General features: G+C 61.5%; 46 protein-coding genes, 3 tRNA genes, 1 pseudogene and 1 CRISPR repeat array. Of the genes and pseudogenes, 12 read left to right on the forward strand and 38 right to left on the reverse strand.

All coding sequences use genetic code 11. The features are described 5' to 3' along the window. Positions 1 to 12: 12 nt before the first annotated feature. Both ACRQHG_RS05860 and ACRQHG_RS05865 read right to left on the reverse strand, forming a co-directional pair. A complete protein-coding gene (locus ACRQHG_RS05860) occupies positions 13 to 420 on the reverse strand; it encodes a hypothetical protein (protein WP_435719756.1) in 408 nt (135 codons plus the stop codon). Positions 421 to 677: 257 nt separating this feature from the next. Next, positions 678 to 2030: an MFS transporter gene (locus ACRQHG_RS05865; RefSeq protein WP_435719758.1), complete on the reverse strand. Its 1353-nt coding sequence runs from the start codon at positions 2028 to 2030 to the stop codon at positions 678 to 680. A gap of 406 nt (positions 2031 to 2436) precedes the next feature. On the opposite strand from ACRQHG_RS05865, the gene ACRQHG_RS05870 reads away from it, so the two are divergent. Then, complete coding sequence (locus ACRQHG_RS05870; protein WP_435719759.1) at positions 2437 to 4095, forward strand: SulP family inorganic anion transporter; 1659 nt, start codon at positions 2437 to 2439, stop codon at positions 4093 to 4095. A 175-nt stretch (positions 4096 to 4270) separates the two neighbouring features. Here ACRQHG_RS05870 and ACRQHG_RS05875 read toward each other — a convergent pair whose 3' ends face one another. After that, positions 4271 to 5584 carry an MFS transporter gene (locus tag ACRQHG_RS05875; RefSeq protein WP_435719761.1) on the reverse strand — a complete coding sequence of 438 codons (1314 nt, stop codon included), beginning with the start codon at positions 5582 to 5584 and terminating at the stop codon, positions 4271 to 4273. A gap of 92 nt (positions 5585 to 5676) precedes the next feature. Between ACRQHG_RS05875 and ACRQHG_RS05880 the strand changes: the two genes are divergently transcribed. The 3 genes from ACRQHG_RS05880 to ACRQHG_RS05890 all read left to right on the forward strand — a co-directional run bounded on the left by ACRQHG_RS05880 (position 5677) and on the right by ACRQHG_RS05890 (position 10223). Beyond that, positions 5677 to 6375 (forward strand): TetR/AcrR family transcriptional regulator, encoded by a 699-nt coding sequence (locus tag ACRQHG_RS05880; RefSeq protein WP_435719763.1) that lies wholly within the window; start codon positions 5677 to 5679, stop codon positions 6373 to 6375. Positions 6376 to 6505: 130 nt separating this feature from the next. Next, on the forward strand, positions 6506 to 9256 hold the full coding sequence (locus ACRQHG_RS05885) for a DNA methyltransferase (RefSeq protein WP_435719764.1): 2751 nt from the start codon (positions 6506 to 6508) through the stop codon (positions 9254 to 9256). Between the two features lie 31 nt (positions 9257 to 9287). Then, a complete protein-coding gene (locus tag ACRQHG_RS05890; protein ID WP_435719765.1) occupies positions 9288 to 10223 on the forward strand; it encodes an acyl-CoA thioesterase in 936 nt (311 codons plus the stop codon). A 149-nt stretch (positions 10224 to 10372) separates the two neighbouring features. On the opposite strand, the gene ettA is transcribed toward ACRQHG_RS05890, so the two are convergent. From ettA to ACRQHG_RS05920, 6 genes are all read right to left on the reverse strand, one after another. Further along, a complete protein-coding gene (gene ettA, locus ACRQHG_RS05895) occupies positions 10373 to 12052 on the reverse strand; it encodes an energy-dependent translational throttle protein EttA (protein ID WP_435719766.1) in 1680 nt (559 codons plus the stop codon). A 247-nt stretch (positions 12053 to 12299) separates the two neighbouring features. Next, on the reverse strand, positions 12300 to 12503 hold the full coding sequence (locus ACRQHG_RS05900) for a hypothetical protein (RefSeq protein ID WP_435719767.1): 204 nt from the start codon (positions 12501 to 12503) through the stop codon (positions 12300 to 12302). A 129-nt stretch (positions 12504 to 12632) separates the two neighbouring features. After that, positions 12633 to 13265, reverse strand: a complete 633-nt coding sequence (locus tag ACRQHG_RS05905; protein ID WP_435719768.1) for a single-stranded DNA-binding protein — start codon at positions 13263 to 13265, stop codon at positions 12633 to 12635. 178 nt (positions 13266 to 13443) lie between these two features. Next, positions 13444 to 14082, reverse strand: a complete 639-nt coding sequence (locus tag ACRQHG_RS05910; RefSeq protein ID WP_435719769.1) for a hypothetical protein — start codon at positions 14080 to 14082, stop codon at positions 13444 to 13446. 244 nt (positions 14083 to 14326) lie between these two features. After that, positions 14327 to 15742 carry a GTP-binding protein gene (locus ACRQHG_RS05915; RefSeq protein WP_435719770.1) on the reverse strand — a complete coding sequence of 472 codons (1416 nt, stop codon included), beginning with the start codon at positions 15740 to 15742 and terminating at the stop codon, positions 14327 to 14329. Between the two features lie 20 nt (positions 15743 to 15762). Beyond that, positions 15763 to 17307, reverse strand: coding sequence for a GTPase domain-containing protein (locus tag ACRQHG_RS05920; protein ID WP_435719771.1), 1545 nt, complete (start codon positions 17305 to 17307; stop codon positions 15763 to 15765). A gap of 166 nt (positions 17308 to 17473) precedes the next feature. On the opposite strand from ACRQHG_RS05920, the gene ACRQHG_RS05925 reads away from it, so the two are divergent. Together ACRQHG_RS05925 and orn are read left to right on the forward strand one after the other, a co-directional pair. Continuing rightward, positions 17474 to 17546, forward strand: a tRNA-Arg gene (locus tag ACRQHG_RS05925). A 121-nt stretch (positions 17547 to 17667) separates the two neighbouring features. Beyond that, positions 17668 to 18384, forward strand: a complete 717-nt coding sequence (gene orn / locus ACRQHG_RS05930; RefSeq protein ID WP_435719772.1) for an oligoribonuclease — start codon at positions 17668 to 17670, stop codon at positions 18382 to 18384. Here the strand turns inward: orn and ACRQHG_RS05935 are convergent, their stop codons facing one another. The 21 genes from ACRQHG_RS05935 to ACRQHG_RS06035 form a co-directional block, all read right to left on the reverse strand. Then, on the reverse strand, positions 18385 to 19650 hold the full coding sequence (locus ACRQHG_RS05935) for a ferrochelatase (protein WP_435719773.1): 1266 nt from the start codon (positions 19648 to 19650) through the stop codon (positions 18385 to 18387). 57 nt (positions 19651 to 19707) lie between these two features. After that, entirely contained in the window at positions 19708 to 20436 is a 729-nt protein-coding gene (hemQ, locus tag ACRQHG_RS05940) for a hydrogen peroxide-dependent heme synthase (RefSeq protein WP_435719774.1), read from the reverse strand. Positions 20437 to 20731: 295 nt separating this feature from the next. Beyond that, positions 20732 to 21907 (reverse strand): hydroxymethylglutaryl-CoA synthase, encoded by a 1176-nt coding sequence (locus tag ACRQHG_RS05945; protein WP_435719775.1) that lies wholly within the window; start codon positions 21905 to 21907, stop codon positions 20732 to 20734. Beyond that, positions 21908 to 23074 (reverse strand): hydroxymethylglutaryl-coenzyme A reductase family protein, encoded by a 1167-nt coding sequence (locus ACRQHG_RS05950; RefSeq protein WP_435719776.1) that lies wholly within the window; start codon positions 23072 to 23074, stop codon positions 21908 to 21910. 5 nt (positions 23075 to 23079) lie between these two features. Continuing rightward, positions 23080 to 24036 (reverse strand): amino acid ABC transporter ATP-binding protein, encoded by a 957-nt coding sequence (locus tag ACRQHG_RS05955; RefSeq protein ID WP_435719777.1) that lies wholly within the window; start codon positions 24034 to 24036, stop codon positions 23080 to 23082. Continuing rightward, positions 24033 to 24830 (reverse strand): amino acid ABC transporter permease, encoded by a 798-nt coding sequence (locus tag ACRQHG_RS05960; RefSeq protein WP_435710807.1) that lies wholly within the window; start codon positions 24828 to 24830, stop codon positions 24033 to 24035. The genes ACRQHG_RS05955 and ACRQHG_RS05960 overlap by 4 nt, the downstream gene beginning before the upstream one ends. Continuing rightward, positions 24814 to 25473, reverse strand: coding sequence for an amino acid ABC transporter permease (locus ACRQHG_RS05965; protein WP_435710805.1), 660 nt, complete (start codon positions 25471 to 25473; stop codon positions 24814 to 24816). The genes ACRQHG_RS05960 and ACRQHG_RS05965 overlap by 17 nt, the downstream gene beginning before the upstream one ends. A gap of 202 nt (positions 25474 to 25675) precedes the next feature. After that, positions 25676 to 26596, reverse strand: a complete 921-nt coding sequence (locus ACRQHG_RS05970; RefSeq protein ID WP_435710803.1) for a transporter substrate-binding domain-containing protein — start codon at positions 26594 to 26596, stop codon at positions 25676 to 25678. A gap of 410 nt (positions 26597 to 27006) precedes the next feature. Continuing rightward, entirely contained in the window at positions 27007 to 27363 is a 357-nt protein-coding gene (locus ACRQHG_RS05975) for a HigA family addiction module antitoxin (RefSeq protein WP_435719778.1), read from the reverse strand. 32 nt (positions 27364 to 27395) lie between these two features. Next, positions 27396 to 27731 (reverse strand): helix-turn-helix domain-containing protein, encoded by a 336-nt coding sequence (locus tag ACRQHG_RS05980; RefSeq protein WP_435719779.1) that lies wholly within the window; start codon positions 27729 to 27731, stop codon positions 27396 to 27398. 146 nt (positions 27732 to 27877) lie between these two features. After that, complete coding sequence (locus ACRQHG_RS05985; protein WP_435719780.1) at positions 27878 to 28954, reverse strand: DUF8462 domain-containing protein; 1077 nt, start codon at positions 28952 to 28954, stop codon at positions 27878 to 27880. Between the two features lie 102 nt (positions 28955 to 29056). Beyond that, a complete protein-coding gene (locus ACRQHG_RS05990) occupies positions 29057 to 29398 on the reverse strand; it encodes a helix-turn-helix domain-containing protein (RefSeq protein WP_435710796.1) in 342 nt (113 codons plus the stop codon). Positions 29399 to 29506: 108 nt separating this feature from the next. Then, positions 29507 to 29788 carry a hypothetical protein gene (locus tag ACRQHG_RS05995; protein ID WP_435710794.1) on the reverse strand — a complete coding sequence of 94 codons (282 nt, stop codon included), beginning with the start codon at positions 29786 to 29788 and terminating at the stop codon, positions 29507 to 29509. Positions 29789 to 29792: 4 nt separating this feature from the next. Next, positions 29793 to 30116, reverse strand: a complete 324-nt coding sequence (locus tag ACRQHG_RS06000) for a hypothetical protein (RefSeq protein WP_435710792.1) — start codon at positions 30114 to 30116, stop codon at positions 29793 to 29795. 4 nt (positions 30117 to 30120) lie between these two features. Beyond that, positions 30121 to 30420 carry a hypothetical protein gene (locus ACRQHG_RS06005; RefSeq protein WP_435710791.1) on the reverse strand — a complete coding sequence of 100 codons (300 nt, stop codon included), beginning with the start codon at positions 30418 to 30420 and terminating at the stop codon, positions 30121 to 30123. A 171-nt stretch (positions 30421 to 30591) separates the two neighbouring features. Beyond that, the gene (gene fni, locus ACRQHG_RS06010) at positions 30592 to 31740 is read right to left on the reverse strand and encodes a type 2 isopentenyl-diphosphate Delta-isomerase (protein WP_435719781.1); all 1149 of its coding nucleotides are present in this window, start codon (positions 31738 to 31740) and stop codon (positions 30592 to 30594) included. Next, a complete protein-coding gene (locus tag ACRQHG_RS06015) occupies positions 31737 to 32840 on the reverse strand; it encodes a phosphomevalonate kinase (RefSeq protein WP_435719782.1) in 1104 nt (367 codons plus the stop codon). Before ACRQHG_RS06015 ends, fni begins: the two co-directional genes overlap by 4 nt. A 73-nt stretch (positions 32841 to 32913) precedes the next feature. After that, entirely contained in the window at positions 32914 to 33888 is a 975-nt protein-coding gene (mvaD, locus tag ACRQHG_RS06020; protein ID WP_435719783.1) for a diphosphomevalonate decarboxylase, read from the reverse strand. Further along, complete coding sequence (gene mvk, locus ACRQHG_RS06025) at positions 33885 to 34865, reverse strand: mevalonate kinase (protein WP_435719784.1); 981 nt, start codon at positions 34863 to 34865, stop codon at positions 33885 to 33887. Before mvk ends, mvaD begins: the two co-directional genes overlap by 4 nt. Positions 34866 to 35145: 280 nt before the next feature. Next, positions 35146 to 35221 (reverse strand) — tRNA-His (locus ACRQHG_RS06030). Between the two features lie 265 nt (positions 35222 to 35486). Then, complete coding sequence (locus ACRQHG_RS06035) at positions 35487 to 36410, reverse strand: ATP-grasp domain-containing protein (RefSeq protein ID WP_274733471.1); 924 nt, start codon at positions 36408 to 36410, stop codon at positions 35487 to 35489. 31 nt (positions 36411 to 36441) lie between these two features. Here ACRQHG_RS06035 and ACRQHG_RS06040 point away from each other — a divergent pair, with 31 nt between their 5' ends. Further along, complete coding sequence (locus tag ACRQHG_RS06040; protein WP_435719785.1) at positions 36442 to 38013, forward strand: aspartate:alanine exchanger family transporter; 1572 nt, start codon at positions 36442 to 36444, stop codon at positions 38011 to 38013. 117 nt (positions 38014 to 38130) lie between these two features. Beyond that, complete coding sequence (locus ACRQHG_RS06045; protein ID WP_284890490.1) at positions 38131 to 38574, forward strand: hypothetical protein; 444 nt, start codon at positions 38131 to 38133, stop codon at positions 38572 to 38574. 95 nt (positions 38575 to 38669) lie between these two features. Here ACRQHG_RS06045 and ACRQHG_RS06050 read toward each other — a convergent pair whose 3' ends face one another. Further along, on the reverse strand, positions 38670 to 39791 hold the full coding sequence (locus ACRQHG_RS06050; protein WP_435719786.1) for an alpha/beta hydrolase: 1122 nt from the start codon (positions 39789 to 39791) through the stop codon (positions 38670 to 38672). A 109-nt stretch (positions 39792 to 39900) separates the two neighbouring features. Next, entirely contained in the window at positions 39901 to 41373 is a 1473-nt protein-coding gene (locus ACRQHG_RS06055) for a sugar porter family MFS transporter (RefSeq protein ID WP_435719787.1), read from the reverse strand. 419 nt (positions 41374 to 41792) lie between these two features. Here ACRQHG_RS06055 and ACRQHG_RS06060 point away from each other — a divergent pair, with 419 nt between their 5' ends. After that, positions 41793 to 42680 (forward strand): helix-turn-helix domain-containing protein, encoded by an 888-nt coding sequence (locus ACRQHG_RS06060; RefSeq protein ID WP_435719788.1) that lies wholly within the window; start codon positions 41793 to 41795, stop codon positions 42678 to 42680. Positions 42681 to 42832: 152 nt separating this feature from the next. Here ACRQHG_RS06060 and ACRQHG_RS06065 read toward each other — a convergent pair whose 3' ends face one another. From ACRQHG_RS06065 to ACRQHG_RS06075, 3 genes are all read right to left on the reverse strand, one after another. Beyond that, positions 42833 to 43324 carry an Hsp20/alpha crystallin family protein gene (locus tag ACRQHG_RS06065; RefSeq protein ID WP_435719789.1) on the reverse strand — a complete coding sequence of 164 codons (492 nt, stop codon included), beginning with the start codon at positions 43322 to 43324 and terminating at the stop codon, positions 42833 to 42835. 195 nt (positions 43325 to 43519) lie between these two features. Continuing rightward, positions 43520 to 43960, reverse strand: coding sequence for a hypothetical protein (locus ACRQHG_RS06070; protein WP_435719790.1), 441 nt, complete (start codon positions 43958 to 43960; stop codon positions 43520 to 43522). Between the two features lie 369 nt (positions 43961 to 44329). Beyond that, positions 44330 to 44402, reverse strand: a tRNA-Lys gene (locus ACRQHG_RS06075). A 443-nt stretch (positions 44403 to 44845) separates the two neighbouring features. Then, a CRISPR array of direct repeats spans positions 44846 to 48665; the repeat unit is 29 nt; unit sequence GGAATTACCCCCGCTCGCGCGGGGAACAG. Between the two features lie 590 nt (positions 48666 to 49255). Between ACRQHG_RS06075 and ACRQHG_RS06080 the strand changes: the two genes are divergently transcribed. After that, positions 49256 to 52027, forward strand: coding sequence for a DEAD/DEAH box helicase (locus tag ACRQHG_RS06080; RefSeq protein ID WP_435719791.1), 2772 nt, complete (start codon positions 49256 to 49258; stop codon positions 52025 to 52027). 199 nt (positions 52028 to 52226) lie between these two features. Further along, positions 52227 to 53159, forward strand: a complete 933-nt coding sequence (locus ACRQHG_RS06085; protein ID WP_435719792.1) for a YggS family pyridoxal phosphate-dependent enzyme — start codon at positions 52227 to 52229, stop codon at positions 53157 to 53159. A 72-nt stretch (positions 53160 to 53231) separates the two neighbouring features. On the opposite strand, the gene ACRQHG_RS06090 is transcribed toward ACRQHG_RS06085, so the two are convergent. From ACRQHG_RS06090 to ACRQHG_RS06100, 3 genes and pseudogenes are all read right to left on the reverse strand, one after another. Continuing rightward, entirely contained in the window at positions 53232 to 54140 is a 909-nt protein-coding gene (locus tag ACRQHG_RS06090) for an ABC transporter ATP-binding protein (protein WP_435719793.1), read from the reverse strand. A gap of 2 nt (positions 54141 to 54142) precedes the next feature. After that, positions 54143 to 55323 (reverse strand): annotated as a pseudogene (locus tag ACRQHG_RS06095) (FecCD family ABC transporter permease). Then, a complete protein-coding gene (locus tag ACRQHG_RS06100) occupies positions 55320 to 56489 on the reverse strand; it encodes a FecCD family ABC transporter permease (RefSeq protein ID WP_435719794.1) in 1170 nt (389 codons plus the stop codon). The pseudogene ACRQHG_RS06095 and the gene ACRQHG_RS06100 overlap by 4 nt, the downstream one beginning before the upstream one ends. A 134-nt stretch (positions 56490 to 56623) precedes the next feature. Between ACRQHG_RS06100 and ACRQHG_RS06105 the strand changes: the two genes are divergently transcribed. Next, complete coding sequence (locus tag ACRQHG_RS06105; protein WP_435719795.1) at positions 56624 to 57667, forward strand: iron-siderophore ABC transporter substrate-binding protein; 1044 nt, start codon at positions 56624 to 56626, stop codon at positions 57665 to 57667. Positions 57668 to 57671 lie beyond the last annotated feature (4 nt).

A 57671-nucleotide genomic window follows, 5' to 3' on the forward strand; every position in this document is an offset into this window, starting at 1 on the left:
GATGTCCGTGGCCTACCCTGACCGGTTTAATAAGTATTTATAAACAATGCTCACACACAAACAACTTGACACACTCCCCTGCCCCTTTGAATATCCGGTTGCGGCGTAAATATTTCCGTCGGCGGGGTTGTAGACCATCGCTTCAACGATATTTCCGACCGTTCCTATTTTTGTGGTTTCCCAACCGGAGGCGGTTCGGGTGTTTTTCCAAATTTCTGTTCGTCCGCGCGGAGCATCCGCCGAGCAGGACCCGGGGTTATCGAAAACGTGCTTCGCGGTAATAATGGAGTTGGAATCGGTGGCGAAACTTGCCGGCTGTTGTGCCAGTGCGGCAACCGAGCCTGCCCCGATAACGGCGAGCGCCGCGATAGCGGCTGCGGTGGTGCGTGAGTGGCGGGAAAAAGCTCTCAGGATAGACATACTCTGCCCTTTCAGAGACGACTAAACTTTCCTCCATCTTAACTAATTATTCACAACTTGTGGGGAATTCCGGCGCAACACCTATGCGGAACTGTATATCTAAAACATCGAATTATTTCGGTGCGAAAATCTACACCTGCGAAAACCGCGCCCGGCACGCTCGGCGCACGCGGTACGCTCGGCGCCCGGTGCGCTCGGCACGCTCAGCCGCGCGGGCGGACCTATGATGCACGAACAGGACGCCCCGCGCGCAGGACCTACGCCGCGCGCGCAGGATAAGTGCGCCGAAGATACATAAACGAAATGATCGTTACACCCGCGATAAGCAGCCACGTTATTCCGTAGGGCAGCGCAGAAATACCATCTCCCGATACGAAAGCCAGCGCCACGATGGAGGTGGTGAGCGGAATAAACATTGTGGATGCCAGGGATTCCACGATTACGGCAGAGCTGGCCATCTCTTCGATGGTGATGCCGTCGGGTTCGTCCGGGTCGTCGAAGAAAATATTGAGGGTGTCCAGGTAGGCGATGCCCATTCCGATCCCGGCAAGGCTCCACGCGATGCAGAAGGCAGGCGTAGCCGATGTGGGGCGCCATCCGGAGAAAATCCACGCCGCGAAGAAGAGCGCCGCGAGCGCGATGAAACCGAGACCAAAAATAACACGGAGCCGATACCCACGCCGAGACGCGGCTGACTTGATGCCACAGACCACGCCCACAACGGCCCAGCCGAGCCCGCCGCCCATAATAATGATGCCCAGGGAATCCGGGCCGGCCTGGTAGAGGTCGTGCGCGGTGAGGGAGACGAGTTCATTTCCCGCAAAATAGCCGCCGGTCAGGAAAAGCATGCCGGCCAGAGCGGCGCGGCGAGGTGTTTTTTGCGTGAAGGTGCCCTGCGGCATGAGGAGCACGGCCACGCGGCCCAGCACCGCCACCCCGATGACCATGAGCACGATCTTGAGCGGGCCGGATGCCGGGATAATTGTTATTCCCACGCCCGCCACGATGAGAAGGAGCGCCGTGTAGGAGAAGGGCGATTCTTTGCGTTCCCCTTCGGTTTGCAGATTGAGGGCGATAACGAAGCGGGCTACCAGAAGCAGCGGCAGGTAGAGGAGCATGGCCCAGCGCCAGGAGAGCAGGTGCGTTGCCCACGCGGCGTAGGTGGGTCCCACCACGGAGGAGACCACCCAACTGGCGGAGGAAAAAGCTAGGGTGAGGCGCCGGGCGCGCCCGGATAGCCCCAGTGCTACCGCGCCGATGGAGGTCATGGCCAGGGTGGAGCCGGCCAGGCCCCGGATCGCTGCCCCGAGAAGATATATCGAGATATGGGGCGCCGCGGCACTGGTACACGCACCCAGCACCAGGAATACAGTGGCACCCATAAGGAGGCGCGGCAGCCGCATCCGATTCATGAGCGCCGCACCGATGGGCAGCCCGGCCATGGATGCAATCGCGGATACTCCCATAATCACGCCGTAGAGATTTTGCGCGTGCAGGTCTTTGGCCAGGATCGGCAAAATCAGCTGGTTGAGGTAGGTCTGCATTCCCCCGATAAGTTCGAGGATAATGACGGCAATAGCGATCACCAGCCCGGCGCTTCGTTTTTTCATGGTCTAACTGTAGCCGGGCCGGAAGTCCTAAAAAACACCGAAGCCGCCAGAAGATCTCGCCACAGGCTCCGCCTCAAAAATGCCGTCCCAAAACTCCACTCCCAAAAGCGGCCCCACACCACCACTCCACACCACCGTCTCAAAATATGGACACATATGCTATGGTGGCTTCGTTCGACCAAGCACGCATCTTGACGCCATCGCTGCACAACGGCGCTATCGGCTACCCAGTAGCGCTATCGGCTACACGCCAACGCTATCGGCTACACGCCAGCAACCCGCTGAAAAACGGCATTTTTCGCCACGAACTAGCACTATCCCCAGCGAAACAGCACGATCCGAGCGCCGCACTCTCCACGTATGCGCGATATGGCCTGTTCAGATGCTGAGATTGTGAAAGGTTTCTGTGCCCGCTTTTATCACGCATCTGCGTTCCCTACTGCCCTGCGCCGCTGACCTGCGCGCCACCAAAAAATATTGGCGCCAAGATATTGCCGCAGGGGTCACGGTGGGAATCGTAGCCCTCCCCCTCGCCCTGGCTTTCGCTATCTCCAGCGGCTTGAGCGCGGAGGCCGGCCTCATCACCGCCATCGTGGCGGGAATTATCGCGGCAATTTTCGGCGGCTCCAATTACCAAATCTCCGGACCCACCGGCGCCATGGCCGTCATCTTGGCACCCATCGTCGCCGCGCACGGTGCGCGAGTGGTGCCGCTCCTGTGCCTCATGGCGGGAGGCCTCATCCTCCTCGCCGGAGTGCTGGGTCTGGGGCGCGCCGTCTCCCTCATCCCATGGCCGGTTATCGAAGGTTTCACGGTGGGCATCGCCGCCATTCTTTTCTTCCAGCAGGTCCCGAATATTATCGGCGTGGAGGCACGCGCCGGGCTGAGCACCCTCCCGGCAGCATTCGACGCCCTCACCCGCATTACTCCCGCAACGGCGCTCACCACGGGGCTACTCTGCCTGGCCGCCATCATCATTATTGCGGCGTGCACGAAAATCTCGAAGAAGCTCCCTGGTTCCCTCATCGCGGTACTGGTGGTGAGCCTGGCCGCCTGGGCCGCCGGCCTCACGGTGCCCACCATCGGCACCATTCCCTCCGCTCTCCCCGCCCCGGTCGTCCCCGAAATCTCGGTGAGCCTCCTCAGCGCCCTGGCGCCGGGCGCGCTCGCGGTGGCGGCCCTGGCGGGTATCGAGTCGCTCATCTCCGCGCGGATCGCGGCGGGGATGGTGCGCGGCGGTAGCTATTCTCCGGACCGGGAGCTGGTGGGCCAGGGCCTGGCATCGGTGAGCTGCGGGCTTTTCGGCGGCATGCCCGCCACCGGCGCCATTGTCCGCACCGCCGTGAATGTGCGTTCGGGTGGGCGTTCGCGCCTGGCCGCCCTCATCCATTCCCTGGTGCTCATCGCGGTGGTGTATCTGGCCTCCGCCGCGGTCTCGGCTATCCCGCTGTCGGTTCTTGCCGGCGTGCTGGTGGTGACCTGCTACCGCATGATTAATCCGGATACGGTGCGCCAGGTGATGCGTTCCAACCGCTCGGACGCCTCCGTTTTCGTGATCACGGCGATTATTACGGTGGGTCTGGATATTATTTGGGCGATCACCGTGGGAATTATTATTTCCGGGATTCTGGTGTTGCGTCGCATGGCGAACCGTTCGGGTATTTTCCGCGAAGATCTCCCCTCCGATCCGAAAATTGCTATTTTGCGGGTGGACGGCACCATGTTTTTCGGCGTGGGCGACCGCATCGAGCGTGAAATCCCGCGCCTGGCGGGCGTGGACGTGGTAATTTTGCGCCTCTCCCGCGTCGGAATCGTAGACGCCACCGGGGTGCGAGCCCTGGCGCAGGTGGTTAACCGCCTGGTCGACGCCGGCAATACCGTGCTGGTCAAGGGCCTCCCCAAGCAGGTACAGGAGATGGCCCAGCGCATGGAACTGGGCCAACTCAGCATCGGCGATTATCTTTTCGCGGATATGGACAGTGCGATGGCGCAAGCCCGCCGCATCGTTACCGCGAATGGCAGCTCCACTGCCACCGGCCGTTTCCGCGCGGTGGAAGAAGCTTAGGCCCCCATCATCTACCGGTCACTCCCAATTTCTGGTACCGTTTCCGGTGACAGGACTCCCCGCACCTCTCGTAGAAGTGTCCCAGGGGAGACGTTTTTTCTCACCACCCCGCGAACCATGCTCCGTCGCCTTTTCGCGTGCGTGCGGAATAGGTACGACGACGCCGCCTCCCCCGCTACCGCCTAAATGAGGGATGCACCGCACTCATGAGAATGCCCAATGCCAGCAGCACCACGCAGACCGCAATCGGTAGCCACGGCGCGATGCCGTAGAGCGCGGTGGATGCAACGGGGGCCAGCACATAGGCCATGCCGTTATTGGCGTTGATGAGTCCGGCCATGCCGCCCTGTTCATGCGGCCCCATTTTCAGGGTGGGCGCGGTGTTATAGCCGGGCATTGCTAAGCCGGAGCCGAGCCCTGCCAGCACGCAGGCCAGCACGAAAATCCACAGGTGGATCGGGTAGAGCAGCAGGGCCACTGCAACGAAGAAGATCACCAGGCCTCGGCGGAAGAGCTGCACCGCGTTCCAACCGAGCCGCGGTGCCAGCGCGGCCTGGGCGATAATCATGACAACTCCCATAATGGACATGCACAAGGCCGTAAATCCGGCGGTGGCCGCCGCTTCCAGTCCCAATGCGTCTTGGAGCAGGAAGCCGAACACGGTCGTTAGGGTGGAAAATACGGTAAACATGAGGAAGCCGCAGGCCAGGAAAGCGAATGCCCGCGGGTCGAAGTAGCTGACTTTGGCGGGCTTCTCCACCCGCTTCTCGCCCCGGGTGGGTTTGAAAGTCACCAGCAGCACCACAACGCCGGCCAGGATCATGAGCGGCATGACTACCAGTGGCAGCATAAATCCGCCGAGGGCCGCCAGGGTTCCGCCCACCAGTGCACCGAGGATGGTCGCGAAGCCTTGCGCGGCGCCCAACATGCCCACGCCTTTGACTCGCTGCGCTTCACTGTAGGTGTGGGTGATGATGTAGGTCTGTGCGGCGGGTGTGATAGCGGCAATGGATCCGCCGTACAGCAGGCCCCGGGTGAACACCACCCCGATCACCAGGGCGCTTCCCACCAGCGCGCCTTGCAAGCCAAACCAAGCCACTACCGCGAAGGCCGCGAGCGCGGTGGCCGCGCCGAGCATGCCGGTCACCAGGATGGGGCGGGTGCCCCGCCGCAGAGAGACCCTCCCCCAGGTGGTTGAGCTCAGCGAAAGCACGATGGCAGCCAGGGAGATCGTCGCCCCGATATGCCATTCTTGCAGGCCAATTTCGCGCGAGAGCGGGGCAATAATCGGGTTGAGAATCATCTGGCCCATATAGGCCAGCAGTACCGTGAGAAATAGTGGAAACAGGCCCGGTATCTGGCCCTTTGTCGAGCCGGGTTCAGGAACGGCTTCTGTTCCGAGTTTCGATGCGGATTCCGATCCGCGTTCTGATACCGGTTCCAATTCCGGTTCCGCTGCCGGTTGCGGGTGAGTATTCGCGTCGGTCATAGCGCTTCCTTTTCAGAATTAATGGGTGAACGGCACACACACTAGAACACTGTTCTAGTAATGTCAATGCAGGGTGGCGATATGCTGGGCATATGCACGCTAAATCCGTGAACACCGGCCGGCGCGTCGGTCTGACCCAGGATAAAATTCGCCAGGCCGCCCAGGGCCTCTCCCGTGACCGCGGCATCGAAAATTGGTCGATTCGCGATTTAGCGCTTGAGCTCAAGGTCTCCCCTTCGGTGATTTACCACTACTTCGCCAACCGGGATGCCATCGTCGATGCCGTGATCGCGCATCTCATCGGCTCCATCACTCTGCCCGAAAAAAGCTTGGAGTGGAAGGAGTGGTTCATGGCGCTGGCTCAGAACGCCCGCCCGGTTCTGCTTGAACATCCGGGAGTGACGGAGCGGATGATGCACGGCAATTTCAGTGCCGAGATGCTCCCCCTCCTTGAAGCGTCTTTCGAAAAATTGCACGAGGCCGGTTTCCACCATCACGCCCCGCAGGCCTACACCACGATTATCAATACAATTCTGTGGGCGATCACGGCGCGTAATTTGCGCAGCCCCACTCGCCGCGAGCAGCGCCACGATCTAGGCCGCATGGTGGCCGAGGCCCAGCCCCTGGCCGCCACCTCCACCGCGCTCACCGATATGCTCACCAACTACCTGCTGCCCCTCACGGATCCGCAGAACGAAAACCAAATGAGCCAGGAATACTTCACCATCATGGTGCAAGCCCTCCTGGTGGGCCTGGAACAAACGCTTCTCCCCCGCGAAAGCACCGACTAACGCGCACCGATGAACCCACACCTACAGCAGCACCCGCAGCAGCCCCTCCCGCCGAGCCACCGCCTAAGATAGTCCCATACCACCCCGGCCCGCACCCGCGCGCCCGGGCCCGCCGTGAAAGGAGCCGCGCGTGGCACTGACCCTATCCACCATCGAGGAAAGCGTGCGCGCGCTGGCCGGCCAACCCAGCTACACCCGCGATTTCTTCTTTGACCTGCTGCGCGCGTACGGCATCTCAAAATCTTCCATCGCCCGCCTGCGCTCCACCACCGCCAGCTCGATCAACGTCGCGGCCGACCGCGAACACGAAATCGCGTGGAAAAACAAGCTGTACATCCGCGAAACCACCGGCGACCTCGTGGCCGCGGCCCTCGACCTCAAAACCAGCGACACCGCGATCCGCTTCAACACCCGTTTCGTCATCGCCACCGATTACACCAGCCTCGCCGCTTTCGACACGAAAACAGGCGATTCCCTCATCACTCCGCTCGCGCAGATCGACAAAAATATCACATTCTTCCTGCCGTGGGCGAATATGGAGCGCCGCGATTTCGCCTCGGATACCAAAGCGGACCGCCGCGCCGCCGAACACATGAGCAAGCTCTACGACGACCTCCTCGAAGCCAGCCCGGATATGCTCACCGACGCCGCGTCCCGCCACGGCCTCAATATTTTCTTCACCCGCCTCCTTTTCTGTTTCTTCGCGGAGGACACCGGCATTTTCGCGCGCGGCCAGTTCACCAGCGCCATCGGCTCCTTCACCGCCCGCGACGGCTCGGACACCGCGGAATTCCTCCGCACCCTCTTCCGCGCCCTCGACACCCCAAACGCCGCGGACAAACCCATCTACCTGCAAGACTTCCCGTACGTCAACGGCCGCCTTTTCCGTATTAATAACGACGACGACGCCTCTTTGGCTGTCCCCCACTTCACCATGGCGGCCCGGGACTCCCTCTTGCGGCTCGGCACCCTGGACTGGTCAGAAATCAACCCTGATATTTTCGGTTCCATGTTCCAGGGCGTGGTCGATAAGCAGCAGCGTGCCAACCTGGGCCAGCACTACACCTCGGTGCCGAACATCTTCAAAACCATCCGCCCGCTCTTCCTCGACGAGCTGGAACAGCAATACGATGCAGCTTCTAATTCAGTGAAGAAACTTCGGGCACTTCTGGACAGAATATCAAAGATTCAAATTTTCGATCCCGGGTGCGGCAGTGGCAATTTCCTTGTTATTGCTTATAAAGCACTGCGCCACTTGGAGCATCGGATTCTGGAGCGCATCGATAGCCTCTCCACCTCCGGCTCCTGGTCCCTGCTGGGAATGGGTGAGGAAGAAAAGCTGGGCGCGGCTACCCTGGGCCTGGCTTCGTCGGTCATCAATATTGAGAACTTCTACGGCATCGAAATCGATGACGTCTCGGTCGAAATGGCGATCCTCTCGCTCTGGATCGCTAAGCACCAGATGAACGAGGAATTCGCGGAGAAATTCGGGGTGGACATTCCCCTCATCCCGCTCAAAGAAACCGGGCATATTGTGCACGGCAACGCCACCCGCCTCGACTGGAACGAAGTCTGCCCCAATAACGGAACCGATGAAATTTACATTATCGGGAATCCACCCTATGTGGGAAGTACATACCAGACCAAGGACCAGAAGGAGGACTTCGCCTATGTTTTCAATAGCGCGAAGTATCCGAAGAAGCTCGATTACGTTGCTCTGTGGTTCATTAAGGGCGCGAATTACATCCGCGGCACCCGGGCCAAGCTCGCTTTTGTGACCACGAATTCCATTACCCAGGGCGAGCAGGTTGCCCTGCTCCACCCACATGTCTTCACGGACGGTATCGAGATCGGCTACGCCTACACCTCTTTCAAGTGGAGCAATAACGCCTCCCATAATGCCGGAGTCACCGTCGCGGTGATCTCGCTGCGTAATGAGAGTTCTGATCCCAAATACCTCTTCACAGACCTGGTGCGAACTCAGGTTGAGAATATTAACGCCTATTTGGTAGTTGGGCCAGACATTTACGTTTCAGCTCGACGCGGAGCCCTATCGAATTCCCTACCGAAAATGTCAAATGGATCTAAACCTGCTGACGGGGGGAACCTGATTCTGTCAGACCAGGAAGCAGAATCCTTCCTCACGAATTATCCAGAACACGCGGAATTGGTCAAACACTTTATCGGAGCAGATGACTATATCAACGGGAAAGACCGCTACTGCCTGTGGCTCACGGAGGAAAACCGGCTCGAGGCAGCTGAGATTTCAGAGGTGAAGCAACGCCTCAACCGAGTTGTCCAGATGCGTACCGCAAGCACCGACAAATCCACCAATAGCTACGCAACACAGCCATGGCGTTTCCAAGCCATTCGTTACAAGCCGACGGACTCGATTATCGTCCCAGAGGTTTCTTCGGAGCGGCGAGACTATATCCCTATCGGTTACCTGGACGCAGATACAGTTGTATCGAACAAAGGTCAGGTTATTTACGATGCTGAACCCTGGCTCTTTGCGCTCCTCACATCGCATATGCACATGGTTTGGACCAAGGCGGTTTGCGGGAGATTAGAGAGCCGGATCAGTTATTCGAGCACGATTGTTTACAACAATTTCCCCGTGCCAGAGTTGTCGGCGTCGTCGAAAGAAGAACTCACGAAACGTGCGCTACGCGTACTCGATGTACGCGAATACCACTGCGAAAAAACACTCGCGGAGCTCTACGATCCGGACCTCATGCCACGCAACCTCCGCGAAGCGCACGAAAAAATTGACGAGACAGTCGATAGACTTTATCGCAACAAGCCCTTTGCCTCTGATGAGGAGCGGCTGGCCGTCCTGTTTGAGAAATATCAGCAGCTCGTTGCGGCGGAGGGGAAGTAGCGTGGCGCGCGCCGCCGGGAGTGAGGAAGATATGCACCGCATCGATATACCGGAAACGCACACCGAGCCCTTGGCGTCGATTCTCAATAATTTGCGGCTGGAACGCTGCGGGACGGGGCGGTATCGCGGCCAGAACCTGGTGCAGATCACCGGGAAAGTGTACGGCGGGCAGGTGCTCGGGCAGGCCACGATGGCGGCGGCTGATGATGTGCAGCGCTCGCTCGGCATCGGTGAGGATGAGCGGCTGGCGCATTCCATTACCGCGGCGTTCCAGCGGGCCGGGCACCTGGATGAGCCTATCGACTTCCAGGTGGAGGAGATCAACGATCTGCGCTCCTTCTCTACCCGTAATGTCACGGCCTATCAGGGTGACCGTTTGATTTTCACGGCTCGGGTGTCGTTCCAGTTGCGCCAGCCCGGGCCTACGCTGGCTTCCTCCATGCCGGATGTTCCCGGGCCCGAGGGGCTGCCGTCTTCGGTGGATTTCTTCGGGGCGCTCGATAATGTATTCGCGAAGGTGATGTCGTCCACGAACGGGATTGATATGCGGCGGGTGGAAGGTGATATCTACCTGCGGCCTGATCCTTCGGGTTCTCCGCAGCAGCATCTGTGGCTGCGGGCGCGTTCGCCGATGCCGGAGGGGACCTCGCGTACGTTGCAGCGAGCGATGCTCGGGTATTCGGCAGATCAGTTCATGTTGGAGCCGGCCTTGCGGGCCCTCGGCTTGGCCTGGCTTTCCCGCGGGATTTCGGTGGCGACCCTCGATCACGCGATCTGGTGGCATCGCAATTTCGATATGTCGGAGTGGATTCTGGCGGAGATGGAGTGTGTTTCCGCGCAGAACGGGCGCGCCCTGGTGAACGCAAAGTTCTTCCAGGACGGCCGCCATATTGCCTCCATGAGCCAAGAAGGAATGGTCCGGGTGCCAGAACGACACCCGGACCATCCCGAGCAGCATGTCGAGTAGCTGACGGCAGCTACTCGGTGTGGGCGCTGCACGCACGGGCATGAGCGGTTGGCTCGTGCTCGTGCGCACATAGTGCCCGTGCGCAGTTAGCGCGCCTGAACTTTTCGCACGCGCGCTTAGCGCGGTGGCCGCCTAGCGCGTCAGTTTGACTAGCGCGTGAGCTTGCGGTGGGCGCCGGCACCCGGGTTGAGTGCGGCTTCACCCAGGCGTTCCACCTTGTTCTTTTCGTAGCCTTCGAAGTTACCTTCGAACCAGTACCACTTCGAGGGATCCTCATCGGTGCCTTCGTAGGCGAGGATATGAGTGGCCACGCGGTCGAGGAACCAGCGGTCGTGGGTGATGACCACGGCGCAACCCGGGAACTGCAAAAGCGCGTTTTCCAGGGAGGACAGGGTTTCCACGTCCAGGTCGTTGGTAGGTTCGTCGAGGAGCAGCAGGTTGCCGCCCTGCTTGAGGGTGAGGGCGAGGTTGAGGCGGTTGCGTTCACCACCGGAAAGTACCCCGGCCTTCTTCTGCTGGTCCGGGCCCTTGAAGCCGAATGCGGAAACGTAGGCGCGCGAAGGCATTTCCACCTGGCCAACCTGGATGTAATCCAGCCCGTCAGAAACAACTTCCCACAGGCTCTTCTCCGGGTCGATACCGGCGCGGTTCTGATCCACGTAGGAGATCTTCACCGTTTCCCCGATCTTCAACTCACCCGCATCGAGGGGTTCGAGGCCGACGATGGTCTTGAAGAGGGTGGTTTTACCCACGCCGTTCGGGCCGATAATGCCCACGATGCCGTTACGCGGCAGCGAGAAGGAGAGCCCGTCGATAAGCACGCGGTCCCCGAAGCCCTTCTTGAGGTTCTTCGCTTCGATAACCACATTGCCCAGCCGCGGCCCCGGCGGAATCTGGATTTCTTCGAAGTCGAGCTTGCGGGTGCGTTCGGCTTCCGCTGCCATTTCTTCGTAGCGTTCCAGACGTGCCTTCGACTTGGCCTGGCGGCCCTTCGCCGAGGAACGCACCCACTCAAGTTCATCCTTGAGGCGCTTGGCGAGCTTGGCATCCTTCTTGCCCTGGATTTCCAGACGATCCTTCTTGGTTTCCAGGTAGGTCGAGTAGTTGCCCTCATAGGGGTAGAGGCGGCCGCGGTCCACTTCCGCGATCCACTGCGCCATATTGTCCAGGAAGTAGCGGTCGTGGGTGATGGCGATAACGGCGCCCGCGTAGGACTTCAGGTGCTTTTCGAGCCACAGCACGGATTCGGCATCCAGGTGGTTCGTAGGTTCGTCAAGGAGAAGCAGGTCCGGGGCTTCCAGCAGCAGGCGGCACAGGGCCACGCGGCGGCGTTCCCCACCGGAAAGCACCGACACCGGGGTATCCCCCGGAGGGCAGCGCAACGCGGCCATGGCCTGCTCCAGCTGAGAGTCCAGATCCCAAGCGTTCGCGGCATCAATCTCCGTTTGCAGCTTGCCCATTTCTTCCATGAGAGCATCGAAGTCCGCATCCGGATTCGCCATTTCTTCACCGATGGCGTTGAAACGGGTGATCTTCTCGAGGATGTCCTTACGCCCTAGCTGCACGTTTTCCAGGACGGTCTTGTCCTCTTCGAGGGGAGGTTCCTGGAGGAGGATACCCACCGTGTAGCCCGGGGAGAGGCGCGCCTCCCCGTTGGAGGGCTCATCCAGCCCGGCCATGATCTTCAAGATTGTTGATTTACCGGCACCGTTCGGACCGACCATGCCGATCTTGGCTCCGGGGAAAAACGCCATGGTGACGTCGTCAAGGATGGTCTTATCCCCCACACGCTTGGAAGCGTGGATCATCTGGTAAATGTATTCAGCCACTTATCCCGTCCTGATTCGCGATTCAGTGCCGCGCATCGCGCTAGGTGTTGCGCGAGCGGCCCAGACCAGTGTACCGAGCCGCCCGCGAAAAGTCCCCCCGATGTGACTGGAACCGGGAAGGAATGGGATTTTCTCAAGTAGATAGCATGCCATCGCGGCACACTATGGATATCTACGTGGTGGTAAAAGAATCGCTAACGAGTCTGGTAGATGTCTCTCCGGTATACGACTTGCCTAGGAACTGAAACTAATTCTCCAAGCCAAGATGACGCACCACCTCATCAAAAGGTACGAGCCGCTCTTTGCCGGACTCAACATCCGCCCAACTCTTCTCCGCCTCAATGAGGTTGAGGGCATCTTCAATAGCCTCGTGTGCCACTACTTCGGCATTGTCACCCGCAAGCTCTTCAAGGCGGTCAAGCATTTCTTCACCAATATTGATACTCATCATTACATCCCTCCCCTCAATAACTAGGCGCGGAAATAGTGAAGTGGTCCGGGGTTTGTTCCAAGGAATTAAACTCGGGCATGCTTGTAGTGTACCTATCAGAACAACGGGTGAGTAGAGGCATTTTCGGCATCACCATGCGCCACCTGACGGATCCGAGCGCATGGCTTCATCCGCTGACATCGCGTCAGGAGACATTCCTCCAGGGGACATAGCATCGGGTGACATCGCCGGAGGCGGCACACCTATTCCCGCTGACCCGAGAGGTTCACCCGACGTTTCAGAAGAATCCGACGCCTCGGTGAGCCAGCGGCCATCCCCCGGGGTGCTTTCCCCGGCCGCTGTATCCGCAGAACTCACCGTGCCAGCGGTTCCGCCATTTGTTTCCGCACTCGGATCGGGGCGCACTTTGACGAAGCTGGCCCTCCCGGTGGTGAGCTCGACTCCCACGGCATCGGCAAAGAGGGTGAGCCCGCGCATGGTGGAACCGTCCTTACCGGTCCATTCGCGCATATCGAGCCGCCCGCGCACCAGCAGCGGGGTGCCGGTAGTCACCGACGTTTGGATATTACGGCCGAGGGTGCCGCGCGCACGCACCGTGTACCAAATAGTATTGCCGTCCTCAAAGCGGTTAGTTTCCCGCGAGAAATAGCGCGGGGTCACCCCGAGATTAACCGTGGTGACATCCCCACTGGTGGCATTCTCATAAACTTTCGGGTTGCCGCCGGCATATCCACGTACCGCGACGATGGTGTCATTAACCATGATGCTGTCCTTTCCCACCGCCACGTGCGGGCGGTGGACACCATCATGACCCGCTCACGCTCGCCCGGCTATCCGCATGAGCCTGCTTGTGGATAACCATGACATTTCGGCAACCTGTGGATAGCTCATCTTCTCAGGAACCGATACCGGTAGGTTCCATAACCTCGTAACTAGACTCCTAGTTTTGTGGACGTCCTCGAGTCTTCCTCACGTGATCTTGCAGAGACTGGACGTGCGCAATTTCCTCTGGTGAATTCTCCAAATAAATTGACCACGTTTCCCCAGAATTTCGAACTACCAGAGCAATCTCTCGCCCACCGTGTATAACCTGGAAAGAAACGTCAACTTCACTAATTGGCCATTGAATATTTCCCAAATACTCACTGTACTTCTGTCGGCGATCAAAAACTTCTTGAGCACCGTACACCCATCCTTGAGAGCAATACAGAGTTTTCAGTTTGATGGAGGAATATGGCCGCCCTCGTGATGGCACTGCATATAAATCTGGCATATTCCCCCAAACTGAACGAACCTGAAAATTTTCGGGGGACGGAAGGGGATAATCCGTTGCACTTACAGAAGTAAATACCGGAATATCGCTCACGAGAAGAGTGCCAAGAGAATCTCTCTTTTTTTGTTTTTCGTTTTGAATGAGCGCATAGCTTTGCTCATCGAATTGGACTTCTAATTGCTCGAAGTCATTCTGTTGCACGAATTTCATTACCAAACAAAATACTGCACCGATTCCCAGTAAGGCAGCCAAGGAAAACCCGAACGTTCTAATGTTATCGGAGAATACTCCAATAACGATTCCCACGGCTAGGAAAAATGCGGCCCCCCCCCGAGCGGTTTCACAAATGTGTCCCACGGCCCAAAGGAGAACCTGTAGTACTGGTTGATTACGTTGTAATTAACTTGTAGCATCCCTGCTCCGATCAGTAATTTTACCAGGATTCTACAGCGCGCAGCCGAGTTTGTGGAGAAAATTGGACTCAGTCAATCGATATCGCTTGGACCATTAACATCCGTATTCTGTGAGCGCGTTTTCTCAAAGTTTCCGACTAATCCCCACGCACCACCTGGCGCACGCGCGCGTACTGGTCGAGCACCTCCCGCGCCGGAGCAACGCAGTGCTTCTCCACCACCGCGCCCAGCTCCTTATTCACCGCGCGCTGGTACGCCCGCGCCCGGGCAGCTGCGCTGCGGCGTCGTGCCCACCATCCCAGGGCGAAACCGCACAGCAACGCGAGCACCGCACCAAGAGCCGCCGCCCACCACGGCGCCACCGCCGCGACGCCCGCACCAACGCACGCCGCGGCAAGCAGCATCCCGGCGAGCACGCCACCCAGCAGGGCCCCGCGCCCACCGCCACGCACGGGAACGGCCCGCAAAGCCCCACCAATGGCGCGGCGCAGGGACGCAGCGTCGCTCACCCGCTCATCCACCCGGCGCGCCCACAAACAGGGCAGGCCGCTCGTCGCGTGCGCGAGCCATGCTTCGCGGTGCGCGTCCACCACCGTGGCGGCGGGCTGCTCAGGCGGCGCCACGGCGCGGGCATGCCAGCCCACCCCAGCAATCGCCTCGGCCACCGCCGGCACCCCGGAGGCCACCGACAGCCCGCGCGCGATCTCCTCGGCCTTCTCCGCCTCCAAATGCACCGGTGCAGCCTCGAGGCCCTCGCCCAGGCGCGCTCCGATCTCGTCAAGATATGCGGCGGTGGTTTCCAGCGCGGCATTCGTGAGCCCGGCCGCCTTCTCCAGGGCGTCGCGCAGCGGCTCCAGCCCGCGCCGTCGCAGCGCCGAGACCGGGAAAATCGGGACGCTATCGGCAATGCCGTCCGCCCGCAGCAGCTTGCGGATATCCGCGGTGATGGCCTCCGTGCCGCCCTCCGGGAGGGTATCGATCTGGTTGAGGACCACGATCATGCGGTCGGCACGTTCGCGCATCGCCGCGATATAGGAATCGTGAATGAGGTGATCGGCGTATTTTTGCGGGTCGAGCACCCACACCAGCACGTCCACGAGCGGCAAAATCCGATTGACGAGCGCCGAATTGCCCAGGCTCACCGAATCGTGATCGGGCAGGTCAAGGAGCACCAGGGAATCAAGATCACGCTTGGAGGTATTGAGCAGCGAATTATGGGAAATGGTACGCTCCGTTTTCACGCCGAGAGCCTCCAGCACGGGGCGGGCCGCCGGAGACCACACGCAGGCCGTGATATCCATGGTGGTGGGCCGCACGTCCCCCGCGTCCGCGAAATTGAGCTCGGTGAGCGCATTGAACAGCGTGGACTTCCCCGACCCGGTGCCGCCCGCGAGCGCCGCCACCGTCAGGCCGAGCCCCGCCTCCAGGCGCCCGGAAATCTCCTTCAGTTCCCGTTCGGCCCGCTGCAGCACATACGGATCGAACAGATCTTTTCCTTGAGCGACGACGCCGCGCAGCTGCTCCAAGCGCGCGGTCACGGTGGCTGTGTCCATGAGCTTCTTCCCTTCCTCCACTAGAACCTGTCTTTAAATTCGACGGCGCGCAGCCGGAGCGTGCGCCCCGAGCCGAGCTCGACATCCCCGAGCTGGCTGAGGAATACCTCCGTAACTTCGGTGAGGGCACCGTCGAGGAGCCGGGCGAGTTCTTCGCGGGCCTCGCGTACCGCCCCGGCCCGGTAGAGTCCTTCGGCCAGGGGGCGCGCCCCGTTCACTCCCCCTGCTGCGGCCCCGAGTACCGCGGCCATCCCGGCGGTGCCGAACCAGCGGTTAGGCGGGGCGGCGGTGGCGGCGCCCTTGAGGTAGCTCATCCAGGCGGAGAAGGCGCGGAAGCGGATGGCGTCCAGGTCGAGGGCGGTGCGGGCCTGCGCTGCGAGTTCGCGGGTGTCAATGACCCCGCCAGCCCAGGAGGTGAGAATTGCCTCGGCGACCTCGCTGAGCTGCTGGGTGAGGGTGACATCCGCGGCAGTGCGCACCGCTTCGAAGACGGTGGTCATGGCGGCATCGCGGGCCCCGGTGCGCCCGCGCGCGCCCAGGCCGGGGGTAGCGGCCGGGTTGATGCCGGCCAGCGGCCCGCCGCTCGATGCTGCGGAAAGCCAGGCGGTGGTGGGGGCTCCGGCTCCGAAGCGGCCGCTGAGGGCGGCTTTGCGCAGGGCCTCGCACGGGGCGGTGGCGGATTGCTCCACCACGGAGCGCAGGTGTTCCACGGCTTCGGCCTGCATTTCCACCGCGGCGGCGATGTGTTCCAGGCGTTCGCCCATATGTGGGAACATGGCGGCATCCGCGCGGGTGATGAGCGCCTGACCGAAGCCGGTTTCGGACATGGATTCGAGCCACTGGCGCAGTTCGGCCACGCTGGCGGGGGGAAGGAGTCCGGCGGTGGGGCCGTTATCGGCCACGATGAGGAGCGGGGAGTCGCCCAGCCCGGAGCTTTCCATACGGCGCGCCAGGTCCGCGCGCACCGTAGGCGTGGCGCTGGCCGGGACCCGGTTGAGTACCACCGCGGTGGTCACCCCGCGCCCGTGTGCATCGGTGAGCACCGACCAGGCGGTGGCATCCCCGTAGCGGGACGCGGTGGTCACAAAAATCCACAGGTCCGCGCTATTGAGGAGGGTGCGGGCCAGGGCGCGGTTATCGGCATCCACGGAATCAAGATCGGGGGCGTCTACCAGCACCAGCCCGGGAATTGCCCCGGTGCTTTCGCGTACCTCGGCCAGGGTGGTGAGCACGTGGCCGTCCAGGAGCGGGGCGTCATCCGGGTGTACGGCGATCACCGGGGTGCGGGTGGTGGGGCGCAGCACCGAGGCGGCGGAGAGTTCTTCCCCGAAAAGCGAATTGAAGAGGGTGGATTTCCCGGCGCCCGAGGAGCCGCCGAGCACCACCACCGCCGGGGTGGCTTCCCGTTCCATCCGCGGGAGCACCCGGTTTTTTAGCTGGGTGATGAGCTGGGTGCGCTCGGCTTCGATATCGCGCGAGCCGGGTAGGGCAAGGGGGAAGCGCGCTTTATTGAGCGCGTCGATAGTGCGAGCGATGAGACGAGGAACATCACGATATTGAGCCACCCCTCTATTGTTCACTATTTTGACGCGGGCGCGTAGTTTTAACCGCGCCGCCGATTCGGGTACATTAAGAGCGCCGCTTCTGCGCAACGTGATCGTTCTTTCCGCACCGTGATAGTTCATTGCGTATTGTGAAAGTTCGTTACATATTGTGCCGGGCGCGCGCCAGGCCCCTGTAGCTCAGTGGATAGAGCACCGGACTTCTAATCCGTTGGTCGAAGGTTCGAATCCTTTCGGGGGCGCTCGTGAATTGAGCCGCTCTGTAGCGGAGTGACGGCCTGCCAGCTGGCGGCGTCGTCGTACCATCCCTTCCCCACGCGGACCGCACGCGCCCGCCCGCGCGCGTGTGCTTAGAATGGAGGGGTGAGTTACCACGATCTGAACGATCCGATTGTCTGGATCGATTGCGAAATGACAGGCTTGGATCCCCGCGTTGATGAGCTGGTGGAAATTTCCGTTGTTGTGACGGACGGTGACCTCCAGCCGGTGGACGCGGGCATCGATATTATTATTAAGCCCTCCGATGCGGCGGTCGCGCAGATGAATGATTTTGTGCGCGATATGCATACCTCGTCCGGTCTTATTAACGAATGGGAGACCGGGGTGAACGTGGCCGAGGCGCAGCGCCAGGTGCTTGCTTATCTCAAGGAGCGGGTGCCGGAAGGCAAGGCGCCGCTGGGCGGTAATTCGGTGGGTACCGATAAGACGTTCCTCATCGAATACATGCCTGAGCTGGTCGATTACCTCCACTATCGCATTATTGACGTCTCCTCCATTAAGGAGCTGACGAAGCGCTGGTACCCGAAGGCGTATTTTGTGTCGCCGGAGAAGTTCGGGCACCACCGGGCGCTCGGTGACATTTACGATTCCATCGACGAGCTGCGCTATTACCGCGCGGTGCTCTTCCCGGAAAGCGTGGAGACCGAGGCCGCCCAGCAGGCTGCCCGCAGCGTGGAAGGCGAAACGAAGCGGCTGGCGGCGGGCGGTGCGGGCGATGCCGGCGAAACCGGCGATAGCAGTGCTACCGGGGCCGCGCCGCAGAACGAAACCGGCACCAGCACCGCCGCAGCCACCGAATAATTACGCGTCCACGCCTTCCCCGATGAAGCCGCCAATGGCGCGCAGCTCGGGCAGGTGCGGATTCCGGCACGAATGCGCCGGGCACAGATCGAACCACGGGCCCATCTCAGTGAGGTGGGCCCGCTGCGCGCGCGGGCGCCCCTCCAGGCGCTCCTCCACCAGATCAGCCAGCCCGGCCACGAACGCCGGATGCTCTTCCGGGGTGGATACCCGCGCGAAAGCCAGGCCGCATTGCTGCGCCGTAGCCCTGGCCTCATTATCGAGGTCCCACAGCACTTCCATATGATCGGAAACAAAACCGATAGGAACGACGACGACGGCCCGCCGCCCGCGCCCCGGCAGCGTTTCGATAACATCATTAATATCCGGTTCCAGCCACGGAATATGCGGCGGGCCGGAACGCGACTGGAAGACCATCTGCCAGCTCAGGCGGGCCCCCACCTGCTCCTCCACCGCGGCGCGGATAGCATCGCGTACCGCTTCGTGCTGGCGTAGGTAGAGCCCGCCGCCCAGCTCGGGCGGGCCGGAGAGCTCATTGGCGCGGTTGGGAATGGAATGCGTGGTGAAGAGGACTTCGATCTCCTCAGCGGCAAAACCGCGTTCCCGCATCTGGGTGTAGGCAGCCGCCAGGCCATCAATAAAGGGCACCACGAAACCGGGGTGATCGAAGAATTCCCGCAGTTTATCCACCCGCATATCCTCGGGGATCTGCGCGTATTCGAGCGCGTCCGCGAAATCCTCCCGGTATTGGCGGCAGGAGGAATATCCCGAATACGCCGAGGTCGGCACCGCCAGCAGGGTGCGGTGGCCATCCTCGTACGCCTCGCGCACCACTTCCCAAATATAGGGTTCCCAATTGCGGTTGCCCCAGTAGACGGGAATATTGTGGCCGCGCCGGGCGAGCTCACTTTCCAGGCGGGCACGCAGCGCCGCGTTTTGCCCGTTGATCGGCGAGCTGCCCCCGTTGAGGCGGTAGTGCACCGCCACTTCTTCGAGGCGGTCATCGGGGATGCCGCGCCCGGCCGTGACGTTGCGCAGGAAGGGAAGCACGTCCTCCTGGCCGTTGGGCCCGCCGAAAGAGGCGAGCACGATGGCATCGTAGGCGGTCGGTTCGCTCACCCAATGCTCCCCGCGCGCGGCGGCATGCTGCACCGCGGGGCTTCCCGCAAGAATATGCTCGCCCGGGGCGCGGGTGATGCGCGTGGCACGCGGAGCTTTCCGTTCGGCCACCAGGGCGGCGCTGGTCTGTTGGCTTTGGTAGTCCATGAATCTCCTGTGTAAGCGCTGCTTATCCGTGAACACCGTTTACGGCGTAAGCACCGTTTAGGCTTCGTAGCGCAGAATCTTGGCAAGCTCGCTAGTTTCGCACCGCCGCCCGAAGAAGAAGGGCGTTTCGTGCTTCATCCAGCGCCGCGCCTGGGTATAGCGCATGGCGCGCATGAGGTCCACAATCTGGGTGGGATCTTCAGCTTCAAAGGCGAGCATCCACTCGTAATTCGACATCCCAAAGCACGCCACCGTATTGGCGAGGATCCCCTCAAATTTCGAGGCTGCCATACCGTGTTCGCGCAGGTGGACGGCGCGTTCTTTGCCGTCCATGAGGTACCAATCGGCGTGCCGCACGAAGGGGTAGGTGCACAGCCAGGTCAGCGGCTTATCGCCCACCAGGAAGGCCGGCGCGTGCATGCGGTTGAATTCCGCAGCCACGTGCACACCGGGAACCTGCCAGGTCACATCGAGATTTTCGAACAGCGGCGTGGTGCGCAGATCACGCATGAAATCCTGGAGCGGGGCGAGGTCCTTCCCGTGCACCCACACCATGAGATCGGCATGCTCATGCAAATTGGACAGATCGTAGAAGCCCCGCAGGGTAACCTCCGGATGCGCGGCAATAACGCCATCGATGCGCGCCGTGGCATTCGAAAGATCCGCGGGGGCCGGGCTGCCGGCCGGGCGATGAACAACTGTGTAAATCGTGTATTCGGTATCAGGATGGTGGTCGCCGCCGGAGACGCTCCAGTTCGGTTCCACATCTGCGGGTCGTTGAGTCATGTTCCCCATCGTACTGTCTCCTAAGTCTTTCGTCACTTGACACGCGCAGAAAAACTGTATCAGATTTCGGAGACTGCCGATTTTCGCCCAGCGCGGCGCGGGTGGCTCCCCTCCAGTATCGCCGAGTTTCGATGCGAAAGACGATTATTTTGCGGGGCGCCGCACACGTGGGTGTCGCCATCTTGGTACGACGACGACGCCGCCCCGTTCCCACTCCCCCACCCGCAAGGAGTGTTCACGTGGCGCGCGGCTGCGCCCTGAGTTTGAGCGCCGGCTTTACCTCGGGTTTGGCGTATTAGTTCTCCCCGCGCGCCTCGTACTGGCGCACCCCGGAACTCACTCCGGCGAAGCGGAAGGGTGCGGTGGTCTGGGGCGGCGTCGAAAAATCAGCGGAGTCGGTGCGCAGGGCTCCGTGCAAAACGCGGTAGGTGGGGAAATCGATGGGTTCGCGCGCGGCCAGCATCGCGGCTACGCCTTCGGCATCCGCCTCGGTTTCCCGCAGTCGTTCGCGGTAGCCGGCCACCGGGATGCCGGTGAAGAATTCCGCCACCGCTCCCGAGCCGTAGGAGAAGAGCCCGATGGGAGTATCGGTCAGATCGGCCGGGTCGGTGCCGAGCAGGGAAAGGATGCCGATATATAGGGCAGCTGTGTAGGAATTACCAATCTGGCGCCCGTAGGCGAGGCCGCTTTCGATCACCTCATCGCCGCGTGGGTCGCCCGTATGGGCCATGAGGCGGGCGTGGGCTTTACGGGCCATTTTCCCGAAGGGCTGGTGGTGCACGAAACGAGCCAGTTGAGCTGCGGGAATGCCACCCTGGGCGAGGTAATCATCATAGGCCCCGGTGAGGGCATCCATATAGGCGTCCATGGAAAGGTGGCCGTCCACCAGCGGGGTGCTGGAATCATTCGGGCGCCAGAAGTCATTGATATCGGCGGTGTAAACGCCGCTCACCGCGGGGATGGTGAGGAGGCGTGGCTCCGCGCTCACCAGGAAAGCCACGGCGCCCGCCCCCTGAGTGGGTTCGCCAGCTCCGCCCGCCGCATACCGAGCAATATCCGCGGCGATCACCAGCACTTTTTCTTTCGGGTGGCGCGCCACAATACCGAGCGCGCTCTGTAGCGCAGCGGTCCCCCCGTAGCAGGCTTCCTTCATTTCCACGGTGCGCACATGGCGCGGCAACCCGAGCAGGGCGTGCAGGAAAACCCCGGCGGATTTCGATTGATCCACCCCGGATTCGGTGGCGAAGATGACGGTGCGGATTCCCTCCGTGCCGGTGGCGGCCAGCAGGCGCGCCCCGGCCTGGGCCCCCAGGGTGACAGCATCCTCATCGAGGGCCGGGATGCTCATATGTTCCTGGCCGAGCCCCACGTGATATTTACCCACGGGCACGTCCAGGGCTTCCGCCATATCCGCGAGCGGCAGGCAGTAATGCGAGGTGGCGCAGGCCAGTGCGTCAATGCCGATATTCACTTAGTCCTCCTCACCACGTGAGTGCTGTTGGCCGGCCGAGCCGCCGGGCTGCCCTGCCGGAACACCGTTCACGGAAACACTGTTCACAGAAGCACTGTTGGCCGGCGCGGGCGCCCCGCCGCGTTCAAATTTACGGTGCGCGTGCATGAGCTCGCCCGGATTCGTTTGCGCGGCCAGCAAGGATAATTCCCCGCACAGCACGGTGGCGGCAATCATGGCTGCCAGGCGCCGGGAATTTTCCCCGGCCGGCCGGCTGCGATCCGCCAGGTCCATGCGCTCCATCACCGCTTCGATTCCGGGCAGGTCCTTGCCATTGCCCACCGTCCCCACGATGAGATGCGGGAGGGTGCAAGACACATAAAGCCCGCCTTCGCGTTCTTCCACGTGGGTAAAGCCCTGGGAGCCTTCCACGATATTCGCGGCGTCCTGCCCGGTGGCCAGGTAGACCGCCAGCAGCATATTGGCGTAGTGGGCATTGGCCGACCGCACCGCCCCGGCGAGCGTGGAGCCCACCCAGTTCTTGCGGTAATTCAATTCGGCAATCCGGTGCGCATCACTGCGCAGCCGCCGGGCGATCACATCATCCGGAATAAAAATATCGGCGATGGTGCGCCGCCCGCGCCCCAGAATCCCATTGACGGCAGAGGGTTTCTTATCAATGCAGTAATTGCCGGAAATGGAGCCGTAGTCCAACTCCGGGCACACCGCTAATATCGCGCCCATGAGAGCTTCGGCGGCCTGGGTGGCCATATTGTGGCCCGAGGCATCCCCGGTGGAAAATTCGAAACGCACAAAAAGCAAATTTCCCACCACTTCGGGGTGGATATCCAGCAGGCGCGCGAAGCGCGACTGCCCGGCCACCACCCGCTCCCACTCGGAGCGCCGCGCCGCGATTTCGGTGACGGCGCAGAGAGCCGCCACGGCGTCGTCGGCAATAAAAAGCACGGAACGGGACATGCGCTCATCGGCCACGCACACGCGGATACCGCCCTCCACCATGCGCGAGACGTCCGCGCCGCGGTTGCACGAAGGCCACAGCGGCGTTTCGTATGTGGCGAGCGGGACTTCCACGGCGCCGCTGAGGACGGGGCCGGAGATGTGAATGGGGCCCACCCATTTGGTGGGGATGGGCGTGTGCGAGTCCGGGGTGATTCTCGAGTCAGTCACGCCGCTCAGTCTACCGGCTCAAAGGCGGGGGCCGGCGCGCGGCTCTCCCCCTCCGCCATCAGCGCACCGTCCTCCGGGCGTTCGAAAACGAAAGTGTTGAGGAAGGCGCGGGCGCGCTCCGAGGCGGGGCTGGTGAAGAAGCGCTCGGGGCTATCGATTTCCACGATTTTCCCGGCGTCCATAAAGACCACGCGGTCCGCGATCGCCCGCGCGAAATTCATTTCGTGGGTGACGAGCAGCATCGTCATCCCGCCGCCGGCCAGCTCGAGGACCACGTCGAGCACCTCGCGCACCATCTCCGGATCCAGCGAGGCGGTAATTTCATCCAGGAGCAGCACCTCCGGCTCCATCATGAGCGCGCGCACAATCGCCACCCGCTGCTTCTGCCCGCCGGAAAGCTGACTGGGGCGCGCATCGGCGCGGCTCGCCAGCCCGACGCGCTCCAGCAGCGCCAGGGCACGTTCGCGCGTGGGGCCGGCGGGCGCCTTGCGCACCACCCGCGGGGCCAGGAGCAGATTCTCGAGGACGGACAGGTGCGGGAACAGTTCGTAATTCTGGAAAACCATCCCGATGCGGGCACGCGCCGCGGTCCAGTCCGTGCCCGGTTCCGCGAGGTTCTGCTCACCGTACGAAATACTTCCGGATTGGATATCCTCCAGTCCGTTGATGGTGCGCAGTAGCGTAGATTTGCCGCATCCGGATGGGCCGACGACGACGACAACTTCGGAAGGCGCCACCTCAAGCGAGACACCTTGGAGGGCATGCACGCCATTCGGGTAGGTTTTATCAACGTCCACTAAACGCAGCGTTTGTGCATGCCCGGCCGCGCCACGCAAAGCGAGCGGGCTGGGGACAGATGCGGCGCCTAGGGCGCTCGGGCTGGGGGCGGATGCACCGCCTAGGGCGTGCGAGCCGGAGGCGAGTTCAGGGTCGAGGGGCTGGGAATATGCCGGGCTTGTCATAGTGCTAGTTTCCTTTCCAAGTGGCGTGAATAAGCGGAGATCGCGTAGCAGACCACGAAGTAAATGAGGAAGACCGCGCCGTAGATCCACAGGGCGGCATCCGGGTAGTCGAAGCGTTCCCGGTCGATAATCGACTGGGCAACTTTGAGGATTTCGATGACGCCGATGAGGGAGACGAGCGCCGTCGTTTTAATCATGCGGGTTGTGAGATTGACAGTGAGGGGAATGAGCTGGCGGATCGCCTGCGGGAGAATCACGTGGCGCTGGAGCTGACGGGTGGACAGCCCCAGCGCGCGGGCCGATTCGTATTGGTGGGCGGGGACGGCGGCAATGGCGCCGCGCACCAGGTCCCCCATCTCCGCCGTCCCCCACAGGGTGAAAACGATAATCGCGGCGAGCTCGCCGGACATATCGAGGTGGAAGGTGCGGGTGGAATCGAAGTAGACGATGAAGAGGAGCACCACCTGCGGGATGATGCGCAGCACCTCCACGTAGGCGCGGGTGAGGAAACGGACCAGGCGCGAGCGCGCGTCCATGACCAGGCCCAAGAGTGTTCCACATACAAGGGAAAGCGCCATCGCGATGAGGGCGATGCGCACCGAGACCCACAACCCTTGGAAAAGGAGGGAAAGATTCTCCGGGTCGACGAGTGGGCGCCAGCCTTCCCCGCCGCTCCGCGGAACGGTGGGCGCGGGTGCGGAGGTGAAGCGAGCGGGCAGGGACGCGAGCGCGCCGTGCGTCGTCGTAAAATACGAGGATACGGAAGCGAGGGTGGCGTTAGCGAACGGCAGCATAGCGGCGCATTCTCCCTTCCAGCCAGCGCGCCCCGAGGGCGATGGGGAGCAGAATAATCGTGTAGCACACCGTGAGGAGGAGTAGGGCTTCCTGCGTGGTGGATTGCAGGCCCATGTGTTCACGGGCGAGGTACATGAGGTCCGGAACGGCGACCACGTACACCACCGAGGTCTCCTTGATGAGGAAAATAATATTCGCGGTGAGTGCCGGCATCGCCACGGCGACGGCCTGCGGGAGCAGAACCCGGGTGAGGGCCTGGCGGCGGGTGAGTCCGAGGGCGAGGGCGGATTCGCGCTGGATGCGCGGCACCGATTCCAAGCCGGACCGGAAAGCTTCCGCCATATAGGAGCCGCCCAGGAAGGTCAGCCCGATAATCGCGCAACTTTCCCCGGTGAGGGTGAGGCCGATTTTCGGGAGGCCGAAATACAGGAAGAAAAGCTGGACAAGGAGCGGGGTATTGCGCGAGAGCTCGATGTAGATAGCTACGAGCTGGCGCGCGATAGGCACCCGGAAATGCGCGAGCGCCGCGCATACCCAGCCGAGGAGGAGGGAGGCAGCCACGCCAATGGCGCCGATGCGGAGCGTGACGAGCATGGCCTGCAGGTACAGGGGCCACGCTTCGCTCAGTACTGATAGATCCATGGAGTCTCCTCGCGTGAGGTTCACTCTCCCCCGGCGCGGGCCGCCCGGGCGGTTAACCGAGGCCGGGCGGCTTTTGTTGGGGCCGGGCGGATGTTCGCTACTTGCCAGGCGGATGGTTCGCAATGTTCGCGATCGGTTTAGTTCAACCGGACATCCGCTTCGCTAGAGCCGGGCGGCCCGCGCGTGTGGGAGGAGGGAACTTTTAGCGAGCCCCTCCCTCGATGACGAGTTCATCGGGAGAGATCGCGGTGCCGTAGACCGGGGCGAGGGTCTGCTCGAAGTCCTTGTGGAAGAAGTTTTCCTTGCCGAGGTCCACGAGGTTGTTATTGATCCAGTCGCGTAGCTCGGTATTGCCCTGCTGCACGGCGGCAGCGATGGTGGATTCTTCCCCGAAGGAGGCGATTCCGGTCACGAAATCCTTGTTTTGTTCGGTGAAGGCGAGGGCTTCGGTGTTATCCGTGATCCACACATCCCCGCGCCCGTCGGTGAGGGCATTGGTGGCCTCGGTGTACTGCTCGTACTTGGTTACCTTCCATTCCGGGTGGTTCGCGGTAATCCACGCATCCTGGCTGGTGCCCTTGACGATAATAATATTTTTATTCGCGAGCTCCGCTTCCGAACGCACCGGGTTCTTCGCGCTGGAGACGGCACCGAAGGACACCTTCATGTAGGGGTTGGCGAAGTCTACCTGCGCGGCGCGTTCAGGAGTCACCGTGAAGTTCGCGAGGATCACATCGACTTTGCCGGACTTGAGGAATTCCACGCGCGAGGAGGCATCCACCGGGACCCACTCGACCTTGACGCCCAGGTCTTTACCGAGGCGGTCACCGTAAACGATGTCGTAGCCTTCGTAGGTGTTTTTCCCGACCAGCGAGCCAAAAGGTGCCTTGTCCGCGAAGGTGCCGATGCGAATCGAGCCGGCTTCTTTGATCTGTTCAGGGGTGCGGGCCCCCACGGTGGCATTCCCCGCGCCGGCCTCGGAACCGGCGGCGGCCCCGGCGGAGTCACCCGAGCCGGATAGATCCGGGCTGGAGCACCCGGTAAGGGCCATGGTGAGCGCTGCCAGGGCGGACAGCCCGCCCAGGACGCGACGACGAATACGTGAGGTTTGTGCAATTGCCACGGTTCTTCCTTACTTGGTGTTGGGGTGACCGTGGATAATGCGGGATTTGGGAACGAGACGCAAGGCCGTGCCACCGCGGACATCGCATTATCCACATTTGTGTTAGTCCCCGGGAATTGAGCGCCGGGGTACCGCTTGTCCGCGCTGGCTTATCCGAAAATGCCCGGTCTTCAGTAGGAGGGCATCAAATTATTCGGGTTCCGCTGACGAACTAGCGACAGCAACACATGCAACACATGGGGCACATGCAGGTACGCACGCAGGCACCACGCATCGCGGTGTGCATCTGAGTGGTCCTGTTCGCCATGGGGTTTACGTTAGGCGCTCACCGCGCAGAAATCCAGTTGAGGAAAGAAGCACCCCTGTGGGACATCTCATACGGGGTGTGGGAGTGGGGTTATGAGGGCAGGTCACAGGTTAGGAGCGGTCTGGTTACGATCCCCTTCGACTGTAGATGCGCCGAAAGAGAGAGCGTCGAAGTCACGTTGAAGATTGAGCCAAAATTGCGGCGTGGTATCGAGCGCTTTCGCGAGTAGGGAAGCCATGGGGATGCTAATGGAGCGCTTACCGACAATGATCTCATCAATAGCGGCCTGCGATGCTCCGATGCTCTCAGCGAGACTGCGCGGGGTGAGCCCAAGCGGCTCAAGAAATTCTTCTTTCAGAATCTCGCCTGGGGTTGAAAGGTGCTGGTGAGTAGTAGCGAGTTCATCTAAGGTTCCCTCGAGGGGAATTCGACCCAAGCCGGGGCTGTCCTGTAGTCCCATTGCAGCATCCGCTCCTTGCTTTTCTGTTCTCATCACGGGGAAACCAAGCGCATCGCAGCAAAATAATCGAGTGCGGCAGTGTACATTTTTCCCATTGCAGCAGTGTCCTCACCCGGACGATCAGCTCGAACAAATTCGTTACCGAGAAGAGCACGACCGAAAATTGCGCGGGCACTAACATTCAACGCCGTTGCAGCCTTCATAATATCGGGTCCGTTGACTTCGCCAACGCCACATTCGATACGGGCTAAAGCTTCTAACGGAATACCGCTTTTTGTGCTCAGCTCTTCGCGGGTAAGATCCTGGTGGATACGGTACTTTTTCACCTGCTGACCTACTGCCAGGGTGTACTCATTTACCTGCTCCATCGTTGAGCTCCTTGTTGGTGTGGCGACTCCTGTCTCTAGGATATTGCAGACACCAACGCGCTGTACATAGTGCACAGCGCACTTTCTCCAGACCGGGAAACATGCTTATCACAGGAGGATTGATCCCTGCTGAACGCGAGGTGCGGTTACAGGAAATTCAGCGACTCGTGGTCCTTGAGCCACTCGCGCATATACGGGATAGCGAAATCAACCTTCCCGTAGCCCGCTTGAGTAATGACGCCAGCTTCAATCAAACGGGCTCGGTAGGTGCCCACGTAATTGCTGTCTTTACCTAGTCTTTCAGCAAGATCACGGACAGAAGACGCTCCGCTATCTTGGGCCATAGCAAGCAAAAAAGTCCTATCAACATCGGATAAGCCATCAAACTCCGGGCCGTGGACGGTGTTCCCCAGCCGACGCAGTGCTGCCGCCGCACCTTCTTTAGCGTGCTCGCACGTAATAGCAACACTATCCCGAGCCTGCTGCCATGTCTGGTAGCCAACGAGCTGAATCATATACGGGTATCCACGAGTCGCCTCCGCCATGAGCTCGATAGCCTCATCAGCAACCTCACGTTTGTTGCTATCGAAAACCTGCTTGAAAGAATCGGCGACGAGCTCTAATGAAACGTCCTTGAGCTGCATAGGAGTAGCTCTGCGGAGGAAAGTCAGGACCTTATCTTGGTGCAAAATGGACAAAACGGATGGCAGGCCAGCCATAACCAGCGCAATATCGCGATTTTCGCGGATCATATGCTGCATCGTTGTACCCAGGGTGCGAAGCTCTTCGATGCTGCCGGCCTGAGTTTCGTCAATCGTTATGAGCAGTCCTTTTCGGAAGAAGGGTTTTTCGAGTTCCCTCGTCAGGATTGTCCGAAAGTCCAGGGCCTGTCGAGCTTCGCTCAGCTCTACTGATAGGCCTCCGGGAAGACTGACCCCGGTTATTTGCCGGCGCTTGGAGACCAGCTGGTTGGCGATGCGCTCAATAAAACCGGCTTCGGCTGTTTCGTCGATTGTTTGCCAACCGTGGGCTCTTGCTTTGTCCCGAAACGCATTCAGGAGCGCCGTTTTCCCCACGCCCCTATTTCCTGTAACCAGCGATAGCCGGGCAGGAGCACCAGGACCATCAGCCAAGGAGTCCTCGAACTCTTGAATGAGGCTCTTCCGACCAACCAAAACAGGAGGTGTTGCGCCCGCCGTTGGCTTGAATGGATTACCCGCCATGTTTATCCACCTATCTCAGCCTTTACTACCTTTTACATCTTATACATCTTTTACTTCTTATACATCTTAGGAAGGCGAGTCATTGGCCCGAGTCGTGCAGATCTAACTTGCGCTTGACACCAGTTCAAGATCTGCAAAATAGCCGAGCGCGGCGTCCCGCATCTTCTCCACATCCGATTTGTCCATCCCGGAACAAGTGGCATAGCTGACCTTGTCACTGACATAAGCGAGCGAAAGAAGGCTTTCAATGCTCACGCCGAGAGCAACCGAGAGCTGATAAAGAACAGCTCCCTCAACATCACCCATCCCAGATTCAAGCTTCACTACGGCATCGAGCGGAAGCTGCGCCATTGCCGCAAGTGCTTCGCGCGTAAGTCCCTGGTGAGTGCGATATTTTTTAACCTGCTGGCCTACCGCGAGGGTGTAATCATTCATCAACTCCATCGTCGAACTCCTTGTTGATCTGGTGTCTCCCGGATCCAGAATATTACAACCGGTCATGCCACATAGGGGAGCCGGAGTACTTTCATCTCCAATTCACGTGGGCAACCGTTAAGGGCGGATAATCACCTTCCGGAACAAGTATTTAGTTCGCTTCATTGCCTTCAACCGCTCCGCAATAGGAGTATTCGGCCAATACCTAAATCTTACAACCTCTCCGGTTTGTTTATTCACAAGAAAACTTGGCCCGCCCTTCGACGCTACGCCCGTACCAACCATAGGGTCATAATATTCATCATCCTCACCCCATCCGTAAGAATAAATCTTGTAGGTAGGGTGAAGCTCATGTACGCATTCAGCCACGATACGCTCCGCTTCCTTTGCCGTAATCACTTCCCTAATCCTTCCTAAACAAGGTATTCCACATGCGATTGAAACGTCGCGGGCGAATAATCACCCTACGGAACAAGTATTTAGTTCGTTTCATTGCTTCCAATCGTGCAGCAATAGGAAGATTAGGTAGATAATGGAATTCCTCAACCTCGCCGGTCTGCTTGTTCACAAGAAACCGCGGTTCACCCTTCGCTATCCTGCCCCTTGATAACATCGGAATATAATATTCGTCATCTTCTGCCCACCCGCGAGAAGTAATTTTATCTTTCGGGTAAAACTCATGCAGACGCTTTGCCGCGAGATAAACTGCTTCCTTTGCCGTAATCACGATCTCATCCCTCCCGACCAGTTTGAGGGCGAATAATCACCTTAGGAACCAAGTGCTTAATACACTTCATTGCCTTCAACCGGGCCGCAACAGGGCTATCAGGCCAATATTGGAATTTCTCAACCTCACCGGTCTGTTTATCTACGAGAAAACTTGGCTGCCCCTTCGATATGCGGCCTTTGGACAGCATTGGAGCATAAAATTCGTCGTCTTCGCCCCATCCGCGAGAAGTAATCGTACATTTCGGGTAAAGCTCATGCATACGCTCAGCAGCGAGGCGTTCTGCTTCTTCTCCCGTAATCACCGCTCTCATCCTCCCCAAACAAGGTATTCCACACGGGATCCGTCGGCTCACAACCAGCCAAACCAAACGCCTAAATAGAACCGGGATCCGCACCGTTATTTTGCTCCACTATATCCGGATTCGGCCCCGGTGTGAGGAGTGATGAGCGATCAACTCTGTTTACCGCGCCATTTACGAGGCCACGTTATCTGCCACAGCCCCACGCCGCGCATACGCCTCAAGGTCGACGCCGCGCAGCCGGGCCCGTTCGGCCAGCTCCCCGGTGATGAGTACCTGGCATTCCCGCGCCGCACTGACCGTCTGCGCCCCGAGCAGCGCCAGCAGCGCGCGCACCTGATCCCGCCAGGAACGCAAACCTGCCACAGCAGCTTCCTCACCCTGAACCGCCAGCTCAAGGAATTGGCGTGCCACGCCGGCCGCACGCGCCCCCAAAATAAGCGAACGGACAACATCCAAAGGAGTGCGCACCCCGCCCGAGGCCAGCAGGTCAAGCCCGCTTCCAGCCTCCGCCTCAAGCAGGCACAGCGCAGCCGACTGTCCGAAGCCCGCTAAATACGAGTATTCACGCGCTTCCCGCCGAGAGTTTTCAATGCGGGCGAAATCCGTGCCGCCCACTCCCCCGACATCAACCACCTGCACCCCAAGATCCGCGAGCACACGCTGCGTTTCCCGCGAAATCCCGAATCCCACTTCTTTGACGATCACCGGCACGCCGGCCTGCTCCACGATTTCCTCCACCGAGGCGCGCCAACCGGAAAATTCCCGCTCGCCTTCCGGCATAACAATTTCTTGCCCGGCATTGAGATGCAGCTGGAGGGCATCCGCGCCCACAAGCTCAACCACGCGCCGAGCATCCGCACCGCTGCGCCCCACCCCAATATTGCCCATGACGAAACCGCGCGGATTTTCTTCCCGAATCACAGTAAAAGAGGAAGCCGTGGCCGGATCATCAAGGGCCACCGAGGCCGACCCACTCGCCATCGGCACGCCCACTTCCCGCGCCGCGATCGCCAGCACCCGGTTAATACGCCCGGTCGCTTCCGTCCCGCCGGTCATCCCGTTGATATAGAAAGGCACCGGCCACGTGAAGGGCCCGACCCGCGTGGACAAGTCCACCGCGGCGACGTCGCACGCGCCAAGCGCGTGATGAACCGGCGCGACGCAATCAAAATCATTACGGCGGATCTCCTGAGCCCGCGCGAGAGCCACATGCTCGTCCTTGCGCGCCGCCCGGGAAGTATCCTGCTGCGCACTGGCTCCATCGCCCATACCGCGCGAACCGCAAGCATCAGCCGCGCCGGCAGCATACACCGCGGTCATCCTTCCACCACCGCGAGATCCAGCGGTTCGACGCCGCCCGCGCGCCAACCCCGATACACTGCGTCTTTATCCACATCGCTTCCCACCAGGGCAATCCCGCAGTCACCCCCGCCAGCTCCGGATGATTTGGCAGCTCCCCCCAGCCCGGCGGCGACGTCGCATAAATAAGTCAGGCGCTCGGTTTCGATAGTGATACCCGAGCTGGCGCCCAGCTGGCGCAGGAGCCGGCGCGCGGCGGTGATCTCCGCGCCGATGCGGCCGCCGGTGCGCAATTGGGTAGCCAGGCGTTCCACCACGTCCTCGTATTCGTCCAGGAAACCGGGGAAGTAGGCGCCGCGCGAGCGGGCCTGCACCCCGGAAACCAGGTGCTCGGTGGAGGCGGGCAGGCCCGTCCAGCCCACCAGGAGTTCTTCACGGGCGGGAGCGGGCAGTGATTCCACCGTCCACGGATCCCAGGCCGGGGCACTCAGGGTCTCGGTCACGCTGTGATTACGCGCGTATTCGCTCAGGCCCGCGCGGTCCGGTGAACGGTAGTAGACCCAGCCGCGGTAGGTGGAAGCAGCAATATCCCCGCCCGAAGCCCGCGGGGCCCGCTCCAGAACGGACAGCAGCGCAACCTTGTAGCGTTCCTCCAGAGTGAGTTTAAGATCGTAAAAACGGTTGAGCACATCCACAATGGCCACCGTCACCGCGGCCGAGGAACCCAGACCGTATTTGCGGCCGTCCTCTTCCACCAAGCCGGAGGTGATATCGAGGTTGTAGTGGCGGGCTTCCAGGCCGCGTTCGCTGCGCAGCGCTTCCACGGTTCGAATGGCATTGGCGGCGTAATCGGAGCCAATATCGTCAAAAACGGGGAGCGCATTTTCGTGGCGCCAGTAGAGCGGTGCGAAACCGTTGCCGTGCGAACGCACCAGGCCAGAGCCTTCTGCCGGGGTAAGAACAACGTCGATAAAACGGTTCACCGCGATAAGGATTGCCGGCCGGCCGGCTTCCACCACGGCGTACTCCCCCGCGATGTAGAGCTTGCCCGGCGCATTGGCGTGGATGCGCGCGGGGGCTTGCTCTGTATCTGCTCCGCTCACGCTATCTACTTCGCTCACAACACCTCCCGTGTTCTTCCCACGTTCCTTCGGCAACTGTAACGCACCGCGAGGCTGCTCTCACGCCGGCGGCTTAAGACACCGCGCGGTGGGACTCCGGTTCCGCTACAAGGTAAGCACCGTTCCCCGCGTGAGCAATGTTTACTTTGCCGAGGGCTTCGGCGTGGCGTGCCACTTCGGCGGCCAGCTCGGGGCGGGTCAGGAGCACCACATTCGGGCCGGCATCGGCGGTGGCATACACGTCCAAGCCCACCCCGCGCAGGGTGCGGGCCAGCTCAAAAACGCGCCAGGATGCGGACGTCAGGTAATGAATCGGCGGTTCAGAACTCATAATCAAGGCGTGCATACGCAGCGCGGATAGCTCGGTGAGTTCACCGATGCGCTGCATATCCCCCGCCTTGCAGGCTTCCACCATCTGCGCAGCCATCTCGCGAGTAGATTCCACCCAACCGCGGTAGTACGGCGAGGTAGCGCGGGTGGTGACCATCGCTTCCCGGGAAGTAATTTTCTTGTGAGCAGTGTTTAATACCACCGAGACCATGGCCAGCGGCGGAGCCGGGATTTCTTCGGCGAAAGAACCTTCATCCGTGCCGGCATGCCAGAGCGCCACCCCGCTAATAACCGAACGCGAAGCCGATCCCGAACCGCGCCGAGCCAGGCGAGAGAGGTGAGCGGTGTTTACATCCATCCCGTATTCGGTGGTGGCCGCGAGCGCCAGGGCCGCGAATCCGGAAGCCGAGGAGGCCATTCCGGCGCCGGTCGGAGCTTCGTTGTCGCTGATGACCAGCAGTTTTTCACTGCGCCCGGCCTGTGCGCGGATAACATCGAGAACCCGCTCTACCCGGCTAAGCGCCTTTTCGCTCGCTTCCTGGCCGTTGAGAATGAGTCGGTCACGCTGGGCGGTGGGGGCGAGGCGGGCTGTCGTCGTCGTCGGAAAAATATCGAGGGTGAGGGAAACGGAAGGTGCGGCGGGAAGCATGAGCTCGTCATCCGCTTTCCCCCAGTATTTGATGAGGGCGATATTCGGGTGGGCGCGCGCGGTGCTCATTTGCTGGCCTCCACCCAGGTGGACCAGGCGTTTGCCGCGCCCGCCGCGCTCAGCGCCGCGGCGATGTCTTTCGCGTGAGCACTGTTCTCTGCCAGGGCGATGACGCAACCACCGATCCCGCCGCCGGTCATCTTCGCGCCGAGCGCCCCGGCGCCGTGAGCAGCGTTTACCATGGCGTCCAGTTCCGGGGAGGAGACGCCCAGTTGCGCGAGCGTGGCGTGGGCGCGCCACATATTCTCACCCATGCTCGCCCAGTCCCCCGTTGCGAGCTGCATTTCCGCGTCCGCCGCGTATCCGGCCAGGCGCGCGACGAGGGACTCCACTTTGGCCGGGAACTTTTCGCGCAGCTCACGCACCGAACCGACGGCCTGCCGGGTAGCGCCGGGCACCCCGGAATCACCGATAACCACGTGGAGGGGGCGCGCCACGATGAGGGGCGTGACGTCCGGGCGCTGGAATTTAATAACAGTATCGGCGACGACGCCGTGGGCATCCATGCCAGAGGGGCGCCCGTGGGCCACCCGTTCGGCTACTTGGATGAGGAGAAAACGCTCGGCGGGCGAGAGGCGCACCCCCGCGGCGTCGGCGATGGCCGAAACGATAGCGGCAGCGACCGCGGCCGAGGAACCCAGCCCGCGCTCGTAAGGAATATCGGAATAAATGGTGACGTGGGCGGAGCTGCCGGGGGCCACGAAATCGAGGCCAGCGTCAATAGCGGCAACCACGGGGCTCAGGCGCTCCGGGGCGGTGGCGGCCGGGCCGCGATAAAGTTCGGAACTGATGGTTGATTCGCCGGTGGTGATGGTGGCGTTGGCGATGACGGGAAGTACGTGAACGGGCAGGGAGATGGCCGGGGCGCCGTAGACCACGGCATGTTCGCCGAATAGGATCGCCTTGCCGTGCGCGCGGCCGACCCCGATGCGTACCTTGGGGATACGGGTTTGGGTATCGAACGCGAAGGATTGCGATTGGCTCAACTGTGCGGCTCCTTGTCACGGCCGCGAGCGGCCTACCTGTACTTGCCCTGGCTGCGCGGGGCACGGCTCCGCGCTGGTCATTCCCCTATGGTACCGAGAATTTGGTGGCGTGACGGTGAGGATAGCGCGCGCCACGTTTTCCGCAGTGAGCTGAGCCTTATAGGCCAACCGCCAGAAACGGCATTGAGCCAATAGGCCGGCACCGCCATCCCCTACCAGCGATACAACTCAGGCTCGTTTTGCCTGCTTGCTTCCAAACATTCAAAACGAGCCTGAACTCTGGGGTGGCCAACGGGGCTTGAACCCGCGACCTCCTGGACCACAACCAGGTGCTCTGCCAGCTGAGCTATGGCCACCATTTCGGCGAAAGAACGCCGATAAACAACTATAGCCGGTCACCGCGCGCAAAGACAATTCAGCGGCGGTGATAGCGGCCACGTTGTGAGCCGAATCGGCGCACCGCCCGGCTGCGCCGTCGTACTTCAGTCGCGTTTATGCGCGGGAGCGGGAGCTGCGTCGTCGTCACTATGACCGCGCGAACGGCACCGCACGCGTATATAACGCCGCCGCACGCACGCATAACCGCAGCCCGCGTGCGCAACCGCACCACCCGGGACCGAACTACCAGGCCGTACGCACCGCAATCGCGTCCGCGAAACGATTGAGGTGGCTCTCATCCAGCGACAGGTAAAGCGAGCCGTCGATGAGGGAAATCTCCATAACGTAAAACTCGTTCGGATCCCCCGGCGCGGCCGGCACGATGTCCACGCGGTTGAAGAGCAGCAGGTGGTCGCGCCCGGTGTGTTCGCGGATGAGCCCGTGCAGCACATTGCGCACCCGCTCGCCCCAGCGCCATTCCGATTCGCGCGCCGCGGAAACCGAGACCACTTCTTCCTGGATTTGATCGGCGCTGCGGAAACGCGGGTGAAGTAGCGGAGCCTTTTCCACCCGGTAGGAAGCCAGGCCGTTGAGGAAGATGAGCGAGACCTCACCGGTGCGGTCGATATTCTCCAGGTAGCGCTGCACCATCACGCTGCGGCCCTTGGCCAGTTCGTGCTGCGCGTGCAAAATCGCCTGGGAGCGCGAAGCCGGATCGGTGGCGGTATAGCGCCCCGTGCCGCGCCCGCCCGAGGACACCGCGGGCTTGACCACAAAATCGCCGTGCGCCGGGAAACGGGTATGGACCTGGTGTTTTGTGAGGTTTTCCTCCGGTTCCAGCCAGGTGGTGGGAATGGTCGGCAAACCCGCCGCTTCCAATTCCCGCAGGTAATGCTTATCAGAATTCCACGCCATAATTTCGGCGTGGTTGAGAATCCGCGGAACGGAGCGGGCCCAGGAAATGAAAGCCTGCGGATCGCGCCCGTAATCACGAACTGAGCGGACAACGACGACTCCGGCGTTATTCCAGTCGTAATCGGGATCGTTCCACGCTACGACGCGCGGTTCGATATGGCGCTCACGCAGGGCATCGGGCAGGCCGGCTTCGTCCACGTCGAGCTTCGGTAAGTCTTTGCTCGTTGCAAGAGTAACAATGGGATCAGACACACTCTAACTCTACCCCGGCTAGTCTTATGGCGTGGCGATCCTTGACTCTTCTCCTTTATTAACAATTTTCGTTGTGGTGGCCCTCGGCTCCCTGCTCGGGGCAATTCCGCTGGGCCGGATACGTATCGGCGCGGCCGGCGCGCTCTTTGTGGGCTTGGCCATGTCCGCGCGCTTCCCTGAACTCGGGGCGGGTATGGACGTGGTGCAGTCCCTCGGGCTCGCCCTTTTCGTGTACACGGTGGGCATCGCCTCGGGCGCGGCCTTTTTCGCGCAGCTGCGGCGCAATCTTTCCTTGCTGCTGGCCTCGGTAGTTGCGGTGTTCCTCGCCGCGGGCACCGCCGTGGTGATGGGCATTCTTTTCGGTATCGAACGGCCGTTTTTGGCGGGCCTTTTCACAGGGGCGACGACGGCGGCACCGGCCCTCGCCACCGCCACCCGACTCACGGACGGTTCCACACAGCCCGCTATCGGATATGCCTTCGGGTATCCTCTGGCAGTCATTATCGGCATTATCCTGGTTTCCCTCATCGTGGGGCGGGCCTGGCCGGGGCTGCGCGATACCCCCTCGCTAGCCGGGAGTTCGCTTGATCCGCGCACCATCACCGTGGAACACCCCATGAACCTGCGCGATATTCCCGAGTGGGCCGACGGGCGCGTGCGGGTATCCTACTTGCGGCGCGGCGAGCGCGTGCGAGTGGCCCTGCCCGGTGAGGACCTTGAGGTAGGGGACGACGTCGTTGTTGTTGGTTTGGCGGCGGATGTGGAGGCTGCCGCCGCGCACCTCGGGCATTTGCGCAGCGAGCACCTAGCTGATGATCGCAGCCACGTGGATTTCAACCGCCTGGTGGTTTCTAATCCGGATGTGGCGGCGCGTTCCATCGGGGAACTCAACTTGCCCGCCAAATACGGCGCGGTGGTGACCCGGGTGCGGCGCGGGGACCTGGAGCTGCTGGCCCGCGATGATTTCATTCTGGAGCCGGGCGACCGGGTCACCGTGGTGGCCCCGCGGGAACGCTGGGATGCCATCGCGGATCTTTTCGGCGATTCCGAGCGCTCCATTTCCGAGATTGACGTGCTGAGCCTATCGGTGGGGATGGTGGCCGGGTTGCTGCTCGGTTTCGTGACCTTCCCGCTGCCGGGCGGTCAGGTGTTCCAGTTGGGTACCGCCGCCGGCCCGCTTATCGCGGGAATGTTCTTAGGTGCGGCCCGGCGCACCGGGCCCTTTGTGTGGGCCATGCCGGAGGCCGCGAATCTGACGATGCGCCAGCTGGGGCTCACCCTGTTTTTGGCGGGCCTGGGGCTAACGGCGGGGCCCGGTTTCGCGCAGATCGTGGTCTCCCCGCAGGCGGTGGGCGCGGCGGTGACGGTCTGCGTGATCACGCTGGTGTCCTGCGCGGCGCTGCTGGTGGCCGGCGCTTGGGTGCTGCGCCTTTCCGCACCGCGAACCGCCGGGGCTATTGCCGGTTTCCTGGGCCAGCCGGCGGTGCTGGATGCGGCCACCTCCCGGGTGGGCGATGAGCGCATCGATAATGCGTATGCCACTCTCTTCGCTTTCTCGATTGTGGTGAAGATTTTCCTGGTGCCCGCGGTTTTGGTGCTGTAGCGAGCCACCACTAAGGTGAGCCGCGGCGGGGAAGCGAGTGGGCGGGCCGGGCGGCGGCGTCGTACCGCGGCTAAAGTAGGGACGAAGATACGAAACCGTTTCCGGAAAATACGGGAAGTGAGGCGTGAGATGCGCGATATGGTGCGCAAGGCGGCGGCGAGCGCGGCGGCGCTGGGCCTGGCTGGCGCGGGGGCGCTGCTGCTGGGCGGTTGCGATGCTGGTGAGACCACCGAGGCCGGGAGTTTTATGCGGCAGGCGGGTGCGTCTATGTACGTGGTGAGCGTGGACGGGCGCGAGCTGATCTCCAAGGTGGTGGATTGCAACGGCGGGGAATCCCAGGTGATGACCGGGCTTTTCGAGCCGGCAAATAACCTCGTGACCTGGAAGGATATCGACGGTAAGGAGATCGGCACCTCGGTGGCGCATTTCGCCGAGGACGGGAAGAGCATCACGCTGGCCAATGAGGCCACCCCGAATGCCGGGGCCACCTACGTGCGCGAAGGCACGCCGGAAGCCGAGCTCATGGCGCGCGGGCAGAAAAGCGAGTGCGCGCCGAAGTAGGGAGCTCGGCTTATCCGGCGTGTGCTACCGGTATTCCACAGACTACCGGTATTTCGGGTGCTATTAGCACCCCGGGTGTAACCGATATTCCGTTACTATCGGCATTCGAGGGCGAAACGCTTGAGGTCGCTTAGCACCTCGCGGCTCTCCTCCAGCCACACCTGCCCCACCGGGAAAACGTGGCCCAGGGTCGCCCCGCGCGGAGGCCGGTAGGAATGGCATTCCACCGGGATTCCCTTGCGGGAGAGGTAGCCGGCAAAGAGCAGGGTCTCGAATTCAATAAAGTCATCCGAACTCGTGACCAGATAAGCCGGCGGGAGCTCGCAGCGCGAAACGAGCTTTTCGGCGCACAGTAGCTCTTCGCCGAGCACCTGCACGGCGCGGTCGATGAAGCCCCCCATCTCCGTCAGATAGGCGAGAGTGGGAGTGGCGGCGTCGTCGTTCCCACCACCGCGGCGGCCGGAAACGAAAGGCACCAGATCCGAGAGGTCGAAAAGACCGGAGACGAAAGCCATGCCCGCAACGGCGAGCCGCTCCTCCCCCAGAACGGAAGGCGCCGGGGCGTGCGGCGCGGTGCCCGTTGCGTCAGGCGACGTTCCCGGGGCATCCGGCGCAAGGGCAGGCGCGTCCAGGGCCGCGAAAATTTCAGGATTACGCAAGGCCGCAACCGCGTACAGCCCCAGGGTCGCGCCGGCGGAATCCCCCGTGATTACAACCGAATCCGGGTCAACCGGGTAATCATCGAGGTGGCGCGCAATCCAGGCGCAACCCGCGAGCACATCGCGGAGCTGGTCGAGGAAATCAGCAGCCGGGGCGAGCCGGTAGCTCAGCGAGAAAACCGCGCAACCCCGCTCCGCGAGATGGACTCCGAAATTCTTGTTGAGATCCTTCGTTCCGTAGACGAAACCGCCTCCGTGAATATCGATGTAGACCGGTAGCGCTTTGCCGCCGCGCAGGTACGCATCGTGGGGAAGGTAGACATCCAGGCGGTGGAAGGGGTTGGTTTCCCCGTCGGGAAGATAGGGAATATCCGCGATCACATCCACCGTGTCCGGGGTGTTCCAGCGTTCGCACCGCACGATATCAACATCGAGAACGAATGATTTCCGCACCTCGATGGCGCGTTGCCGGATCGCGGCGTCAACGCCGGCCAGATCCTCATCAATAGGCGTCCACGTGCGGGCCCGGGCAATATTCTCCGGGGTATCAGGATGCATGTGTTGTCCTCACTACTTGGTTCATGAGCGCTCGGCTATTCAGCACTTGGCTATTCAGCACTTGGCTCATGACACTTGAGTTAATTGCACTCGATTAATTGGTGCGCGGCTACTCCGTCGGCATATCTTCGAGCTCAACACCGGCAGTTTCCGGAAGCGCCTTCATGACGAAGATCAAGCTCACGGCGGCGAAGACGGCGTAAAGCAGGTAGACGTTACCCGTGCCAATGGCATCTTTCAAGGGCGGGAAAGTGGTCGAGACCAGGAAGTTCGCGATCCAGTTGACCGCGCTTGCCACCGCAACACCGAGGGCGCGGATGTTATTCGGGAAAATCTCCCCGAGCACAACCCACATGACCGGGCCCCACGTGAAGCAGAAGGCCAGGTAGAAGATGTAGACCGAGACCAGGGTAATCGGACCCCACATGCCCGGCAGGGTGATGGATGCGCCGTCGACTTCGGCCTGGTAGAAACCGAGGGCGGCAACTCCCAGGAAGATCGTCATGACGGTGGAGCCGGTGATGAGCAGAAAGCGGCGGCCGACCTTGTCAACGATGAACATCGCGAGGATGGTCGCGATAATCGCGCCGATGGTCCGGTACACCGAAATATTCAGGGCGAGCTGTTCGCTGAAACCAACCGACTTCCAGAGCGAGGAATCGTAGTAAAGGATGATATTGACGCCGGAGAGCTGCTGGAGGGCGGCGACCGCCATGGCGATCCAGACCACCTTGCGCAGCCCGAAAGTCTTGCCGCGCAGGTCGGAGAGCTTCGCGGCTTTTTCACCGGAGAGCGTCGCGCGGATTTCCCGGACTTTGCCTTCCGGATCCTGTTCACCGGTGAGGCGCTTCAAAATCGCGGCAGCTTCCTCATCGCGGCCCTTCATAACGAGGAATCGCGGGGATTCGGGGAGCTTGAGGGAGACGATGAGCATAATGAGGGCCGGCACGATCATGCTGAGGAGCATGATGCGCCAGGTGGGCATCCCGAACCAGAAGGTTTCGTCGGCGCCGCCCGAAGCCTTCGCGTAGCTGGCGTTCACCACCACGGCGGCGAGGATACCGAAAGCGATGGCCATCTGCTGGAAGGAACCGAGGAATCCTCGCATCTGAGCCGGAGCGACCTCAGCGATGTAGGCCGGCCCGATCACCGAGGCGAGGCCAACGCCAAGACCGCCAACGAATCGGAAAATAATGAAGATCCAGACGCTCGGGGCGATCGCGGAGAAAATCGAGCACACCACGAACAGGATTGCCGCGATGAAAATTGTGGGGACACGGCCCAGGCGATCAGCAATATGGCTGGTAAACCAGGCGCCGATCACGCACCCGAAGAGGGCGCAGGAAACCGAGATACCACTCATGAAGGCGCTCAGGTCCCAGCCGGTTCGGGAACCGGCGATGGAATCGACCGCACCGTTGATAACGGATGTGTCGTATCCGAAGAGAAAACCGCCGACGGCGGCGGCCAGGCAAACAATAATAATGCGGCGTTTGATGACCGGGTCCAGCGGGGCTTTTGCCGCTGGCGCCGGGGTACCGGACTGTGCCGGGGTGCCGCGCTGTTCTTTATTACGCGTCATTGCGCATCTTCCTCTCTATCAACCGCCCCCTTCTCCCATTCGAAGGAGGCACTGTCGAAAGTCGGGGTAAGTGCGTAGCCTGAAGCGCATGCATGCTACTTCCTGCTTCGCGTGAATCTTGGCTGGTGTTCTGTTTCTCAGCCGTTGTGATTCTTGGCTGTTCCTTACCCCTCGCGCCACTGAGCCTAGGCGAAATTTTCCGGGCGGTAGTGCCGAAATGTGGCACACTCTATGCTCAAACGTGACATGGTTGGCGGCCCCGCAGCTTTTCTCACGAAGAATGGGGCCATCACCTCATACTGGGAGCTATCCCCTTATACCTGGGAGCCATTCCCTTATACCTGGGAGCTATCCCCTCATACCTAACCAGATTCCGGGGCAGCTCGTTACTATGAGAGATGAATCCGCGAGGAGTTAGCATGATGGATAACCGCATACACACCCCGAGGGAGCCCATCCTCAATCGTGCTTTTTGTGAGGTGGGTTCCATGCCTGCCGAATACCCAGCTCTGGTGCTGGTCCATCGCCACCCGGAAGTGGTTCCGACCCACTGGCATTCGGGAGTTGAGGTCAATTACGTTGTGGAGGGTGGCGGGAGCGTGACTATCGATTCGCGCGTTGAGGCCCTCCACCCAGGAAAACTCTGCATTATCAGCCCGTACACTCCCCATTCATTTATTACGGAATCGCGCGGCGGGAAAGCTCCGCTCATTCTGTCCATTACGTATGACAGCAGCCGCATTGAACGGATTTATAAGAAGGCTGATCTTTATGTGATGTCCGTGGATTCAGCGCGGGCGCGTGATGAAGACCGGCAAGCACTCATTGAGTTGTGCCTGCGCATGATCGACACCACCCGCATGCTCGGTCCGGAACGGGTTTTCGGAATTAACGCGATCCTTTTTGACATCCTATTTTTGCTCTACCAGAACTTCGTTGTTCGGTGCCGCCCGCGCGGAGTTCGCCGCGCTACCGACACCACGATTCTCGCGATTGTGAGCGATATCGAGCGCCGCCACAAGGAACCGCTGACCGCTGCAAGCGTGGCCGAAGCGCACGGCTATTCGCGCGAGCATTTCAGCCGACTTTTCCGGCTCAGCACCGGGATGACCTTCAAACAGTACGTCACGCAATTGCGGGTCGAGGACGCGTATTACCTGCTCATGGAGGAGCAGGTCCCCACCCTGGAAGATATTGCCCAGCGGGTCGGTTTCCCCAGCACCCGGGCACTCAATCGCGCTTTTGTGGAGCGGCACGGGATGACGCCGCTGGAATATCGCAGAACACGGTTAGGGAAGAGCAGGTAAAAAACGCGCGGGGAAGAAAACGCGGTGAGGCAAAACGGTTGGCAATGCGGTGGCAATGCGGTTGGCAAAGGGCAGCCACCGGGAGGAATAATCCCGGGGCTGCCCTCCACTTCGATTTTTACGGTTAGCGGCGGGTAAGCCGCTTCAGCCGGCTAGGCGGCCGGGGTTTCGACCGGAGCCTCTGCAGGGGTTCCTGCCGCAGCTTCCGGGGCCGGCTTAGCCGAACCAATCTGAACCTTGCGACCCTGCGAACCCGCGGTGGTCTTCACCGAGACGGTGAGCACGCCATCACTCAGATCCGCATCCACCGTGGTGGTATCCACCGCCTGGTCAAAGCCGAGGCTGCGGGAGACGGAGCGCGTGCGCGTACCGCCCTCAATTTCCTCCTCCTGCGAGGCCTTGAGGGTGATGTGATCCGGGTAAACGTTGAGGTCAATATCCTCCGGCGCGAACCCAGGAACATCGAAGAGAACTTCGTATCCGTCCTCAGTTTGCTTGAGCTGCGAACGGTATTGCAGCGCGAGATTCTCCAGATCGGAACGCCGCCCGTTCACCATCCGAGTGGGAACGGCGAAAAAGCCATCAAAGGGGCTGAGGAACCGGTCCACCGCGTTGGACACTGTGCGATCAATATCGTATGCCATGGTCAATCCTTCTTTCACTTCTATGAACGACGACGCCGCGCGCCTTGCGGCGCCCGGGGCCTATCGCCCTGACATCAACCTCAACCTCCACCGCCCTGTATTTGTTCCACTCAGGAGTAATTGTTCACTCTAGGCTCAATAGTAGTTGAGTCGGTAGCGCTCAGGTTTAGAGAAGGTGCATACCGCGACCGCCGCCTAACGCGCGCGGCGCATATCCCGGATGAAAGCAAGGAAGAAAAGAAGGCCAGCCCCGGCGAGCGCGGCACCCAGGCCGGTATAGAAGAAAGCAACAAAGGAATCAGGCAGGAGTCCGCTGGCGCGCAGGCCAATTCCGCCACCCATCATGATGGCCATAACGAGGTAGGCGCGTGCATCAAAGAAGTGCCACAGGGGCCGTGCCGGGCGCGGATGGGAGCGAATACGCCGGATATGTTTCCCGGCAACTTTGGCGAACATCACCCCGAAGGCGGCGAAGACGAGCATTGGAAGCAGGCAGATCCACGGCGCGCCCATGGTGGAGCCCGCGATACTCTCCACTCCGATGCGCGTGACGTTCACTCCTGCCAGGCACCACACCCCGCCCGCGAACACAATCAGCCCGTTCTTGGAAATCCTGAAATAGGGACAGTCGCTCATGAATACTCCTCCTACCGCAGTCACAGCTGCCGGGCGTGCGATTCGCGCCGTTCACACAGTCAGCGCCGCTCAGCTCGCGCTACTAGTTCGCGCCGCCCAGTTCGCACTGCTCACGTCACCAACGCCGGTCTGTTCACGCCGCTCGCGCCAGCCGCTTAGTTCGCGATCAAGAATAACGCGACAGGTGTCGCTTAGATAGATGTGGGGGAAGCCCGCAATTTCGCCCTGCGCGTAGCCTTAAAATGCTCCTATGTCGCAGTGCTGAGAAGTGGTGGCGTAAAAACAATCCCCGACGTACGCTAGTAACGTGACTGTTTTCCGCAGGATAATGCGGAAAACCCCGTAGCTTGGAAACTACGGGGCCTGCTGTACACCGCCTGGGACTCGAACCCAGAACCCACTGATTAAGAGTCAGTTGCTCTGCCAATTGAGCTAGCGGTGCTCGTTATTCTTTTATGTTTGCCGCCCGCGGCAACGAATAGATACTTTACCCAGGCCCACCACCCAGCGCAAGTTAAGAAGCCTATCTAAAGCTGTTTCCTCCCTCACACCACTTCCACACCGCCAGATAAGCGCGAGATAGCACGCTTTTCGCCGCCCTACAAACGGCATCCCATCCAAGAGACGCAACCCTTATCCCAGAGATTAAGGGTCTACAGGCACTCGCCCGGCGCGACATCGCGCCCTCCCCGTTTCCACGCCTCTACACACCCTCGCTCGCGCTGGGAAGAGACCAGCTTGGTGACAGTGACCGTCTGCCCCTCGGAATTACCCCCACTCACGCTGGGAAGAACGTGTTTTTGGATGCGCGCCCGCACACTACATGAAATTACCCCGCTTGCCCGGGGAACAGCCCGCCGCCGTCCCCGCGGGTCTTCCACCCCGGGTATTACCACCGCTTGCGCGGGGAACAGAAAGGCGCTGCCCAAAAATACTTACGCGACCAGGAATTACCCCCGCTCGCGCGGGGAAGAGACCATATTGCGTTCGCGCTTCAAGCGGTCTTTAGAATTACTCCCGCTCGTGCGAGGAAGAGGTGCCTGCTCCATCATGGCTAAACTCTCCACCGGAATTACCCCCGCTTGCGCGGGGAACAGTCTTCCCCGAAATAGAAAAAGACCCGGATAACGGAATTACCCCCGCTCGCGCGGAGAACAGTTGGCACGGGCCTCGGGGGTCCAGGGGCACGGGGAATTACCCCCGCTCGCGCGGGGAACAGGCTTCAAATCCCCCCCAAACATCGAACCGGCCTGGAATTACCCCCGCTCGCGCGGGGAACAGCCCGGCTACAACGCCACCTAGGCGCCCGCCCGGGAATTACCCCCGCTCGCGCGGGGAACAGCGTCGATCTTGAACCCGAGGTCACGTAGCTTCGGAATTACCCCCGCTCGCGCGGGGAACAGCCCACAAACTGTCTGGGTACGATGTAGTAGTTGGAATTACCCCCGCTCGCGCGGGAAACAGCAACTCGTTCGCCCAGCGTGCGTTGTCCCCCCCCCCGGAATTACCCCCGCTCGCGCGGGGAACAGACGGCAGATGTCTCATTGCCGGCATCTCTGGCGGAATTACCCCCGCTCGCGCGGGGAACAGCCACGCAAAATTTCCAATAACCGCCCGCTTTTGGAATTACCCCCGCTCGCGCGGGGAACAGGTGTAGGTGGTCATTTTGGGGTTCTCCTTGCGGGAATTACCCCCGCTCGCGCGGGGAACAGGCTTGTCCGCCGCAGCCGCCAGTTCCTCCTTGGGAATTACCCCCGCTCGCGCGGGGAACAGCGTAGTAGTTGTCGCCTACGGTCCCGGTGTGGTGAATTACCCCCGCTCGCGCGGGGAACAGAATGTTTCACACTAACTTAGCCGCAATCCTACGGAATTACCCCCGCTCGCGCGGGGAACAGAGAGTTTATCTATTTTTTCGTGTAGATCGTTGGAATTACCCCCGCTCGCGCGGGGAACAGGTGTGGCGTGTGTGGGGTATCTAGCCATTCGAGGAATTACCCCCGCTCGCGCGGGGAACAGTTTTTGTAAGGCTTAACCGGGGCTTTTTGGTTGGAATTACCCCCGCTCGCGCGGGGAACAGCCCGCGCAAGTCTTTTAGAAGTTTCCCTCGTGAGAATTACCCCCGCTCGCGCGGGGAACAGCAATGGAAGGACTCTCTCCCCATGAACAAGCAGGAATTACCCCCGCTCGCGCGGGGAACAGCAGGTGTGGCCGGTGAAAGGGCATTCGTGCATGGAATTACCCCCGCTTGCGCGGGGAACAGGGATAGAGAGTAACCACTCCGACTCATTCAACGGAATTACCCCCGCTCGCGCGGGGAACAGGGGTCCTCAGATGGGTTATCGGTATAAGGATCGGAATTACCCCCGCTCGCGCGGGGGAACAGTGGATGGGGGTATCGAGAATCGCGTTCGCGATGGAATTACCCCCGCTCGCGCGGGGAACAGGCTAGACCACGAAACCACAGAGAAACTAATCAGGAATTACCCCCGCTCGCGCGGGGAACAGTCACGGTGGGTGCGGCGTTAGGCGGGTCAGCTGGAATTACCCCCGCTCGCGCGGGGAACAGATTTGGGTGTTGGACGGCCCCAGCGCGGGTGAGGAATTACCCCCGCTCGCGCGGGGAACAGCCTCAAGCGCTTTGGCAAAGGGTGAAACCCTTGGAATTACCCCCGCTCGCGCGGGGAACAGTTCCGCGCCCGCGTGCATCGTAATCCAGTTTTGGAATTACCCCCGCTCGCGCGGGGAACAGCCAAGCAAAGCACACCCACACCCACGAGAATCGGAATTACCCCCGCTCGCGCGGGGAACAGTCGACGACAGCCCAGCGCAATTCGTCCATGATGGAATTACCCCCGCTCGCGCGGGGAACAGCGCGGCGATGGTGCCACCACACCGGGCACACCGGGAATTACCCCCGCTCGCGCGGGGAACAGCCGGGGCTAATCGGTATGGAGTATCGGGTGGCGGGAATTACCCCCGCTCGCGCGGGGAACAGAAATATCGCCCACGCGCGGGGCCTTGCAGATTGGAATTACCCCCGCTCGCGCGGGGAACAGGGGAACAGGCGGTCTACCTCAGGATAGGCAACGGAATTACCCCCGCTCGCGCGGGGAACAGCGAACCGGCGCCGCGTCCTTGCCTTCGTCGTTGGAATTACCCCCGCTCGCGCGGGGAACAGTTTTGTCAGTCCCTTTCAGTCAATAACCGCGCGGAATTACCCCCGCTCGCGCGGGGAACAGGCGGGCGTCGCTTGCGAGTCCTGAGAGAAGCTGCGGAATTACCCCCGCTCGCGCGGGGAACAGGGAAGATGGCGCGCCATACTGGCAAGGTAGTGGGAATTACCCCCGCTCGCGCGGGGAACAGTGGATTCAACGCGGTATTGACGCCTGTAAGACGGAATTACCCCCGCTCGCGCGGGGAACAGTACTCCGGGGTCTCCCCGTTGTCGTATTCATCGGAATTACCCCCGCTCGCGCGGGGAACAGTACCGGCGACGCCGAACGACTTCAAGAGATTAGGAATTACCCCCGCTCGCGCGGGGAACAGGGACCGCCTCGGGCTGTGCTTCTTCACTACTAGGAATTACCCCCGCTCGCGCGGGGAACAGAAGCTGGTAGCGCGGGCCTTGCCGGCGGGGTGGGAATTACCCCCGCTCGCGCGGGGAACAGTGGACGCGGCGCAATAGCTTTTTATTGAGCGTGGAATTACCCCCGCTCGCGCGGGGAACAGTGGATTGCGGCGTAGTGATCACTATGCCTCGCGGAATTACCCCCGCTCGCGCGGGGAACAGGAAAAGGTTCAAAATACCCTCCGCCCAGCTTCGGAATTACCCCCGCTCGCGCGGGGAACAGCGCACCCGGTGAGGGCGAGTGCGGCAAAGCATGGAATTACCCCCGCTCGCGCGGGGAACAGACAGGGCAAGGAGATCATGCGCCTAACCGACCGGAATTACCCCCGCTCGCGCGGGGAACAGAGCCGGGCGCGGGCTTCTGCTTCAATTTCCGCGGAATTACCCCCGCTCGCGCGGGGAACAGTTAGCGTCTCCTCCGATCTCAGCGGCGCTAATAGAATTACCCCCGCTCGCGCGGGGAACAGCCAGATTTTGTTTTTACCATTCGCTGCGGTGAGGAATTACCCCCGCTCGCGCGGGGAACAGCACCGCCATAAAATGGAGAATGAACCGGGCTTGGAATTACCCCCGCTCGCGCGGGGAACAGACCCCACCCCAAAGAATGCTCCGGGAGCACATAGAATTACCCCCGCTCGCGCGGGGAACAGAAAAGGAATCAGTCTCCGATGGACGGCGAAGTGGAATTACCCCCGCTCGCGCGGGGAACAGTGTCCCTGTCATTGACGGAGGTGGAACCCTATGGAATTACCCCCGCTCGCGCGGGGAACAGTCGGGATCCAGCGCACCACCTTCACCTCCTACGGAATTACCCCCGCTCGCGCGGGGAACAGCGAACGCACCTATCACAAAGGAACTCACAAATGGAATTACCCCCGCTCGCGCGGGGAACAGCCTCGGTCTCGATGCTATCCGAGGGCACCTGTGGAATTACCCCCGCTCGCGCGGGGAACAGATCGAGGCGGAAAACACGGGCCGCGGGGAGCCGGAATTACCCCCGCTCGCGCGGGGAACAGAGTCCGATCCATGCGGTGGGGGTGGGGATGTGGGAATTACCCCCGCTCGCGCGGGGAACAGCCCGCCTGACCTGGTTGTTTATCGGCGACGGACCCGGAAAACGCAATGGAACAGAGTTCCAGATTTGCGGCTCTCCGGGAGATACGCCGGTACGCTGAGCGCAACAACCACGTTAGTTCCCACCTCTCAAATTTAGCTTATTCCGGCATGCCTACCTTTACCGAACATAGGCTCGTGCTCATGATTATCCCGTTTGCTGATCGTGACAGTTCGCTTGCGGACCCGACTCCTCCGTTCACACTGAATCGGCACAGTGAGGAGCGAATCGATAGTATCTGGCGACGTACCTAGCGGAATGGCAGCATCCGCTTCCTTGTCCGCTGCATTCTTCACACCCGTCCCGATAAGCAGCATGCCACCCCGATCAAGGACAGGGCGACTGCCGGTTCCTTTACTGCGCAGGGAAAGCCCTGCTCGCGGGCGGCGTCGTCGTACATATGAGTGATACGGCCGGTACCCGCAGCAGATACGGCGCAGGGAAGAGAAGTACGACGTCACATCGCTATCTATTTCTTCAGAATTTACTGGATGAACACCGCGCATCCGTTTCGGCAGATTTTTATGTCGTAGGAGTGTGGCACCCTTAAGTCATGAGTTCACAGCAGTCAGATCAGCCCGGGGCCGCGGCGTCGCGCCCTCGTCCGCAACTCAATGTTGCCCTGGACCTTCTGGAGGATAAGTATGGGCTCAACCCGCCTGATGATGCGCTTTATGAGGCGTTCACCCAGTGGGCGGAAAGCACCGGGCGGCCGCTTTACCCCCATCAGGAAGAAGCGCTGCTCGCCGCTATTGATGATGCGCATATGATTGTCTCCACGCCCACCGGCTCGGGGAAATCGCTCATTGCGCTCACCGCCATTTTCTGCGGGCTCGCGCGCGGGAAAACTGCGTATTACACCGCGCCTCTCAAGGCTTTGGTATCGGAAAAGTTTTTCGAACTCATCAATGTTTTCGGCGCGGATAATGTGGGGATGGTGACCGGGGATTCCACCATTAATGCCGGTGCTCCGGTGGTGTGTGCCACGGCGGAAATCGTGGCGAACCTGAGTCTGCGTGATGGTGCAGCTGCGGATATCGGCGTGCTGGTCCAGGATGAATTCCACTACTACTCCGATCCGCAGCGCGGTTGGGCCTGGCAAGTGCCACTTCTGGAGCTCACCCGCACTCAGCAGGTGCTTCTTTCCGCTACCCTGGGGGATACCACGTGGCTGGCGGAGGATCTTGAGAAGCGCACCGGGCGCGCCGTCGAACTTATGAGTAACGCGGAACGGCCGGTACCGCTGTCCTTCTCGTATTCCTATCAGCCGCTCGGTGAGCTCCTCCTGGAACTCACCTCCACGCATCGGGCGCCCGTGTATGTGGTGCATTTTTCGCAGCGGGAAGCGGTGGCGCAGGCCCAAGCTCTCCTCACCCACGCGCTCGTTTCCAAGGAACAGAAAGCCCGCATCCAAGAAGCCCTCGGGGATTTCTCCTTCGGGCCGGGTTTCGGGAAAATTCTCTCTAAGCTGCTCCGTTCCGGTATCGGCGTGCATCATGCAGGGCTACTCCCCCGCTACCGGCGGCTCGTGGAAAAGCTGGCGCAGGCGGGCCTGCTTCCGGTTATTTCCGGTACGGATACCCTCGGGGTCGGTATCAACGTTCCTATTCGCACCGTTGTGATGACCGGGCTGGCTAAATTTGATGGCCAGCGCAATCGGCACCTGAGCGCACGCGAATTTCACCAGATCGCGGGTCGAGCCGGGCGGGCCGGCTTTGACACTAAGGGTGACGTGATCGTGCAGGCACCCGAATTTGAAATTGAAAATGCCCGGCTGGTGGCCCGTGCCGGGGATGATCCGGTCAAACAGCGCCGTATTCAAAAGAAGAAGCCCCCGGAAAATACGGTGCTGTGGTCGGAAAAAACTTTTGAGTACCTCAAGGGTGCCGCTCCGGAAACTCTGACGTCCCAGATGCGGGTCTCCCACTCGCTCATGCTTAATTTGTTCCAGCGCCCGGGGGATAACGTCGCGGCCGTCACCACGTTGCTCACGGATAATCACGAGCCGCGCACGGCATCCAACCAGCTTATCCGGCAAGCCACTCGCATCTATATGTCTCTGGAACGTGCCGGGGTGATCCTTCATCACACTCCGCAATGGCTGGCCGAGCACCCGGGCCACTCCCCCATCGAATACGCGCGCGAAGTTCCTTTTGATTTTGCTTTGAACCAGCCGCTGGCACCCTTCGCGCTGGCTGCGCTAGATATTCTTGATCCGGACAGCCCGGAGTACGCACTCGATGTCATCTCGGTTATCGAAGCGGTCCAAGATAACCCCATGCAGGTTCTATACGCGCAGGAACGCGCGGCGCGCGGGCGCGCCATCGGACGCATGAAAGCCGCGGGTATCGGCTATGACGAACGCATGGCCGAAGCAGATAAAATCACCTGGCCGCAGCCCCTCGCGGAAGAACTAGGCGCAGCGCTCCAGATCTACCGGCAAACCAACCCGTGGGTGGATGATTTCCAGCTCTCCCCCAAGTCCATCGTGCGGGAAATGATCGAAAACGCGATCACCTTCTCAGAATTCATTTCCCGCTATGACCTGGCCCGCTCCGAAGGAACCCTGCTGCGTTACCTCACGGACACCTACAAGGCACTCCGCCAAACCGTTCCGCTGGAAGCCCGCACCCCGGATCTTGAAGACATGTCCGGCTGGCTGGGCGGCCTGGTGCGCTCGGTGGATTCCAGTCTGCTGGACGAATGGGAAGCCCTGCGCGATGGCCGTATCACCGCCACGGAGATCGCCAATCTTGACAGCGGCGCAGGTGGCGCCCGCGAGCGCGCTTTCGGTGCGGATGAAGATGGCAAAGTCACGCTCTCGCGTAGCCCGCACGCGCTGCGAGTCTCCATCCGCAATGCGCTCTTCCGTTTTGTGGAAGCGGTGGCGCACGAAAATCTCGACTGGCTTGATCGAGCGGCCCTGGACGACGGCGCCGGTGTAGCCCGCGGGGACGGTATCCCACTCTGGCTCGGCGGACCGGTCTGGGATGGCGATACCTGGATGGATGCTACCGACGCCTACTTCGATTCCTACCAAGAGATCGGCATCGGACCCGAAGCACGCTCCGCTCAACTCGTCACCATGCTGGAACACCCCGACCGAGCCGATTTCATCACCGCCGGCATCCCTGCGGAACACGTGGATAGCGTCATGGACAACCTGAGCTCCGCCACCGGGCGCCTACGCGCCTGGCTGGTACGTCAAGTTTTTGACGACGGCGCAGGTGACAACTCCTGGGGATTCTGGGCAGTTGTGGACCTTGAGGCAAGCGATGCTGCCGGGCATGCCATCCTCGACATTATTAGGGTAGGGGAATTATGAGGCGGCTACCCGGAATTCTCAGCCGCTACCCGACATTGAAAGCATGACGCCAGTTCTAGGGCGATTGTTTCAGTTATGAGACCGCTCATGCAGTTCTGAGATCATTTCGCCAGTTATGAGATTATTTCACCAGTTCGCGCCCCAGAGACCTACCATAAACACCGGCGGATACTCGATACCTGTGGAGTTGATACAAAACATGACATACACGGAGCACGACAAGCTTGCTCACCTCGCTGGACTATCCAGCATCACCCCAACCTCCGAGGAAATCCCCGGGCGCATTAACCTCGTGCGTGACGCCCTGCGCGGAGCGGAAGAAGCTGCCGGAATACCGCTCGGCACCGCCCGACTCCAAATCGTGGTGAAACACCAACCCATCACTGCCATTCGCGCCGCACTCGCCGCCGGCTCCCGCCTCATGGGCCAAAACTTCATCCAACAACTCCAGGACGTAGAAGCCCAACTCGCCGGGCCTGAAACGGCAGCGGAAACAGGCTCCGGAACCGCGTCTCCACTGGCGCTCAACACGGCTTCCGCCTCAACGCCCGGCGCCGCTTCAGACTCAACTGAACGCCTCATTCATGACGCTAGCACCTGGGAAGGAAGCGGCACCGCCCCGGCCAGCGCCGGCAACCCACCCCACTGGACCCACGTCATCGGCCACGTGCAATCCAATAAGGCCGGGCGCGCCCTCGAACTGGCCGATTGCATCGAAACCGTGGACAGCCTCAAATTAGCCCAGCGCCTCAACCGGCTCCAAGGCCGCCTGCTTGAGGAAGGCCACGCCCACGGGCCCTTCTCCATTTACGTGCAAGTCAATTCCTCCGGAGCAGCCAGCCAATACGGAGTTGATCCCGAACAAGTAGAAGAACTCGTCGGCCAGATCGCGCAGCTCCCCCACCTGCGGGTAGACGGCCTCATGACCATTGGCGCGAATACCAGCGACGTGCGGGAAATCTCCCGCTCCTTCGCGCTCGTGCGCGAACTACGCGACCAGCTCCAGCGCGAACACCCCAGCGTGCGCGAACTCTCCATGGGCATGACCCACGATATGGGCATCGCCGTGGCGGAAGGCTCCACCCAGGTGCGGGTCGGCAGCGCCATTTTCGGGCCCCGGCCCGCGGCCTGACAACGGCTAGGATTCCGGCGCGTCCGCGCCTGACAACGGCTATGATTCTGGCGCGCCCGCGCCTGACAGCGGCTAGGATTCCGGCTCGCTCGCGGCCTTACTACGCGCCGAAACCGGCACAACCATCGGAGTACCCGTCACCGGATCCGGGATAACCACCGCGGTCAGCCCGTAGATCTCCGCGATATTCTCCGGAGTAAACACCTCCTCAGCCGAACCCGAAAAAACAATACGCCCGTCCTTCATGGCGATGACATGGGAGGCGTAACGCGCCGCCTGATTCAGATCATGAAGAACCGCAACCAAAGTCCGTCCCTCCCGATTCAGGCGGGCACACAAATCCAGCAGCTCAATCTGGAAGGCGATATCCAAATACGTCGTCGGCTCATCCAAAAAAATAATCGGAGTATCCTGGGCCAGCACCATCGCCACCCACACCCGCTGACGCTCCCCACCCGAGAGCTCTCCCAGCAGTGCATCGGCAAAATCCGCGGTCCCCGTAGCCGCCAAAGCCCGAGCAACAGCCTCCTCATCACGCTTCGACGGCCGCGAAAACACGCCCTGGTGCGGGTAACGCCCCCGGCCCACCAGCTCGGCAACCGTAATCCCCTCCGGAATATGCGGCGACTGCGGCAACAACGCCAGCTCCCGCGCGAAATCCCGCGAGCCCATCGCCGCAATATCCCGCCCATCCAGCAGCACCCGGCCGCTCGCCGGTGCAAGCAACCGCGCCAACCCGCGCAACAGCGTGGACTTCCCGCACCCGTTCGCCCCCACAATCACTGTGAACGAGCCATCCGGAATCGCCACATTCAGATCCCGCGCCACCGCCACATCGCCATAGCCGAGGCAGAGATCCTCCCCGCGCAGCCGCGCGGCACCGGTAGAAACGCCGGCAACCGCACTATCCGCAGCGCTGGCAGCCTCGCTGCCTGAGGCCCCGGAAGCCGCACCCATACCCACGCCCTCGTTCTCACGCATAGTTATCGCCCCTTCCGTTGCGATAGCACCACAACCAGCACATACATCCCGCCGACCACCGTGGTAATCGCCCCCACCGGAACCGGCCGAGCCAGCGCAAATTGGGCGAACAGATCAGCCAGAAACAAAATCGAGGCACCTGCCAGGCCGCTATGCACGAGCGAAATTCCGCGCCGCCCGGCCACCACCCGCCCCACCTGCGGAGCCGCTAAGGCCACAAAGCAATGGGTCCGGCCGCCGCCGTCACCACACATGTCAAAGCGATACCGACCGCGAGGATCCCCCGGCGAGCCTTCTCGACCGGCAATCCGTGGGCAGCTGCGGCGTCGTCGCCCAATTCCAGTTGCCGCAACGGCCGCACGCAACACGCCACCAGCGGCACCAGGCACGCAAGAATTCCCAGCGCCGGCCCCACATTCGCCCACGACGCCTGCCCGAGCGACCCGGCGCCCCACACCGCGAGGCTGAGCGCCACCTCGTCCGAAGCCCGCAACAGCAGCCAGGTATTCGCCGCGCTGAGCATCGCCGTCATGCCAATCCCCACGATGATAAGGCGAAATCCGGACACGCCGTTGCGGTAAGCCAGCGCATAAATAATTATTCCGACGACGACGCCACCTGCCAGCGCGCCCATACTCACCGCAAGGGCTCCACCCACCAGGAATGTCCGGGTGAGAATAACGCCGGTATAGGCGCCAGCGTTGAAACCGATAATATCCGGCGAACCGAGCGGGTTACGGGTGAGAATTTGGAAGAGCGCGCCCGAGAGGCCGAGCGCCGCCCCGAAGGCGACCGCGGCGAGGATACGCGGCAGGCGCCAGGTAAGAACAACCTGGGCCGCGAAATCCCCCTCGCCTGCGGCAACCGCCCTCATCGAATCCGGGGAGAAACAGGCAGCCACCTCCGCCGGAGTGAGGGGTAAATCGCCGAGGAGCAGAGCCCCGAGGCAACCGACCACCAGGGCGAGGCTCACCACGGCCGCAACCAGGCGGGAACGGCGGCGTCGTCGTGCGGCGGTAAGGCGAGAACGCTGGAGCCGGGCGGTTACTGGCACTACGGGGCTTAGCTCTGGCATGGCGGGAACGGACTGCGGCGCGGCACCCGTATGCGGTGCGGCGGGCTGCTGCGCTGCGGGCTGCTGCGCTGCGGGTTGCGGCGCTGCGGGTTGCGGCGGCGTACTCATAGCGCGAAAGCCTTTCGCCGGCGGACGAGGTAGATGAGTACCGGGGCTCCCAGGAAGGCGCTCACCACGGAGACGGGCAGTTCGCCGCTGGGCAGAATAATGCGCGCGAGGATATCCGAGGCGAGGAGCAGGGCCGGCGCCCAGATTGCGGACAGTCCCACGACCCACCGTTGATCCGCGCCGGCAAAAGAGCGGATAGCGTGCGGCGCCATGAGGCCGATAAAGGCGATGGGACCGGCGATGGCAACCGCTCCGCCGGTGAGAAGCGTCATCGCCGCTATACCGGTAAGGCGGATGGCAGTGACATTAGCGCCGAGGGCGCGGGCGGTATCGTCGCCGAGGGCAATGATATTGAGAGCCGGGGTGAGCGCGCCGGCCACGATGAGCCCTGATGCGAGGAGCGGGAGGACCGGCAGGATCACCTCCCAGGGGCGGTTTTCCAGCGTGCCGGCCGTCCACACGAGGATTTCGTTGAAGGTGCGCGGGTCGGCCAAGCGCAGGACACCCACGATGCCGTTGAGCACGGCAGAAAGCGCCACCCCGGCCAGGATGAGGCGGACCGGATCCGCGCGGCCGGTGCGCTGCGATCCGATCAGGAGGACCACCGCGGTGGCCGCGAGCGCGCCCGCCACCGCCCACCACATGTAGACGCTCGGCCGGCTGATGCCCGCGAGCGCGATGGCGAGGGTGACCGCAAAACCGGCACCGGCCGAAACCCCGAGGATTCCCGGTTCGGCCAGCGGGTTGCGGGAAATTGCCTGGATAAGAGCACCCGCAACCCCGAGGGCGGCACCGATAGCGATGGCGGCGACGGTGCGCGGCGGGCGCAAAGTAAGCACTGCTTGCGCGTCCATGGAATCGCGGTCCGCGCCGGAGAGGATAGTAAACAGTGTTCCCGGGGAGATGGGGCGGGCGCCGATGCAGATGGAGAGGATGGCTAGCACGAGAACAGCAATCACTCCGGCGAGGAGAGCCGCGGCGCGCCGGCGCGCGATGGTGCGTCCGGGGGCGGTGTGGGCGGCTCGGGAACTGCGGGGAGGCGTGCCGTCCCCGGGGTGGCCGGCCGCGGCAGGTGCAGGGCCCGGGTTCCGGTGATCCGCGGATGTCGCGGGAGCGGGACAGGCGCGGCGTCGTACCGAAAAACGCAGGTGGGCGGTGCTGTTCATAACGAGAACAGGCTACCCCAATTAAACAACGCCAGCGTATCCTAATAGGGCATCTGTGGTTTCAGTGACAACCACACGACCACCGCAGCCGCAGGTGCGTCCGGCCGCGAGTGCGGCATCCACGAAAGGAAGTTATGAAGAAGTCCCTGACCGCGTGGGCAGGCACCGTGCTGGTGGCTTGCCTGGCTTTTGCCGGATGCGGTTCTCAGAAGAGTAATGATTCTGCCGATTCTTCGGCGTCCCCTGCCTCGTCCTCTTCCGCAGCGGCAAGTTCCGCAGCGGATGGGACCACCACGAACGAGGCCGCGTTCCCCGCAACGATTGATACAAAATTCGGGCCCGTCACCGTCAAGGAAGCCCCGCAGCGCGTGGTCGCTCTGGGCTGGGGCGATGCCGAAGTGGCGCTTTCGCTGGGCGTGCAGCCGGTGGGCGCGGCCGACTGGCTGGCTTTCGGCGGCAACGGCGTGGGCCCGTGGGTGAGTGAATCGTATGAGAAGGCTCCGGAAATCCTGGGCACCATGGAGCTTTCGTATGAGAAGATCGCGGCACTCAAGCCGGATCTTATTCTCGATGTGAAGACCTCGGGCGATAAGGAACGCCACGATAAGCTTTCCCAAATCGCCACGACGGTCTCGCTGCCGGAGGGCGCGGATAATTGGCTGACGTCCACGAAGGACCAGGTCACCATGATCGGCGCGGCGCTGGGCAAGCCGAAGGCCGCCGCGGCACAGCTGGACGCGGTGGAGAAGAAGTTTGCCGAGGTCACGGCCGCGCACCCGGATTGGCAGGGTAAGTCGGTGACCGTGGCGACCAAGACTTCCGAGGGCTGGGGCGCCTACCTGAAGGGCGATACCCGCCTGGAGTTCATGACGAAACTGGGCTTCGTGCAGAATCCGAAGGTGCAGGAGCTGGCCACCGCCGATAGCGGTTTTGCCGTGCAGCTGTCCGCCGAACAGCTCGATGCTATCGATGCCGATCTGATTGCCGCGTTCCCGATTTTCATTGATACCGCGCAGATTACCGACGACGCCACCTGGCAGAAGGTCCCGGCGGTTGCTGCCGGCCACGCCTTCGTGGTGGACGGCGACCTCTCCAATGCGTTCTCTCTGGGCACCCCGGCCGCGCAGCTGTGGGCTCTGGATAAGCTGACGCCGCTTATTGAGAAGGCTGTGAAGTAAATAC

It is taken from the genome of Actinotignum vesiculae (genome assembly GCF_051267215.1).
Classification (GTDB): domain Bacteria; phylum Actinomycetota; class Actinomycetes; order Actinomycetales; family Actinomycetaceae; genus Actinotignum; species Actinotignum schaalii.

Bases quoted from the DNA above. Each gene is read 5' to 3' on its own strand.
- ACRQHG_RS05860 (WP_435719756.1), bottom strand. From the start codon at position 420: ATGTCTATCCTGAGAGCTTTTTCCCGCCACTCACGCACCACCGCAGCC.
- ACRQHG_RS05865 (WP_435719758.1), bottom strand. From the start codon at position 2,030: ATGAAAAAACGAAGCGCCGGGCTGGTGATCGCTATTGCCGTCATTATC.
- ACRQHG_RS05875 (WP_435719761.1), bottom strand. From the start codon at position 5,584: ATGACCGACGCGAATACTCACCCGCAACCGGCAGCGGAACCGGAATTG.
- ACRQHG_RS05880 (WP_435719763.1), top strand. From the start codon at position 5,677: ATGCACGCTAAATCCGTGAACACCGGCCGGCGCGTCGGTCTGACCCAG.
- ACRQHG_RS05890 (WP_435719765.1), top strand. From the start codon at position 9,288: ATGCACCGCATCGATATACCGGAAACGCACACCGAGCCCTTGGCGTCG.
- ACRQHG_RS05900 (WP_435719767.1), bottom strand. From the start codon at position 12,503: ATGATGAGTATCAATATTGGTGAAGAAATGCTTGACCGCCTTGAAGAG.
- ACRQHG_RS05905 (WP_435719768.1), bottom strand. From the start codon at position 13,265: ATGGTTAATGACACCATCGTCGCGGTACGTGGATATGCCGGCGGCAAC.
- ACRQHG_RS05915 (WP_435719770.1), bottom strand. From the start codon at position 15,742: ATGGACACAGCCACCGTGACCGCGCGCTTGGAGCAGCTGCGCGGCGTC.
- ACRQHG_RS05935 (WP_435719773.1), bottom strand. From the start codon at position 19,650: ATGGACTACCAAAGCCAACAGACCAGCGCCGCCCTGGTGGCCGAACGG.
- hemQ (WP_435719774.1), bottom strand. From the start codon at position 20,436: ATGACTCAACGACCCGCAGATGTGGAACCGAACTGGAGCGTCTCCGGC.
- ACRQHG_RS05955 (WP_435719777.1), bottom strand. From the start codon at position 24,036: ATGACAAGCCCGGCATATTCCCAGCCCCTCGACCCTGAACTCGCCTCC.
- ACRQHG_RS05960 (WP_435710807.1), bottom strand. From the start codon at position 24,830: ATGCTGCCGTTCGCTAACGCCACCCTCGCTTCCGTATCCTCGTATTTT.
- ACRQHG_RS05965 (WP_435710805.1), bottom strand. From the start codon at position 25,473: ATGGATCTATCAGTACTGAGCGAAGCGTGGCCCCTGTACCTGCAGGCC.
- ACRQHG_RS05975 (WP_435719778.1), bottom strand. From the start codon at position 27,363: ATGGGACTACAGGACAGCCCCGGCTTGGGTCGAATTCCCCTCGAGGGA.
- ACRQHG_RS05980 (WP_435719779.1), bottom strand. From the start codon at position 27,731: ATGGAGCAGGTAAATGAGTACACCCTGGCAGTAGGTCAGCAGGTGAAA.
- ACRQHG_RS05985 (WP_435719780.1), bottom strand. From the start codon at position 28,954: ATGGCGGGTAATCCATTCAAGCCAACGGCGGGCGCAACACCTCCTGTT.
- ACRQHG_RS05990 (WP_435710796.1), bottom strand. From the start codon at position 29,398: ATGGAGTTGATGAATGATTACACCCTCGCGGTAGGCCAGCAGGTTAAA.
- fni (WP_435719781.1), bottom strand. From the start codon at position 31,740: ATGACCGCGGTGTATGCTGCCGGCGCGGCTGATGCTTGCGGTTCGCGC.
- mvaD (WP_435719783.1), bottom strand. From the start codon at position 33,888: ATGAGCACCGCGCGCGCCCACCCGAATATCGCCCTCATCAAATACTGG.
- ACRQHG_RS06050 (WP_435719786.1), bottom strand. From the start codon at position 39,791: ATGCATCCTGATACCCCGGAGAATATTGCCCGGGCCCGCACGTGGACG.
- ACRQHG_RS06055 (WP_435719787.1), bottom strand. From the start codon at position 41,373: ATGACGCGTAATAAAGAACAGCGCGGCACCCCGGCACAGTCCGGTACC.
- ACRQHG_RS06060 (WP_435719788.1), top strand. From the start codon at position 41,793: ATGATGGATAACCGCATACACACCCCGAGGGAGCCCATCCTCAATCGT.
- ACRQHG_RS06065 (WP_435719789.1), bottom strand. From the start codon at position 43,324: ATGGCATACGATATTGATCGCACAGTGTCCAACGCGGTGGACCGGTTC.
- ACRQHG_RS06070 (WP_435719790.1), bottom strand. From the start codon at position 43,960: ATGAGCGACTGTCCCTATTTCAGGATTTCCAAGAACGGGCTGATTGTG.
- ACRQHG_RS06080 (WP_435719791.1), top strand. From the start codon at position 49,256: ATGAGTTCACAGCAGTCAGATCAGCCCGGGGCCGCGGCGTCGCGCCCT.
- ACRQHG_RS06085 (WP_435719792.1), top strand. From the start codon at position 52,227: ATGACATACACGGAGCACGACAAGCTTGCTCACCTCGCTGGACTATCC.
- ACRQHG_RS06090 (WP_435719793.1), bottom strand. From the start codon at position 54,140: ATGCGTGAGAACGAGGGCGTGGGTATGGGTGCGGCTTCCGGGGCCTCA.
- ACRQHG_RS06100 (WP_435719794.1), bottom strand. From the start codon at position 56,489: ATGAACAGCACCGCCCACCTGCGTTTTTCGGTACGACGCCGCGCCTGT.
- ACRQHG_RS06105 (WP_435719795.1), top strand. From the start codon at position 56,624: ATGAAGAAGTCCCTGACCGCGTGGGCAGGCACCGTGCTGGTGGCTTGC.